Source organism: Azospirillum canadense, from assembly GCF_025961225.1.
Classification (GTDB): Bacteria; Pseudomonadota; Alphaproteobacteria; order Azospirillales; family Azospirillaceae; genus Azospirillum; species Azospirillum canadense.
Genome location: NZ_JAOQNG010000005.1, coordinates 400,612 through 458,282 on the forward strand (window position 1 = coordinate 400,612; position 57,671 = coordinate 458,282).

General features: G+C 68.0%; 42 protein-coding genes (2 of these 42 only partly in view). 32 read left to right on the forward strand and 10 right to left on the reverse strand.

Translation table 11 applies throughout. The annotated features are described in order from the left end of the window. The 12 genes from M2351_RS26440 to M2351_RS26495 form a co-directional block, all read left to right on the forward strand. Positions 1-8,109, forward strand: the final stretch of a protein-coding gene (locus M2351_RS26440; RefSeq protein ID WP_264659032.1) for a DEAD/DEAH box helicase family protein. The gene continues 12,528 nt to the left of window position 1, outside the view; the window shows 8,109 of its 20,637 coding nt (coding positions 12,529-20,637); its start codon lies beyond the left edge, outside the window; the stop codon is at positions 8,107-8,109. Between the two features lie 235 nt (positions 8,110-8,344). Further along, on the forward strand, positions 8,345-8,590 hold the full coding sequence (locus M2351_RS26445; protein WP_264659033.1) for a type II toxin-antitoxin system Phd/YefM family antitoxin: 246 nt from the start codon (positions 8,345-8,347) through the stop codon (positions 8,588-8,590). 5 nt (positions 8,591-8,595) lie between these two features. Continuing rightward, positions 8,596-9,048 carry a PIN domain-containing protein gene (locus M2351_RS26450; RefSeq protein ID WP_264659034.1) on the forward strand — a complete coding sequence of 151 codons (453 nt, stop codon included), beginning with the start codon at positions 8,596-8,598 and terminating at the stop codon, positions 9,046-9,048. Between the two features lie 599 nt (positions 9,049-9,647). Beyond that, a complete protein-coding gene (locus M2351_RS26455; protein ID WP_406567440.1) occupies positions 9,648-10,166 on the forward strand; it encodes a helix-turn-helix domain-containing protein in 519 nt (172 codons plus the stop codon). A gap of 148 nt (positions 10,167-10,314) precedes the next feature. Further along, positions 10,315-10,602, forward strand: coding sequence for an HU family DNA-binding protein (locus M2351_RS26460; RefSeq protein ID WP_264659035.1), 288 nt, complete (start codon positions 10,315-10,317; stop codon positions 10,600-10,602). A gap of 337 nt (positions 10,603-10,939) precedes the next feature. Further along, positions 10,940-12,754, forward strand: coding sequence for a hypothetical protein (locus M2351_RS26465; protein ID WP_264659036.1), 1,815 nt, complete (start codon positions 10,940-10,942; stop codon positions 12,752-12,754). Then, positions 12,741-14,150: a BID domain-containing protein gene (locus M2351_RS26470; protein WP_264659037.1), complete on the forward strand. Its 1,410-nt coding sequence runs from the start codon at positions 12,741-12,743 to the stop codon at positions 14,148-14,150. Before M2351_RS26465 ends, M2351_RS26470 begins: the two co-directional genes overlap by 14 nt. Before the next feature lie 215 nt (positions 14,151-14,365). Further along, positions 14,366-14,803: a hypothetical protein gene (locus M2351_RS26475; RefSeq protein WP_264659038.1), complete on the forward strand. Its 438-nt coding sequence runs from the start codon at positions 14,366-14,368 to the stop codon at positions 14,801-14,803. Between the two features lie 217 nt (positions 14,804-15,020). Beyond that, positions 15,021-18,086: an ATP-dependent helicase gene (locus M2351_RS26480; protein WP_264659039.1), complete on the forward strand. Its 3,066-nt coding sequence runs from the start codon at positions 15,021-15,023 to the stop codon at positions 18,084-18,086. Positions 18,087-18,491: 405 nt separating this feature from the next. After that, positions 18,492-18,845 carry a hypothetical protein gene (locus tag M2351_RS26485; RefSeq protein ID WP_264659040.1) on the forward strand — a complete coding sequence of 118 codons (354 nt, stop codon included), beginning with the start codon at positions 18,492-18,494 and terminating at the stop codon, positions 18,843-18,845. Between the two features lie 130 nt (positions 18,846-18,975). Further along, positions 18,976-20,352, forward strand: a complete 1,377-nt coding sequence (locus M2351_RS26490; protein WP_264659041.1) for a site-specific DNA-methyltransferase — start codon at positions 18,976-18,978, stop codon at positions 20,350-20,352. A 139-nt stretch (positions 20,353-20,491) separates the two neighbouring features. After that, entirely contained in the window at positions 20,492-21,298 is an 807-nt protein-coding gene (locus M2351_RS26495; RefSeq protein WP_264659042.1) for a hypothetical protein, read from the forward strand. Positions 21,299-21,378: 80 nt separating this feature from the next. On the opposite strand, the gene M2351_RS26500 is transcribed toward M2351_RS26495, so the two are convergent. The 4 genes from M2351_RS26500 to M2351_RS26515 form a co-directional block, all read right to left on the reverse strand. After that, on the reverse strand, positions 21,379-21,792 hold the full coding sequence (locus tag M2351_RS26500; RefSeq protein ID WP_264659043.1) for a hypothetical protein: 414 nt from the start codon (positions 21,790-21,792) through the stop codon (positions 21,379-21,381). 118 nt (positions 21,793-21,910) lie between these two features. After that, positions 21,911-22,591 carry a hypothetical protein gene (locus M2351_RS26505; protein WP_264659044.1) on the reverse strand — a complete coding sequence of 227 codons (681 nt, stop codon included), beginning with the start codon at positions 22,589-22,591 and terminating at the stop codon, positions 21,911-21,913. Between the two features lie 224 nt (positions 22,592-22,815). Then, a complete protein-coding gene (locus M2351_RS26510; protein ID WP_264659045.1) occupies positions 22,816-23,460 on the reverse strand; it encodes a hypothetical protein in 645 nt (214 codons plus the stop codon). 483 nt (positions 23,461-23,943) lie between these two features. Then, positions 23,944-26,403 carry a DotA/TraY family protein gene (locus M2351_RS26515; protein ID WP_264659046.1) on the reverse strand — a complete coding sequence of 820 codons (2,460 nt, stop codon included), beginning with the start codon at positions 26,401-26,403 and terminating at the stop codon, positions 23,944-23,946. Between the two features lie 201 nt (positions 26,404-26,604). On the opposite strand from M2351_RS26515, the gene M2351_RS26520 reads away from it, so the two are divergent. Beyond that, entirely contained in the window at positions 26,605-27,201 is a 597-nt protein-coding gene (locus tag M2351_RS26520; protein WP_264659047.1) for a hypothetical protein, read from the forward strand. On the opposite strand, the gene M2351_RS26525 is transcribed toward M2351_RS26520, so the two are convergent. Then, the gene (locus tag M2351_RS26525) at positions 27,187-27,411 is read right to left on the reverse strand and encodes a hypothetical protein (protein WP_264659048.1); all 225 of its coding nucleotides are present in this window, start codon (positions 27,409-27,411) and stop codon (positions 27,187-27,189) included. The two genes, M2351_RS26520 and M2351_RS26525, sit on opposite strands and share 15 nt — an antisense overlap. Positions 27,412-27,641: 230 nt before the next feature. Between M2351_RS26525 and M2351_RS26530 the strand changes: the two genes are divergently transcribed. The 3 genes from M2351_RS26530 to M2351_RS26540 all read left to right on the forward strand — a co-directional run bounded on the left by M2351_RS26530 (position 27,642) and on the right by M2351_RS26540 (position 31,139). Continuing rightward, the gene (locus M2351_RS26530; RefSeq protein WP_264659049.1) at positions 27,642-28,043 is read left to right on the forward strand and encodes a hypothetical protein; all 402 of its coding nucleotides are present in this window, start codon (positions 27,642-27,644) and stop codon (positions 28,041-28,043) included. Between the two features lie 78 nt (positions 28,044-28,121). Further along, positions 28,122-28,373, forward strand: coding sequence for a hypothetical protein (locus M2351_RS26535; protein ID WP_264659050.1), 252 nt, complete (start codon positions 28,122-28,124; stop codon positions 28,371-28,373). 747 nt (positions 28,374-29,120) lie between these two features. Then, positions 29,121-31,139 (forward strand): ATP-dependent helicase, encoded by a 2,019-nt coding sequence (locus M2351_RS26540; protein ID WP_264659051.1) that lies wholly within the window; start codon positions 29,121-29,123, stop codon positions 31,137-31,139. A gap of 50 nt (positions 31,140-31,189) precedes the next feature. On the opposite strand, the gene M2351_RS26545 is transcribed toward M2351_RS26540, so the two are convergent. Then, the gene (locus M2351_RS26545; RefSeq protein ID WP_264659052.1) at positions 31,190-32,272 is read right to left on the reverse strand and encodes a DNA polymerase IV; all 1,083 of its coding nucleotides are present in this window, start codon (positions 32,270-32,272) and stop codon (positions 31,190-31,192) included. A gap of 22 nt (positions 32,273-32,294) precedes the next feature. Here M2351_RS26545 and M2351_RS26550 point away from each other — a divergent pair, with 22 nt between their 5' ends. Next, positions 32,295-33,713 (forward strand): IS30 family transposase, encoded by a 1,419-nt coding sequence (locus M2351_RS26550; protein ID WP_264658931.1) that lies wholly within the window; start codon positions 32,295-32,297, stop codon positions 33,711-33,713. A gap of 179 nt (positions 33,714-33,892) precedes the next feature. Here the strand turns inward: M2351_RS26550 and M2351_RS26555 are convergent, their stop codons facing one another. Beyond that, positions 33,893-34,054: a hypothetical protein gene (locus M2351_RS26555; protein WP_264659053.1), complete on the reverse strand. Its 162-nt coding sequence runs from the start codon at positions 34,052-34,054 to the stop codon at positions 33,893-33,895. Between the two features lie 79 nt (positions 34,055-34,133). After that, on the reverse strand, positions 34,134-34,469 hold the full coding sequence (locus M2351_RS26560) for a hypothetical protein (protein ID WP_264659054.1): 336 nt from the start codon (positions 34,467-34,469) through the stop codon (positions 34,134-34,136). Positions 34,470-34,615: 146 nt separating this feature from the next. Here M2351_RS26560 and M2351_RS26565 point away from each other — a divergent pair, with 146 nt between their 5' ends. From M2351_RS26565 to M2351_RS26620, 12 genes are all read left to right on the forward strand, one after another. Then, positions 34,616-35,173 (forward strand): helix-turn-helix domain-containing protein, encoded by a 558-nt coding sequence (locus M2351_RS26565; protein ID WP_264658903.1) that lies wholly within the window; start codon positions 34,616-34,618, stop codon positions 35,171-35,173. Positions 35,174-35,313: 140 nt separating this feature from the next. Continuing rightward, positions 35,314-35,961: a transposase gene (locus M2351_RS26570; RefSeq protein ID WP_406567441.1), complete on the forward strand. Its 648-nt coding sequence runs from the start codon at positions 35,314-35,316 to the stop codon at positions 35,959-35,961. A gap of 32 nt (positions 35,962-35,993) precedes the next feature. Further along, positions 35,994-37,028: a deazapurine DNA modification protein DpdA family protein gene (locus tag M2351_RS26575; RefSeq protein ID WP_264659055.1), complete on the forward strand. Its 1,035-nt coding sequence runs from the start codon at positions 35,994-35,996 to the stop codon at positions 37,026-37,028. Between the two features lie 242 nt (positions 37,029-37,270). After that, positions 37,271-38,158 carry a phosphoadenosine phosphosulfate reductase domain-containing protein gene (locus M2351_RS26580; protein ID WP_264659056.1) on the forward strand — a complete coding sequence of 296 codons (888 nt, stop codon included), beginning with the start codon at positions 37,271-37,273 and terminating at the stop codon, positions 38,156-38,158. A 198-nt stretch (positions 38,159-38,356) separates the two neighbouring features. After that, the gene (locus tag M2351_RS26585; RefSeq protein WP_264659057.1) at positions 38,357-38,827 is read left to right on the forward strand and encodes a hypothetical protein; all 471 of its coding nucleotides are present in this window, start codon (positions 38,357-38,359) and stop codon (positions 38,825-38,827) included. Between the two features lie 201 nt (positions 38,828-39,028). Continuing rightward, positions 39,029-39,373: a hypothetical protein gene (locus tag M2351_RS26590; protein WP_264659058.1), complete on the forward strand. Its 345-nt coding sequence runs from the start codon at positions 39,029-39,031 to the stop codon at positions 39,371-39,373. A gap of 180 nt (positions 39,374-39,553) precedes the next feature. Further along, the gene (locus M2351_RS26595) at positions 39,554-39,937 is read left to right on the forward strand and encodes a hypothetical protein (RefSeq protein WP_264659059.1); all 384 of its coding nucleotides are present in this window, start codon (positions 39,554-39,556) and stop codon (positions 39,935-39,937) included. A 127-nt stretch (positions 39,938-40,064) separates the two neighbouring features. Beyond that, positions 40,065-40,682 (forward strand): hypothetical protein, encoded by a 618-nt coding sequence (locus M2351_RS26600; RefSeq protein WP_264659060.1) that lies wholly within the window; start codon positions 40,065-40,067, stop codon positions 40,680-40,682. 215 nt (positions 40,683-40,897) lie between these two features. Then, the gene (locus tag M2351_RS26605) at positions 40,898-41,257 is read left to right on the forward strand and encodes a hypothetical protein (protein ID WP_264659061.1); all 360 of its coding nucleotides are present in this window, start codon (positions 40,898-40,900) and stop codon (positions 41,255-41,257) included. A gap of 50 nt (positions 41,258-41,307) precedes the next feature. Further along, positions 41,308-41,610 (forward strand): hypothetical protein, encoded by a 303-nt coding sequence (locus tag M2351_RS26610; protein WP_264659062.1) that lies wholly within the window; start codon positions 41,308-41,310, stop codon positions 41,608-41,610. A 165-nt stretch (positions 41,611-41,775) separates the two neighbouring features. After that, positions 41,776-42,408 (forward strand): hypothetical protein, encoded by a 633-nt coding sequence (locus tag M2351_RS26615; RefSeq protein ID WP_264659063.1) that lies wholly within the window; start codon positions 41,776-41,778, stop codon positions 42,406-42,408. Positions 42,409-42,495: 87 nt separating this feature from the next. Beyond that, positions 42,496-43,032 (forward strand): hypothetical protein, encoded by a 537-nt coding sequence (locus tag M2351_RS26620; protein WP_264659064.1) that lies wholly within the window; start codon positions 42,496-42,498, stop codon positions 43,030-43,032. Positions 43,033-43,370: 338 nt separating this feature from the next. Here the strand turns inward: M2351_RS26620 and M2351_RS26625 are convergent, their stop codons facing one another. After that, on the reverse strand, positions 43,371-44,408 hold the full coding sequence (locus M2351_RS26625) for a hypothetical protein (RefSeq protein WP_264659065.1): 1,038 nt from the start codon (positions 44,406-44,408) through the stop codon (positions 43,371-43,373). A 23-nt stretch (positions 44,409-44,431) separates the two neighbouring features. After that, positions 44,432-45,193, reverse strand: a complete 762-nt coding sequence (locus M2351_RS26630; protein ID WP_264659066.1) for a hypothetical protein — start codon at positions 45,191-45,193, stop codon at positions 44,432-44,434. Between the two features lie 1,547 nt (positions 45,194-46,740). Between M2351_RS26630 and M2351_RS26635 the strand changes: the two genes are divergently transcribed. From M2351_RS26635 to M2351_RS26645, 3 genes are all read left to right on the forward strand, one after another. Continuing rightward, complete coding sequence (locus tag M2351_RS26635; RefSeq protein WP_264659067.1) at positions 46,741-47,457, forward strand: hypothetical protein; 717 nt, start codon at positions 46,741-46,743, stop codon at positions 47,455-47,457. Between the two features lie 80 nt (positions 47,458-47,537). Continuing rightward, positions 47,538-53,027 (forward strand): MobF family relaxase, encoded by a 5,490-nt coding sequence (gene mobF, locus M2351_RS26640; RefSeq protein ID WP_264659068.1) that lies wholly within the window; start codon positions 47,538-47,540, stop codon positions 53,025-53,027. Positions 53,028-53,626: 599 nt separating this feature from the next. Continuing rightward, positions 53,627-57,671, forward strand: partial view of an LPD7 domain-containing protein gene (locus M2351_RS26645; RefSeq protein WP_264659069.1) — the 5' portion only. The gene runs 1,481 nt beyond the window's last position; 4,045 of the gene's 5,526 nt are visible here — the first part of the coding sequence; the start codon lies at positions 53,627-53,629; its stop codon lies off the right edge, out of view.

Genomic DNA, 57,671 nt, shown 5'->3' on the forward strand with positions numbered 1-57,671 from the left:
GATTGGGCCGCCCTGCGCGCCGACCTCCGCAGCCTCCTCAGCGACGACGCTTACGCCGCCGCCCGCCTGACGACGATCAACGCCCACTACACCAGCCATGAGGTGATCGCCTCCGTCTGGCAGGCCACCGAGGACCTCGGCTTCCCCGGCGGCCGCGTGCTGGAGCCCGGTTGCGGCATCGGCAACTTCATGGGTGCCCTGCCCGCCGGCCTGGCCGCCAACACCCGCATGGTCGGCGTGGAACTCGACCCCACGACCGCCGCCATCGCCCGGCACCTCTACCCCATGGTCGAAATCCGCGCCGAAAGCTTCGAGACCACCAACCTGCCCCCGGCCAGCATGGATCTGGTCATCGGCAACGTGCCCTTCGGTAAGATCGCGCTGCACGACCCCAGGCACAACAAGGCCGGGCACAGCATCCACAACCACTTCATCATCAAATCACTCGCCTTCGCGAAGCCGGGCGCGGTCATGGCCCTCGTCACCAGCCGCTACACGCTCGACGCCCGCAACCCATCGGCCCGCCGCGACATCGCGCTCGGCGCCGACCTCCTCGGAGCGGTCCGCCTGCCCGAGACCGCTTTCCGCGCCAACGCCGGCACGGACGCCGTGACGGACATCCTGTTCCTGCGCAAGCGCCACGCCCACGAGCAGCCGCTGGACCAGTCCTGGATCGGCACCACCACCCTCGACCTCCCCGCGCAAACCGACGGCGCCGACCCGGTCCACATCAACCGCTACTTCGTCGACCATCCGTCCCACGTCCTGGGCACCTTCGCCGTCGAAAGCGGCATGTACAACGCCAACACCCTCACCGTAAAACCCAACCCCGGCCCCCTCGCCGCCCAGATCGCCGCCGCGGTCTCCGACATCGTCGAGCACGCCCGCACCAGCGACCGACTCTGGGCCGCCCCCGCCCACGCGACGCCGACCACCGCCGCCACCGCGGGCGACCTCGAACCGTCCACCGCCCCCGCCGACATCAAGGAAGGCGCCTTCTACCTTGACGACGCCGGCACCATCCGCATCCGCCGCCATGGCTACGGCGAGCCCGCCAACGTCCCGGCAAAGGAGCAGGCGGAAGTGGCGCTGCTGATCCAGCTGCGCGACACCGTCCACGACATCCTCGACCTCCAGTCCCGCGACACCACACCCCTCCCGTCCCAATCCCCCTCGGCCACCTCCGGCGCCGAAGGCGCCGCCCCCGCCGCGGAAGCGGCAGACCAGGACACCATGTCTCAGGCCCCCCTCTGGGCTCCCGCCCAAGCCCGCCTGAACGCCCTCTACGACGACTACAAGTCCACCTACGGCGCCATCAACCGCTTCTCCGCGATCAACCGCGGCAAGGACGAGGACGGCGAGGATGTGATCGCCCGCCGCTACCCAAAGTTCGGCGGCTTCCGTCGCGACCCCGACTTCGCCAGCGTCATCGCGCTCGAAAACTTCGACGACGAAACCCAGCAGGCCAGCAAGGCGCCGATCTTCAGCAAGCGCGTCCTCAACGCCCCCCGCGAAATCCGCGGCGCCGACGACGCCCACGGCGCCCTGCTCGCCGTCCTGGAACAGACCGGCCGCGTGGACTTGTCCCGTATGGCCGCCTTGCTCGGTACCGACGAGCCGTCCGTCATCGCCGAACTCAAGGGCGCCATCTACAAGGACCCCACGCTCGACGCCGCTGGCCAGCCTGCTTGGGTCACCGCCGACGCCTACCTCAGCGGCAACGTCCGCGTGAAGCTCCGCGCCGCCGAGGCCGCCGCCCAGGACGACCCGGCCACCTACGCCGACAACGTCGCCGCCCTGCAGCGCGTCCAACCCCGTGACCTCCACCCTCGCGACATCAAAGCCCGCCTCGGCGCCCCCTGGATTCCCGCCGGCGACATCCAGGCCTTCGCCAACGCGATCCTCGGCACCGACTCCGTCAGCGTGGCCTACGCGCCGATCATCAACGCCTGGAGCGTCCACGCCTTCCGCGACGTCCAGCGCTCCGTAGCATCCCGCACCGAATGGGGCACCCGCCGCCGCGACGCCCTGACCCTCCTGGAAGACGCCCTCACCGGCCGCCCCACCGAGGTCTACGACGTCGACAGCGACGGCAAGCGCCAAAAGAACGCGAAGGCCACGCTCGCCGCCTGCGAAAAGCGCGAGAAAATCGAGGAGACCTTCGGCCGCTGGATCTGGCAGGACCCGGACCGCGCCACCCGCCTCGCCGCTTATTACAACGAGCACTTCAACAACACCGTCCTCCGAAGCTTTGACGGCAGCCACCTGACGCTGCCCGGCCTCAGCACCGCCATCAACCCGCGCCCGCACCAGCGCAACGTCGCCTGGCGCGTCGTCCAGGACGGCAACACGCTGATGGCCCACACCGTTGGCGCGGGCAAAACCTTCGCCAGCATCATCGCCGCCATGGAGGAAAAGCGCCTCGGCCTCACCACCAAGCCGGCCTTTGCGGTTCCAAATCACATGTTGGAGCAGTTTGCGCGTGAATATAAGCAGGCATACCCCGCTGCGCGCCTGCTCATCGCGGACAAGGAGAGCGTCAGCCCCGAGTACCGCAAGGAGTTCGTGGCCCGCTGCGCGCTCGGCGACTGGGATGCTGTGATCTTCACTCATTCGACATTCAGCAAAATTCCGGTTTCTGTCGAAGCGACGGCAGACTTCATCCGCGAACAGGTCGACGACCTGGAGGCCTCCATTGTCGCGGCTAAGAGCGGCAACGACGAGCGCGGTAGCCTCACGGTGAAACGGCTCGAGACCGCGAAGAAGAATCTTACGGAACGCCTCAAAGGTCTCATCAACGAAGACGTCAAAGACGACGGCATCACGTTCGAGAAAACGGGCATTGACCGCCTGTTTGTTGATGAGTGCTTCCCTTACGAGACACCTATTCTAACCGATCGTGGTTGGCTCCCGATTGGCTTCGTGGTAGAATCTCGCCTGAAAGCGAATGTCCTGTCTATGGACCGCGCGACGGGTTCGCTGGAGTGGAAGCCCATCATCCGCTGGCTGCCGCGCGAGCGTAAAACGCCAATGGTGAAGGTCATCCATGAGCGCGGCGAATTCATCTGCACCGACAAGCACAAGATCGCGACCGGCGCCGGATACGTTGCCGCCCAAGACCTCGATCCGGGAACGCCACTGTATTCACTGCCAGAAGACATTCGTCCCGAGCGCGGAAATACCGCAGCATTTTTGCTCGAAGGACTGTCAGGAAGCAGCAAATTTTGCTCGGCTGGACCAAGCGGAGCGGGTTTGCCCCCACTGCGGCAGGACCTTCCACGCGAAGCGGCGCTGGGATCTGCGGCGCTACTGTTCACCGGAATGCAGGTACGCTTGGCGGAAGGCGCAGCCGCGCAAGATGGTCGTCAAGACCTGCGAAATCTGCGGAACAGAGTTCCAGTTCGTCTCTTCGGGAGAGGCGAACAACGCGAAACGGCGGTTTTGTTCGAATCCATGCGCGGCCATCTACCGCAATCGTCTCCCCGGTCGCGCGGAGCGTTTCGAGGAGACCATCGGGCCAACGCGCGGCAAATACTGGAAGGGACGGAAGCATCCGGGCGCATCGGCGCGTATGAAGGAGAACAATCCGAACAAGGACCCGGCGATTCGCGCCAAGATTTCGGAGGCCATGAAAGGCAGAACCTTTTTGGCTCGTGGCGGGAACGGTCAACTGACCGAGCCACAGAAGTTGTTGGCAGGCGTGCTGGGCCTGCCAATGGAACTCGCCATACCGACGGCGCCGGTCAAGGACCAGTTCGAATCGCTGCCACACTGCTACAAGGTGGACATAGCGGGTCCATCTCGGATGCTGGCTATCGAGGTGGATGGCTTGACACACCGTCTTCGCCGGTGGCGCTTTTTGGACAAGCGCAAGACCGCAGTGTTGAATGCTCTCGGGTGGTCCGTGTTGAGGTTTACGAACCAGGAAGTGATGGAGGACGTCAACCGCTGTGCGGAGATTGTTCGACGGTTTACGACCTCGAAGTAGCTGACCATCACAACTACTTTGCGGCCGGCGTTCTTGTCTCCAATTGCCACCTCTATAAAAATCTCTCGTTCCAGACCTCGCGCGCGGGCGTATCTGCCCCCGCTAGTCAGCGGGCTGAGGATTTGTTCCTGAAGAAGGAGATTCTCGAAAAACGAAATCCAGGCCGCAGCCTCGTCGGCATGACCGGCACCCCGATCGCCAACCGCGTGGCGGAAATGTTCGTCATGCAGAAATACTTCGACAAGCCCGGCCTCGTAGCCCGCGGCATCGCGCATTTTGACGCCTGGGCCGCCAACTTCGGCCAGGATGTGACGAGCATCGAACTCGCCCCCGACGGCGCCTCCTTCCGCATGAACACCCGCTTTGCCAAATACGTCAACGTCCCCGAACTCCTGACCCACTTCCGTCAGTTCACGGACGTCCAGACCGCCGACATGCTGGCCCTGCCCGTCCCCGCCCTCCTGGGCGGCAAGCCCCGCGTCGTCTCCGTCCCCGCCTCTCCGATGCAGAAGGCCTACATCGAGAGCATCAAGGAGCGCATCGAGGCGATCAAAGCCGGCGACGTTCTCCCGACCGAGGACAACATGCTGAAGGTCACCAGCGACGGCCGCAAAGCCGCCGCCGACATGCGCCTCCTGGGCTTCCCCGCCGATCCTGAGGGGGGCAAGGCCGGCGCCATCGGCCGGGAAGTCGCCCGCATCTACCACGACACCAAGGACCGCGAATTCCCCATCTGGGGCGGCGCACGCATGTCGCCCAACAAAGGCGCCATGCAAGCCGTCTTCTGCGACCTCGGCACCCCGAAGGCGGACGGCAGCTTCAACATGTACGACGCCATCCGCGACGCGGCCGTCGCCAACGGCGTCCCGGCGGATCGCATCAAGTACATCCATGATTATTCCACTGACGAAGCGAAAGCTCGCCTGTTCAAGGATTGCCGTGCCGGTCGCGTGTCCGTCCTGATCGGCAGCACGGACAAAATGGGTGTTGGCACCAATATTCAGGATCGTCTTTACGCTGTGTTGCACGCTGACTGCCCGTGGCGCCCAGTCGATATCGAGCAACGAGACGGCAGACTGGTTCGTCAATCCAATCTTCACTATGACCTGAAGATTCCTGTCGAAATCCTGATTTTCGGCACGGAAGGCACCTTCGACGTCTACATGTGGCAGACCGCCCAGCGCAAACAGGAGTTCATCAGCCAGGTCATGACGGGCAACCTGGAACAGCGCGAGATGGAGGAGATCGACAGCCAGGCCCTGTCCTACGCCGAAGCGAAAGCCATTCTGACCGGCAATCCCATCCTCATGGAAAAGGCCGGCATCGACGCCGAAGTCGCCAAACTCCAGCGCGCCTACCGCAACCACGAGGACGACGAAACCACCCTTCGCCGCACCGTCACCCAGGCCCGCAGCACCATCGCCGACGCCGAAGCCCGCATTCCCCGTTACGAGGCCGCCCTCGCCGCCCTCCGCCTGCCGCCCGAGACCGCCGCCGTCACCGAGCGCGTCCCCGCCGTGCTGCCGGGCTTTGACGCCACGGCCGTTCCCATCCCGCGCCGCCGCGCCACGGACGAGGAACTGGCCCTCGCCCCCGACACCAAGATGATCGAGGCTGCGGAGAACCACATCTGGGCGATCCGCGAAGCGGCCGGCAAGGCGCTGCTCCGCGCCATGTCCAAGGAGTGGATGGACGGCCGCACGACCGCCCGCGGCTTCCACCGCGCCACCGTCGGCCAGTACGCCGGCCTCGACATCGTCGTCGAAACCGGCGGCCCCCACGGCAACGACACCGTCGCCGTCGGCCTCGCCGTCCCCGACACCGACATCCGCCTCCGCGCCTTCAGCACGGACATGACGAAGCTCGGCAAGCAGCCCAGTGGTTCCGGGTTCCTGCAGGACCTCTCGTCCACGGTGCGCGGCATCGCCTTCGACATTGCCCATGACCGCCGCTCCATCGAGAACGCCCACCAGGACATCGCCCAAGCCGAAGCCGCCATGGGCAAGCCGTTTGAGCACGCCGCCCGCCTGGAAGCCCTCCTGATCCGCCAAGCCGAAATCGACGCCCAGCTCGCCGACACCATGCCCGTCACCGGCCTCGACGCCGACGGCAACACCGCCGACGGCACCGCCGGCGACGACGTGCAGCCCGACCAGGACCAAGTCGCCTCCCTGGAACCGGCCTACGATGAACGCGCTGACCTCGACAACGTCGAAAAGCGCTCCTACCAGGCCGGCTTCGGCAAGGCCGCCAACTTCGTCCGCCACGCCGCCGACGGCGCGGTCACCTATTTCGACGCCTCGTCCTTCGCCCGCGAACTCGGCCGCGCCGCGGACCCCACCAACGGCCCGGCCAACCGCGCCCGGGCCCTCGGCCTCGCCCACGCCGTCGCCGACCTCGGCATCGACCGCCTGAAAGCCGCCATCGACGAGCTTGCCCGCAAGGGCTATGGCTCCCGCGACGACTTCCGCGGCAAGGCCGAGGCTCGCGAGTACCTGATCGCCGCCGCCGCCGTGAACGGCTGGGGCCGCAGCATGGAGCCCCACGAAGCCCTCACCGAGGCCGGCTGGCCCACGTGGCAGTCCGCCCTGACCGCGGAAATCGCCGCCCAGCGCTTCGCCGCCGAACCCGCCGCCGACATCCACGACCGCGACCTCTACGCCGTCATCCGCGAGGATGGCTTCGCCGCCGAGGTGATCGCCGCCGCCAACCGCCTCCCCGCCGCCCACCGCCACGACCGCAGCCCCGCTGACATCCACGCCGCCGTCCTCGCCTTCGCCACCCGCGCCGTCGATGACCTCGCCCGCCAGTACCAGGAGAGCGTCGCTCAGAAGGCCGCCTGGCAGATGCAGAGCTACTTCGGCATGCCCTCGGCCATTCAGCGCGCCCTCTACGACGCCCTGCCGACCGACGCCATGCGCGCCGACTACGACACCCGCCACGCCGCTCACGGCCGCGACATGGCCAACAAGCGCCGGGACTACCGCTACGGGGGCGCCTCGGCCTACGCCGCCCCGCCGCCCGTCGCCGCCGCCGGCGAAGGCGTCCTCGACACGCTGCGCGCCCTGATCGCCCCGTCAGCCCAGGAGACGCCCATCCCGACCGCCCCTACCGCTCCCCGGTCCGAGCGCAGCGAGGACCACCCCGCCGCGCCAGCGGCGCCCCAGGCCATCACTCCGGCCGCCACGTCCGCCCCCGTCACCTTCGCCGCCGACCTCCAGTCCACCATCCTCGCCAACCCCCAGGCCCTGGCGTCCATCCACGCCGCCTTGTCCGCCGGCACCGACCCGACGCTCCTGCTGGTCCGCCTCGCCCGCGACACCGCCTACGACCTCGCCCAGACGCCGGCCCTCGCCGATCCGCAATACGCCGCGGATCTGCAGGCCTTCGTCGCCACCCTGTTCAAGCCCGCCACCGCGGCCGAGCACCTCCATCCCCTGCTCGCGGCCATCCAAGCCGCCAAGGAGCAACTCGCCATGCCGACCACCGCCGATCCCGCGAACCCGCCCCCATCCGGCACCCACATCCTGGACGGACGCCGTTTCGCCACCGTGACCTTCACCTCCACCCACGCCGCCAACGCCTATATGGCCGAGAACCCTCAGCACGGCGTCCTCACCGTCACCGACAACGGCACCATCCACGTCGCCCACATTGAGGACATGGGCCAGCCCGTCCGTACCCTCCCCACCCCAGAAGCCCAGCCCGCGACACCGCCCGCCCGCGACCTATCGCTCCATTGCCGCGAAGACCGCGCGTTCGACCTCCACCAGCGCGCACAAACGGCCGAGGCCCTGCGCAACCCGCTCCCGATCTACCAGGAGGCCGTCATCCAGTTCGACGACAACGAAGCCGCCCTCCGCGTCGAGCGGCTGGCCGGCAAGCACGAGGACGCCGCCCGCTCCGGCGAGGCCCTGCTGGTCCTGGACCTTCTCCGCCACGCCGCCGCCTCCCAGGTGCTCCGGGTGCCCGCCGCCCGCGAAGCCGCCCTCGCCGCCGGCCTCCTTCCAACCATCCAGCAGACCGCGCAGACGCCCCCGCTGCCGCACTCTCTTCCGCACCGTTCCGGCACGCTCCGCCCCGACGATCAGTCCGTTGACCACGACATGGCCGACGCCTGACCATCATCCCTCGCACCAGCGCACACGCAAAGAAGCCCCGCCACAGAGACGGGGCTTCTGTCTTCGCATCCGCCGCCGGTGCCGCGGGCGCTCATCAGAGTCCGTCAGGGTGCGCCGGTGACTCCCGGCTTGGCGCATCCCATAACTCTCACATTTCGGTAGTGATCTACCTACTTTCCGTTGACGAGGGGCAGCCCGGAGCGTAAAGTAGTGACCTCACTACCGGAGGTCCGCCATGCCTTGTACCGTTTCCGCGGCCGACGCGAATCGGCAGTTTTCTGCGATCCTCGGGCAGGCCACCCAGGGCCAAACGGTCATTATCACCAAGCGTGGACAGCCCGTGGCGCAGCTTGTGCCTTATGACCAAGCCCCCAAGAAAACGGGGGGCGGCACAGCCTGGACCCGTCTGTTCCAGACGCTGGAGGACGGTGTGGATCTCGGAGGCGAGCGGTTCGACCGTGACGCCCTGTATGACCGGTGAGCGGCATGCGCTTCACGCTCGATACCAACATTTTGGTCTACGCGGTCGATCGGTCTGCTGGCGACCGTCACCGGCAGGCTGTCGCCTTGATCCATCGCCTTCCTGGTCGGGATTGTGTGCTGACGCTGCAGTCTCTCGCGGAACTCTTCCGCACGCTTACCGGCGCCAAGCACGGCATCCCGCCGGCCCGTGCGGCCGACATCGTCCAGCAGTGGCGCGATACGCTGCCCGTCGTGGCCGCCGATGACGCCTGTCTGACCGACGCGATGGATGCGGTCACCCATCATGGATGGTCCTTTTGGGATGCCATGATCTGGGCAACAGCAAAGCGCCACGGGTGCCGACTCCTGCTGTCGGAAGATGGTCAGGCCGGCCGCACGCTGGGCGGGGTGACCATCATCAATCCGTTTGTCGAAAGCCCACAGCCGCTGCTTAACGAAGCGCTGGGCCCAACCTGAGGCCCCGGTGCCGTTATTCCGATAATCCCAACCGCTTGGAAGTTTGAATGCCGCCTCGCCTTCTCATCACGGTGTCTCAACCGGGTGTGATTGGCGCCAACCAGTTAGCGAAGCGCCTGAATGAGCTGAAAAATAACTCACAGATATCGGACTGGCACCCCGGCCGTTGGACTGACCGGAAGACCATGACTCCGTGGGAGATCATTTTCGACAGCGACAAAGACGCGCTCTTTGCGAAAATGGAGTGGCCAGACGCAACGTTGCCGCGACCATGAAACCCGCCACCACCGAGTTCGATGTGACGAGCGCTGATGGAGCGGATGGCCGCGTCACCTGATCCTTGGATGCCGCCACTGGTCGCACAGAAGAGACCTTGTTCTTCATCACTGACCATGACCACACCAAGCGGCATCGCAACTGTTCGGCTGTTCTAGGTTCAGGTTTCTGCAAGCGTCCGCCAAAGCCGGTTGAACAGGATCACCTGGAAGCGGTAATGGCCCTCACGCATAGGCTGCCCAGCGATGTCGTCCACCGTCCCCGTGCCGCTCACCCGCCCTGATCCGGAACATCCCCTCCCACCACCAGCAAAGGACCGATCCGTGTCGACCACCACCTCGCGCTCCAACCCCGCCACCCGCCGTCGCGGTCGTCCCGATCAGGACACCGTCGCCTTCAACCCCGTCGACGTCCACGTCGGCTCCCGCGTTCGTCTGCGCCGCACGCTGCTTGGCCTGAGTCAGGGGAACCTCGGCAAAATTATCGGCCTGACGTTTCAGCAGGTGCAGAAATATGAGCGCGGCGCCAATCGCATCAGCGCCTCCAAGCTCTTTCTCCTGTCCCATATTCTCGACGTTCCGGTGAGCTTCTTTTTCGACGATATGCCGTCCGCCACCGCCAACAGCGTCATCGCCGACCGCATTCCGGTGAGTGCCGCCACGGACACCGCGAACACACCGAGCGCCGCCCACGAGCCCAACCCGCTGGCCAAGCGCGAGACCCTGGAACTGGTCCGCGCCTACTACCGGATCGCCGATCCGACGGTCCGTCGGCGCCTGTTCGACCTCACGACAAGCATGGCCAAACCGTCGGACGCTCCGATCATCGCCCCGACGCCGTAATGGGCACCCGTCGTATCAACGGGACCACACGCCGTTGCGCTCAACCCAGACGGCCCGTGCGAAATCCCGTGCGCCACCGGGAGCGCCGCCGTACACTGCCCACTCTCTGCTCCACTCCAACCGCAACCATCACAGGGGTCTCATCACCATGACCAAATCTGACGTCATCGACGCGATCGCCGCCAAGTTGGGCGGCACCAAGGCCGATGCTGGCAAGGCGCTGGACGCCGTCCTCGACTGCCTGCAAGACGCTCTGGTCAAGGGCGAAACCGTCAAACTGCCGGGCTTCGGTCAGTTCGAGATTGCCGAGCGCGGCGAGCGCACCGGCCGCAACCCGCAGACCGGCGCCGAGATCAAGATCGCCGCGTCCAAGGCCCCGAAATTCTCCGCCGGCAAGGCCCTCAAGGACGCCATCAACACCGGCACGGCCGCCTGACCCATCCCACGTCTTTGCCCTTACCCGTCCCGCACGCGCCGGGGCCCTCCACGCAACGGGCGCAGCGTCCATCGCTGCGCCCGTTTCCAGGTCCGCCCTGCGCGCCAAGGGATCCTCCAATCACCCGGTCTTGCGCCGCGTGGCCGTCCGGGTGCGACGCCACGCACGTTGCGGGCAAGCGCGCCTAAGGGGGGCTGGGGGCGCACCAGGTCCTGTGTTCGCCGCTCCGGCCCAGCGTCCTTTTCCATCCTTCCCCGCCGCCCCGTCCTGCCCTAAACTCCACGGGCGGCTCCGGGCTCCGGCCAGCCGCCCCCCTCACGACCACATCGCCGCCGCCATGAACGTCCTCGTCACCCACCACGGCACTCCGCTTCTGGTCATTTCCAGCCAAGCCGTTCCGGACGCGCCGCCCAGTCCGACGCCCATCGCGCCGCCGGGCACGCTGGCCCTCGACGCCGCCCGCGGCACGCTGACTCTTTCCGTCCCCCCGGACCTGTTTCCCCAAGCCGTCGCTTCCACCGCTGCCGCCGTAGCCCCAGTCATCGCCGCCCCCGGCTTCCCCCCCGAAGTCCTGGCCCATCTCCGCACGCTCCCCGGTGTCTGGTGCGTCGCCACCGATCCCACCGGCCTCGTTCTCGCCGAGTGGCCCGCCTGCAACCCCGGCCAGGCGCCCGACGCCGTCCTCGCCCTCCTGCCGGCGCCCGCCCAGCAGGCCGCCCTCGCGCGCCTTGCCGCCAGCCCCACCTCGCCCGCGGTCGCCGCCGGCCCCCGCGCGTCCTCCTATGCCATCGCCCTCGCCGACGGCATCCACAGCGTCGCCTCCCCGCACAGCTGGCCCCCGGGCGCTCAGCATCGGGCGCCGTCCCCCGTGCCGCCCGGGATCGCCGCGGCCCACGCTGCCCTGTCCCCCGTTGCCGTCCTGCCCTACCCACCGGCCGGCGCCTTCGCCGGCGCCGTCGCCGCTCCCCTGCCTCCATCACCGGCCACCTCCGCCCGCCTTGCCGCTGCGATCGAATCCCTCAGGGCCGTTGTTCTCAACGGACAACCCGTCGGCGCTGGGCTCTCCGGCGTCCTGGACTGGGCCTTGTCCGTCCACTGGTCCGCCCCCACCGCGCCGCCGTCCCGCGTGACGCCCGACGCCGGCGTCTACGCCACGTTCCCGGCTCCGCCTCCCTGCGGGTGGAGCCCGCACGCCCGCACCCTCTTTCTGTCGCCAGACCTCCCGCCTTCCCTCGACGTCGCCTATCTCGCCGCCGGCCTGTATCACGCGCACGTCAGCCTCTCCGGCCAATCGACGGTCGGCCGCCTCGCCGCCAGCCTTCTGCACCCGGCCACGTCTCTGCCCGAGCTCGCCGCGGAATGCAGCGCCGCCGCCGCCGAAGCCGCTCGCGCCTGGATCCTGTTGGTGGAGGTCCTCCGCGCCCTGCCCGACCCCACCGTCCGGGCCGCCGCCCTTGCTACGTTCGCCGATCTCCCCTACGGCCATGAGGCCCTGTCGCGCTTTCCGCTCCCGCCCACCCCAGACCCCGCCGCGTACACCATCGCCCTGAACGGCGCCATCGCCCGTGCCGCCACCGACCTCGTCCCGCTCCTCACTCCCACCATCACCGCTCTGCACCGCGAAGCCGCCGCCGTCCGCGCCGCCTGGCACGACCCGGCCCGCCGCGCCTCCTTTCCCCGCGCAGCGCGCTCCATCGGGCCGTTCGCGCCCGTCCTTCCGGGCGCTGATGCGACCAAGGAGACCGCCCACGTGGCCTTGCCGTCCGCTGGGCCCACCACCCGACGCGGGCCTTCCGTCGCGTCGCCCTCCCTCACGCCACCCGTCCCGGACGCCCGCCCCCCACAGCCCTACGTCGCCGCCGGCGTCGTCGCCCTTCCCCCCGAAGACCTCCCGTCCATTGGCTACATGGCGCCCGCGCCCGCCGCCCACCCCGGCCCGCTGCTTGTTTTTCGCCCTCCGGCAGCGCCGACCGGCGCCGTGATGATCGACCGTGACGACGGGGTCCGCGTCATCGTCAGCGACATCCCCGCCGCCACCCTGTCCAGCTTGTCCGCGGCTGGAAAAGCGACTATCATGGTCTACGACCTCGACGGCCTTTCGCTGACCGAGCCGCAACTCGTATCTGTGGCGCCCTACGATGACCTTCGCTGATGCCGCCGCTTCCGACCCGCGCCTGACATCCAGCGCCACCGCTCCCGGCCAGCCCAACGGCCGTGCGGCGGACGCTGGCGATGGCAACGCCATGCGCACCCGCGGCTCCGTTTTTGACCTCCGGAACGTTGTCCACGCCACCGGCCGGTTCCTCGACCTGTTCGAGGAGCGGCGGCGCGCTCAGGCCGCACGCCGCCCCACGGCCCCGCGGGCCACCGCACCGCTGGCCGACCCACCGGCGCCCGCGCGCCAGCAAAAGCCGCCGCCCAATCCGTTCCACCAGAATCTCCGCGCCGGGGTGAAAGCGGGGCTCATCCCGCCCGCCCTTGGCCGCCTCCTGGTCCTGATGACCGGCAACGACACCAACCCCGCCGTTCGCGCCGAAGCCGCCGCCCGCGCCGCTTACGCCTTGAACGAGATCGAGGGCCGCGCCTTCCAGGCCAACACCCACCTGCGCCTCGAAGAGGCCCAGACCAAGCAACTCGCCGCGTCGACCGCCCGGTTCAACGCCGCCAACGCCGAGGTGGTCGCTCTCCTTGCCGCGGTCTATCGTGACCCCGCCGCCGCCGCCGCGAACCTTCGCAAGCATCTTGAAATGCGCCCCGGCCCTGGCACCGTCGCGCAGGAGGTTCGCGACGAGCCCGCTCTCCTCGGCGACCTCCGCGGCGGCTTCCTGTTCAAACGCGCCGAGCGCAGAGATGCGCTCGCGGCGGTCGGCAAGCTCGTCGCCGCCATCGAGCAGCGTGGCCGCGCGCAAGCCGACTGCGGCAAAGACCGCGACGCCTTGGCGGACCACAAAGCCGCTCCCTCGCGCGACGCGAACCTTGCCGACGCCCTGAAGGCGTTCCGCCACCTGACCGCCGTGCAGGCCGCCATTCCACCGGAAATCGCCTCCGATTATCCGGATGGCCTCACAACGATGGTCCTGCTCGATCTGTCGCAAACGCTGTCCGAGCGCGTATCGCCGGCCGACCTCGCCGACCCGGCCGTCACCGGCCTCCACCCGGCCTTTCGCGCCCGCCTCGCCGACCAGATGCAGCGCATGGGCGACTTGCAGGCGCTGCTCGCGGGCAATACCCCGGCCCGCGCCGTCGACACCTTCCACGCGGCCGCTCACATCAAGGACGCGAACATCGACGCCGCCAAGCGCCTCCAGCAGGAAGGCCAGATCTACCCCGCCCAACGCGCGGCGGAATGGGCCACCATCGCGGACACGACCATGCGCGAGGCCGCCAAGGCGATTATGGGCAGCTATGACCACACCGCCGACGCCCAGCAGCGTGGCCTCATGCCCTACGTCATCGCCGTCCAACAGGGCCAAGCGTCCCCCGACCCGGCGCAAACCCTCGCCCCACATGTCGCCGACCTTGCCTTCGACGGGCCCGGCATGGGCTGACCCGGCGGGCCCCGTCCAGCGGCATCCAACACGCCGCGCGCCGGCCCGAGGTCCCCGCCCGCCCCTCACCCCGGCGCCCGCCTCCATGCCCACCGGCACCGCCGCCCCAAGACGCGCAGCGGCGCACGGTCTGCCCTGCCACACCGCCCGCATGGTGGCGCGGCCCCGCCGCGTCCGCGGCGTTGACTTCTCATCCGTCGCCAAGGACCGCCGCCATGCCCGACACCGAGTCCACGCCCGACCCGTTGGTCGCCCTCGCCGACACCCTCATCGTCCGCATCTGCGACCTCGCCCGGTCCGGTCCGGCCTTGAAGGGCGTCGTCACCATCACCGACGCCCGCACCCGTCGCGTCGCCAGCGAGACCACCCGCCGCGCCCCATCGCGTGGGCTGGCCGTGATTCGCCTTGACCGTCGCGAGCGCGTTCTCTACCGCCCTGCCGCCGGCGCGCCATGGCCCCCCGCCGCATTGCTCCCCTACGCCGACGGTGGCGCCGCGTTCTACAACGGGCTTGCCTGGGAGGATTGCCCGTATGGCCTCTACACCCAAGAGGAGGAGGCCGTTCTCTGGTACGCCGGCTTCCTCAACGCCGTCCTCCACCGGGCCGCTGGCCAAGTCGCCGCCCCGCCCGCCCCGCAGCCCAGCGCGCTATGACCCTCCCTGCCCTTAGGTCTCTGCGGTACGCGCGACATCGCGGGCTCCGCGGCACGCCGGTGGCGTGAGCCCACGCAACGCGCCGCCCCTTCCGCCGCGAGTCCCGCCGTGCTATTTTCGACGGCATCCACTTCCGTCCTCACGGGCAGCCCGCCATGGCGCGCTGGATCACCCCTGCGGGTCGCGTGGCCGTCGCCTCGGTTTGAGGACCCCCATCATGCCTGCCCGTTCCGCCCCTCTCCGCAAACCCCTCGACGTCGCCGCCCTCGCCCTTCCCCCGCAGGCCGAGGCCGCCATCGCCGCCGGCACGCTCAACCGTGCCCAAGCCGCCGCCGTCTATGCCCCCCTGTCCCCCACCCTCGTCCTCGGCCCCCCGGGCACGGGCAAGACCAAATCCGCCACCGACCGCATCGGCCACCTGCTCGACCACGGCATCACCCCCGACAGCCTGTTCATCGGCACCTTCACCCAAGCCTCGGCCATCGAGATCACGGGCCGCGTAAACGCCGCCCACGGCGGTCGTTTCCGTCCCAAGAATCCCAACGACCAACTTATGGTTGGCACTCTCAACGCGCTCGGCCTCCGCATTCTCCGCGCCCTGGAGCGCAACGGCGCCCTCAAGGCGAACACGCTGATGCGCGGAACCGACGCGCGCGACCTGTGCCGCCGCCTGGGCATCGACCTGCGCTACGGCAACCGCAAGCGCCGCTCCGCCGCTGATAGCCAGGCCGCGCCCCCGCATCCCGCACTCGGCACGCCGCCCAACCCTGCCTCCCGCGTTGCGCCGCCGGCCTCGGACCTGGGCTGGTTTGGGGCCGGGTTCGGCGGCAGCGACGACCTCACCTTCGGCACTCCCCCGGCCGTACCCAGCCGGGGCGCCCAGGTCCTGCAATCCCTCCTGTGCGGCAAAACGCCCGCCGCCATCCTCCTCGGCCCGGTCCATGACCTCCCCTTCCTGGACGTCGTCGCGCGCTGGAAGGAAAAGCTCATCACCCCGCAGGAGGCCCTCCGGATCGCCACCGGTGCGTCCGGCAGCGGCGCCACGGCCGACGAGGCCCTCGCCGCGCTCGCTCGCGACTACGACCGCTACGTCGCCGCTCAGCGCGACTCCCAAGTGATCGACTTCAGCGACCAGATCGCGCTCCCTGTCCTGCTGCTGCGCGAGACCCCAAGGTACCTCACCGCCTTCCAGAACCGCTGGAAAGCCCTTCTGATCGACGAGTACCAGGACGTGAACACAGCCCTCGGCGCCCTCGTTGACCTCCTGGCTGGCGGCCATCGACATCTCTGGTGCGTCGGCGACCCTGATCAAACTCTGTACGGTTTTCGCGGATCCGACCCCAACTACATCCTGCAGTTCCAGGACCGCTGGCCCGACGCACAGATCATCGCCCTGACCGAAAATTACCGGTGCCGCCCGACCATCGTGGCCGCTGCCAACCGCTTGATCCGCCACAACAAGGACCGCTACGAGACCGCCCTGACCGCGACCCGCGCGGACGTTGTCCTCCCCGACCCCATCGGCCACGCCCTCGCCACGCCCAGCCGGCACGGGTCCCCCGGCCCCGCCCGCGCGGTCGCCATCGAGGTGGTCACATACCCGGACGACCTCACCGAGGCCCAGGACACCGCCCGCAAGGTCCGCGGCCTCCTCGACGCCGGCGTCCCGCCGGAGCAGATCGCCGTGCTGTGGCGCGCCAGCTACCGCGCCTACCACGTCACTCAGGCCCTGCGTGGCCAGGGCATTCCCCTCCGTATTCTGCGCGGCAGCGAGAGCAGCGAGCCCGAGGAGTCCCAGCTCGTCGACGGCCTCCTGCGTGGTGCCCACTACCCCGCGGCCGGTCTTGGCTACACCGACGCCGACACGCTGAAGCGCCTTCTGAGCGCCGGCGGGACCTTCGACGCCATGAAGGATGCGGCCGCCCGCCTCAAGGACGCCCGCGGCTCCGGCGCCCTCGCCACCTGGACCGACCTCTGCCTCGCCGTCCAAAATCTCCTGTTCGCTGCCTTCGCCCAGGACGCCGTGGACCAAGCGCCTGGCAGCGCCGCTCCGCCCCACGCCTCCGGAGAGGCGCAAGCGCCGGCCCCGGCGCTCTCCCGCACGCAGGCCCGCATCCTGTCCGCCGTGCAGGCCGCCGTCACAGCCGGCAGCTACGAGGCCTGGTGCGCCGCTGCCTCCGTCTCGCCCGCCCCGACGTCCCGCGGCGCGGGTGCCCCGGCCACCAGCAACGGCGCCGAAACGCCGGGCATCACCGTCTCCACCCTCGGTACCATCCACGGCAGCAAGGGCTTGGAGTTCGACCATGTTTTCCTCCCCGGTGTTGAAAACGACACCTGTCCCCAAAACGGCGACGCCGCCAACGAGGAGGAACGCCGGCTCGCCTATGTTGCGATGACCCGCGCCCGCGACACCTTGACGGTGAGCCACGCCAACCACCGCGCCGGCGACCGGTACCCGGCCAAGCCCAGCGTCTACATCGAGGAAGCTCTGTTCGGCACGCCCGGAATCGCCTGGACCGACTACGCCGACGCCAGCAGCCCCGCCACGGCCCTCGACCTCGACGCCCTGGAGGCGGCCAGCACCCGCCGCGGCCCGCACTCCGCCAATTCACCCAACCAGACCCGCACGGCACCCCGGCCACTCCCGCCCGCCTCGGTCGCGCCATCCGCCCGGCCGAGCGCCCCACCGCCGGCGCCACCGCCCTCCTCACCCATGCCGGCCTATGCCGCTGGGCCCCACCCGGTCGCTCCGCCGCCAGTGCCGCCGCGAATTTCCGGCGCGCCCTGGCCCCCGCTCGCGCCGCCCATGGCTGTGCCCCCCCTCGACCTGCCCGCCCCGTCGCCTTTCGCCGCGCCCGGACCCGTTGTTGCGGCGACGCCGCCCCTCCCGGCCCCCGCTCCCATGGCCGTGGCCGCACCGACACCGGTCTTCACCCTCCGCGTGGACGGGGGCGGCGACGCGTGCACCCCGTGGCGCGTCACACTCCTTGACGCGGCGGGGACCGAAATTTACCGGTCGCTGGTCAACCCGGCCGGCAATTGGCTGACCCTCGTGGCCGCGACGGCGGGCGGCATTGATCCCACCCTCCTGAACACGGCCCCGTACCTCGACGTCGTCGCCGACAACGTCCTCATCACCCTGGGACGCGCCACCGGCCCCAACCGTCCCCGCCCAATCCTCCACCTCCCCGGCGGTTTGTCCAGCCTCGCCGACCTGGGGCTGACCCAGCACCTCACCCCGGAGGCCTTCGACCTGCGTCCCGTGCCGTCACCGGGGGGATGACCGGCTTTCCGCGCCGCTCCCTTCCGTGCGGCTTCCCCGGTGTCGCCGCGCCGCCGACGCGGTGCCGCGCGTTTCCGCGGCCGCCTCCGCCCATCCAAGGCCGAGGCCCGCGTCTGGCGCATAGTGCCCGCCTTCACCGTCCATGCCCCGGCAGCCTTCGACTGTTAGTCTGTCACCGGTCGGTTTCGCCGCTGATGCCCCGGGCCGGGCAGAGCGTCCGCGTCACCGCCTTCCGCGGCGACGCCGCCCTCACACGCATTACGCCCACCCTTCGTCCGCGATGGCCCTGACCGGGCTTTGCAGCTCCTCATTGACCGCTACCACACGACAAAGCACCCAGCCCGTCCGTACCCCGCCGCCAAGCGCGTGCCCACCGACTAACCCCACCTGTCCGGAGCCAACCCCATGGACCCCGCCATCTTGATCGTTATCACCTATGTCTGGTCCTGGCTGTCCGTCTGGACCGCCACTCTGGCCGTGTTGTCCGGCACGCAGGAGGCCACGCCGATCACGCTCCGCCTTGCCCTGACCACCCTGGCGACCACAGCGCTTTATCCAATTTTCCCGCCCCTCTATCTCGCCTCCATCCTCCGCGCGCCGCGCTCCGCCACCGCCCCGCCAAGCCCTGCGCCGGCCCGAACCAACCACACCGTGACCCAATCCCCGACGCCGGGTCCAGGCGTTGCGGTCATTGCCCAGCCCCCGGTCCCGACCGCGTGGGACGAGGAGATCCCCGCCTACCTTCGTCGTTGCGGATGATTCGCCACGCGCCTCGCACTATCCGACCACCGCAACACGCGATGTGAAGCCCCACCTCCGTCTTCCCCCGCCCAAACGGCGCACAGACCCGGCGCACAGCGCCCAGGCCGCCACCCGGAGCCACCCCACTATGCCACGTGACGACGTCCCGCCCGCCTCCCAACCCGCCGCCCCAAGCGCCGCCGCCATCGCCGCCCGGCGCCGCCGTATCCAGCGAGGTCAAAACCAGGAAACCGCCGCCCGCGATGCCCTGCCCAGCCGCCCCCGCGGTCTCCAGTCGTTGCTGGCCTTCCCGCTCCTTCAGGCCCTCGACGACGCCGGAGGCACAGCACGCCCTTGCGACATCTACGAGCAGATCGCCGACCGCCTCGCCATGCCGACGGAGGCCCGCAGCGCCACCCGCACCTGCGCGAACGGCCGTGCCTACAATCATCTACAGCAGCAAATCCGCTGGACCCGCCAGACCGCCAAGGCCCGGGGCCTGATCGTCGACGCCGGCCGCGGCCTGTGGCAGTTGGCCGACCCCGCCTACGCCAAACTGGGCCGCATCCGTCGCGGTGCCGTCTACCTGGCCTGGAGTACGGACCTTGGCATCGGCCTCTGGGCGCACGCCGAAGACGCCGCCTCCGAAATCGCGCCGGGCTCCGTGCAGCTGGTGTTAAGCTCGCCCGTCTACCCGATCCAGTCCGGCCGTCAGTACGGAGCGATGACTCCGGCGATCTGGCTCGATTGGATGTCACGCCTGACACGCCTCTGGGCTGACCTGATAACGGACGACGGCATCATCGTCCTCAACGTCGCCGACGTCCACATTCCCGGCATTCCGGCCATGTCGCCATATCTGTACCGGTACATGTTGGATGCCATCGAGAACATCGGCCTGTACGAGCAGCAACCCGACTATTGGCTCAACCCGACAAAGCTCGGCAACATCCAGTGGACCGCCAAGTCCCGCTACATCCCGAAAGGCGCGATCGAGCACGTCAAGTTCCTCAGCCGCTCGCCCTTTCCGAAGCGCACGGTCGACAACATCCTCGTCCCGCGCAAGTCCACGCCCGACCGGGTCGCGGCCGACCGCGTCCGCTCCAAGGAACGCCGCCCCTCCGGCTATGACATCAATTCCGCCGCCTTCCACGCCAACGATGAAGCCATTCCCAACAACCTCCTCATCGCCGGAGGGGTGCCGGCCTCCGACACCTACTCCCGCCGTTGCCGCGCCGCCGGCCTGCCGATCCATCCCGCGCGCTTTCCCAAAGCACTCGCGGAGCGCGTGATCCTGCAAACCACCGACCCTGGCGACCTCTGCTATGATCCGATGGCCGGGTCGGCGACCGTCGCTGAGGTCGCCCAAGCCCTCGGCCGCCGCGCTATCGTCAGCGAGCCCATGCTGGCCTACGTCGAGGGCCAACGCGTCCGCCTGGACCGCGACCCGTCCTTCCGCAACCACCTTCCCGACCACGTGTCAACGCTGATCCGCTGCCCCGCTGACCCGCGCGACCGCTCTTAATCGACCACCCCGCCGCCAGGCACTCGCCCGGTGGCCTTTTCGAGCCGGAGCCGCCCGCCGCGCCACGTTCCGTGCCCGTCGCTTGCGCGATGGGATGAAAGCAGCTGGCGGGCACCTCCCATCACCGTCGAGGCACCCTATGACCACCGAAGACCCGCTTCTCTCCAGCTTCGACGACGCGATCAAAACAGATCGCTCGGAGTCTGCGCTCGCGCGTAATGTCGCCAGGGGCTTGGGCCACGAGGGATGGGCGATTTACACCGAGGTACCGCTGCGCACGTGGCTTCCAGACGCTCCGACCGGTATCGCTGATATCGTGGCGGTTTCTCATGGGCTGGCCATGGTGGTGGAGGTCAAGCGGAGCTTTTCCCTGACCCTGATTGAACAGGCCGCCGAATGGACCCGCTTCGTTCCGCTGGTTGTGATGGCGCTCCCCGGCTCCGCCCACAGCACACGGCATGCGCTCCGCGACCACCTTTGCCAGCACTTTGGCCTCGGTTTGTGCCGTGATGCGGGGAACGGCAACATTGTCTGGGACCGGCGTCCAAAGCTTCTGCGTCATCACCTGCGCAATGTCGCCCGCATTCAGGATTCGCTCACCGACCCGATGCAGGCCGCCGAGGCAGGTGAACGCTGGGCATATCGCGAGACCCCGTATCAGCGGATGATGACCGAAGTCCGCATTCTGATTGCCGAGTGTGGCCCTGTTCCGGTCAAGGTCCTAATCGAAGCGCTCGACAGGCCCGGCAAGAACCCTTATTCGAGCCGCACCTATCTCGCGCGCAATCTCGTGCATGGCATCAGAGCCTACGAGCCGGATTTGGCCATTGGCGCTGATAGCCGCGTGATCTGGACCCCGACACAGTGCGCCAAGGGTGACAAGTACATCGGCATTGTCATGGCGACAGCTGCCCGCCGCGTCTCCATCGCGCACCCGTTGCTCTGACCGTTGGGGTCTCGGTCACAACGGCTTTGTTCTGCTCGGTGGCGCGGGACGCCGCGGTATTCCGCTGGCCCGACTTGACGTTACCACTCCTCTCGGTACCAGCGGACCGCCAGGACAGCCGTTGCGGCGGCCAGGGCCGCAAAGACGGACGCCTGGAACCACGGTTCTCCATAGAGAGGCATGATGTCATAAGGCATCCAACCAACGTCCGGATCGACGTGCGCTTCGCGCCGCGCCAGCTCGTCCAGCACCGGAATCGCGGCCGCCCACAGCCCGGTGGCGAGAGCGACGCAGCGAGCCGGACCAGGGCGACCGTCGCCCGTGAGCATCGCGCCGCCGGTCAGCAGGATGCTGCCACCACCCACGGTCAGGCCGAAAACCATTGCGACAAGGTCGACGGGGAGTCCGACGGCGAACGCGACAACTGCGACTGCCGCGCGGAGGGCAACCACAAGGAGGCCGAAAACCAGGATCGACTCAATATAGGCCCGCATGATCATTCCTCCAGATGGTGCTGCAGATGCTAATCGCATTGAGACCATCGCCCGCGATCTCAATGTGCTCGGTTTTCATCGTCGCCCTGCGCAAGGCCATTCGGCAGACGGGTTAAACTCACTTCAGGCGGATCAGTTTGGCCCGCTCATCGAACTTGTCGGCCTTCAGCCAGACCTCCGCAATGCTCCCATCGATCGGCCTGATTCGAATCTCCCCGTTCATGATGGGATAATTCGCTTTGTCCTCGTCGCTCTGGGGTAAGGGCTTGTTGTCCACGGAGCCTTTGGCGAAGGTGTAAACGGCGAATCCATGCTCCAGTCGCTGCAGCGTGAGCGTGGTCCTAACCGTATGAGAGGGACCTTTGTAGGTGTCCTCGAAGCCCTCTCCGGAAATCACCGTCTCATAGGTGTCCCGCTCATCGCGGTTGGTGCCGCCCGGCTTGTCGAACCGGATTGTCCATGTCCCCTGAAGCGCGTTGAGCACGGCTTCTTTCGCGGCGGCCTCGCGCAGGAAGGCACACTGGCGCGGAGATACGATCGTCATCTCGGAGCCCTTCACCGAGACCGCCAGCAGCGGCCCGGCCTTGCCGCCTTCCAGCGAGACGAGAATGCGCTCCCCCTCGCGGTCATACACGGCCTTGGACAGCGTGCCGTTTGCGTCCACGGACTTCTCGCGGAAATCGATGGGGTCCATCGCCGCGCACTCCGCCTGTCCGGCGGACGACGGGGCGACGAGCCAACGCCCGGCCACCTGCTCGTAGGGAGAGGGCTGCTGGTTGCACCCGGCGAGCATGAACACCGCCCCGACAACACTCCCCGCCTTTTTCCGCCAACCCATCACTATTCCCCATCCGTTCGCGGCAATTATAACGTGCTACTCGGCCTTGGCAATCAGGGCGTGCAGTTTCCGGACGCGCATCGACGCGCGGCAGCGACCGCTTGGACAATGCCGTCCAGACGAAGAGGGCCAACATCCATCGGTTACGGCATGCCTCGGGAGCTCGGGAAAGCCCGCAAACAAAGTTATGGTACCTGCGATGGGGTTTTATGGGTGCTCTCGTGAGGCTTTATGGTTCCCTCCAGAAGACCTCCAGAGTTCCCTCCAGACTTCTGCTCTAGCGCATTGATTAGCCTTTGCCCCGCCTGCATCGCTGCCGCATGGTTGTCCATTTGGACCTCCATGACAGGCGCTTTCCCGTTGGTCAGAACGATCCGGAAAAAAGCGCGTTTGCCCGTGGTCGACCAGTCGACTTCCCGCACCTCTTCGAACCCGACCACGTCCCCCGACACCCACAAGCGCCGCTCCGGCTCGTCCACCACCACGACGCCGGCACCGTTCCGCCCCTGCACCGCCCAGCTGGCGCCGATCTTCCCCCGCATCACGGCTTCCACCGCCGGCCGAAACCACCGCATCCTGTTGATGATCGCTCCCGGGATGCGCAACAGCAGGGCCGGCAACGTGATCGCCACCACGAGCGCAAAGACCCAGACGAGCGCCACCAGCATATCCACGCCCGTGAGACGGGCGGCCCACCACAGGGCGATCGTGGCCGCAGGCCCTAGTGTTGCGAGGATCACGAACATTCCGATTGCCTCCAACGCCGGATCGCCACCAAGTCGCTTCCGGATCGTTGCCTCAGTTGTCATAGCGGGAACGCCGTTCATCATTTTGCACCTCCACGCCCGCGCCTCCGACACCCGTCGCGCGCCAATCGAACCATGAAAATCATAGCGGCTGCGGTTCTGCAACATTGCACGTAACGCCATGTTGACGGCGCTTCACTCTGTTGCCGTCCACGCCTTCTCACGCGTTGCTGACGTCCATCGCGACAGCTCGCCGCACCCAACGAGGCCTGCGGCGACGGCGCACGGAGGCTCACCTTCTGGTCGCACCCGCCGGCGAACACGTGGCGCGCCCAACCGTCCCCGGTTCCTTCGCGAATTGAAGCTTGTTCCAATCGCCGGAGGCCAACGCCACCCCCATGCAATCATGTTTGTTCGGAAAATCCGGTGAAGCGTGCAGAATTCGCCAGCTGTTACTTTCATCGTTTCAGTCAAGAGTGGCGCATTGAACCACACGCGAACAAATATACGGTCGCCATCGGCGAGAATTGAGGGGTGCTCTTGTGGACCTTTATGGTCCCCGTTGGCCTATTTCTTTGGCCGCGCACGCATCGCGATCTCGCGTAGGACATTCTGTGCCACGTTCGACACGGACCCGCCAACGCCCCCTCCCTCGTCACCGCCGCCGCCGCCGTTCGCTCCAGCCCAGCGGTACGCCGCCACGGCCAGCGTATCCGGAGTCTTCGTGCACATGTTCACCAACGCATAGGCGATTCCCAGATAGACAAACATGTAGACGACAAAGCTGATGAACATGACTCCGCCGCCGGTCGCGTCCCGCATCATCGGCAGCATAAGCGCGTTTAGAAGTCCCACGGATACGCTGGTCAGGGCCAGCCCAGCAACAAAACCGGCCAACGTCAACAGGGGCCGCACGAACAACGCCACTAGGTTCATGAAGGCCGACCGCGCGTGCGGCCCAAGGAACCCTCCTGATTCCGGTGTCACCACCAACACCAGTGCAATGATTACCATGATCACCGTTTCCAGGACCGCGATGAGCCAGCTCACCACCGCGAAGAGAAACCGGATGAAGGGCAATGCCGGCACTAGATAGGCCAACCCCAACCCGGTGACGAACAGCGCCATGCCCGCACCCACCAGGATCGGCTCCAGACCTCGTATTGTCTCCCCGGCAAAGCCAGCGATCTTGCCGATCCATTTCGCAGGCCCTGGCATAAGCTTGAGGCCCACCTTGACCACGCCGTCCACCACCGCGTTTGATGCCCGCTCGTACCATGGCAGAATGTCGGAGCCCTGGACGCCACCACCTGAGCCACCGACCATTTTCGTCAGAATCAGCGTTGCACCACCGAACAAATATACCTTATGCCCAACACTCGACAGACCTGCGAGCGCGTTCATCTGTGGAACCTCTGCAACGGTCTGCCAGATGCCTGTGCCCCACGCTTCGAGAAAGCTGTCTCCCGCGTTGGAGTTTCCCGACGATGCCGCCATTTGCGCCAAAACAATTGGGTTTCCTGACGCGATCAGGCCGTCGCCGAACCAATTATGGACCGCCGTGACGCCGTCCGCCACAGAGTCGAGCAGCGGCCCGCTGACTTGCGGAACCGCGTTTCCCGCCGCGCCGAGACTACCCTGCAGGTTGGTCATGGCTTGAGCCCATTCCCCGGCGCCGATCCACCCTTTCCCGCTCACCCCCTTGCTGAGCTTGGCGGTTATGTCACTGTTGATCGTCTGCCAACGGTCTGAAATCAAGCTTTGCACATTCGCCTTATACGAGGCTGGCAACCCAGCGATCGTTGAACTTTTTGGGTCCTCCTTGCAGTTTGCGGGAACATCGCGGCACGCCAACCGAGCCTTGATAAGCGTCGTCACTTCGGCCTCGGCGGTGGCCCTCATAGTTTCGAACGCTTCTTTGTGGGCGCTCGACACCGCGGTGGCGGCCCCTGACCCTACGGCGCTTGCACTAACCTCCGGAAACTTGACCGCCCCGCATCCTGCGGACGATTCCGTTGTCCAGCCATACCAGTGGTTCAGTTGGTAATCCCATCGAATGACCGTTCCGTTTGCCGGTACCGCAACGACTCGCTCCATGTCATTCCGCTTTGGATCAAGGTTGATCGCTGCCTTGCACGCCTCTGCGGTGACCACGCCGACCACCGTGGTCATGACTTCCATATCTCCGACCCCGGGCTTGCTCACCCATTTGTCCTTGTTCGCCAGATAACTCGTCATCCCATCCCACGCCTCGGATGCCTTGTCCGACCCATAGGCCGCGACGAATCCAACCAACTGCGACCCTAAACCCCATGATCCGTTAATCGGCCAAAGCAGCATCATGGCCACCCCCACCCGCAGGGCAAACATCGTCCATTGGTATTTGCCCCGCGCGAAGTCCGATGACGTCGCCGTGTCTACGACCATCACCACCAGGCTCAGCAGCGCCGCCAACGCCGCCACCAGGCAGGCCATCGCCGACAACGCACCGACAATGGACCCGAGCCCCTGCGACAGCAGCGTGCCGCCCGACCCCAGAAACGGCAGCAGGTCGCCGAGCGCCTGCCGCGCCAGGTCGGCGTTCGTCACCGCGGCGTATGCCGGCGTGACGCCGAATACCAGGAAGGCCCATGCCATGCCGAACCACACCGCGAGCAGGAGCGACCATCCGATCCCGACCGCCGCCGTTTCGCGAAGAAACTCGTGCCGGCCGGCCCACGTCACCTCGACGACACCGCCGACTTGCCCGACGATCCCCTCCTCTGGTGCCGCTGCGCGCCATCCCGCCACAAACCGCGGCGCCCACTTTTCCCGCCATCGGTCGGTTGCCCGGACCAGCACACCCTTCACGCCGCCGCGCCCGTCCCGCACCGCCGGATCATCATCACTGAGGAGCCCGGCCTGCACCATGCCCAAGGCCACGCCCCGCGCGACCTCCTGCCACTGCGCGCCCAGATTCCGGAAATCGGTCATCTCCACCGGCGCGAGGACAAATCCAAACGCCGACCGCCCATCCGGCAACCGCATGGCGACCCCCAAGCTAGACCAAGATCGGCCCAACTCTAACCGCGCCAGCACTCTCCCGCCATCCAAAAAGAACGTGGCTCTTGCCGCCGTCACGCGTTATGCGGCCAGTGCATGCCGCCTGCTTCACTTCGCCCTTGCGAGCGGCGAGGCTTCTCGCCGACACTTCCGCAAACCTCGCACCATTTTCAAAGGCCCCTCGTCATGGACTCCCATGCGGCGCCACCATCCTGCACCCTCGAGCCAGCGGACCCCGTCACCACGGTCACCGGCCGCCGCATCGCGCGTCCCGTCCCCGCGCCCGATCAGTGGCACATTGAGGACTTCGCGCACGGCTTGGCGACGCTCAACCGGTACGGCGGTCAAACCATCGTCCCGTGGTCCGTGGCCCAGCACAGCCTCCTGTGTCTGCAGGCCCTCCGCCTCTTGCACGCCGACGCCACGCCCACCCTCCAACGGGCCGTCCTCCTCCATGACGCGGGCGAGACCGCTATTGGTGAAATTCCCGCTCCGGTGAAGAGGGTCTGTTCCGACCTTTGCCGCCTGGACGAGGCTATCGACCAAAGCCTGTCCGAAGCGTTCGACCTCCCCTGGCGCTGCCCTCCGGTAATCAAGGAGATCGACCTTCTTGTTCGCGGCACGGAAGGGCCCGTGCTGTTCCCCAAATCCGATCCCGCCGCGTGGGCCGCCCGCTATGGTGCCCCGCTTCCCTTGTCGGTTGTCGAACGTCCCTGGCGCGACGTCCGCGAGGAGTTCCTGACCGCCTACGCCGGCATTCCGTCCGAATCACCCCCGTCCTGAAAGTACACGCCGATGCTCCACAACCTTCTCCACCGTGCCCACACCTTTGCCGCCCGCCTTGCCGCCACCTTCCGCCGCCGCGCCGAAGCCGCCGAACGTCGCATCCACTTCACGCGCCGCATCACGCGGCGTTTCCACACCCTCGTCGACCGAAGCGATTCCAGCGACCTCCCACCAGCCACCAAGCGCGCCGCCCTGGACGACACCCATGCCGCCGCCCGAACCGCGCTACGCCACCTACGCGCCGCGCGCTACCGGGCCTCGTACCAGCACGCGCAGTCAGGCCCTGCGCCACTCCTCCCCCTCTTTCCCGGGTACACCCGCTGATCCCGCCTCTGGCTCCACAGCGCGCCGCGCCCCCCGGCCACCAACGCCGGACGAACGCCCGGTACCGTTGACGACACCGCCTCCTCATGACCTTCCCAAGGCTGGCCCCCACCATGCGTCGCCTCCTCCGCTTCTTCGGCCTCGTCTCCGCCCGCGACCACGACGGCCTGGCCGCCCAGTTTGCCGCTGAACGTGTCGCTCATCACCGCCTGCGCGCCGACGTCCGCACCCACTTCATCACGCGCGACGGCTGCGGCTACACCCGTTGCGTGGCCGACACTCCCGCCCAGCAGGCCCTGTCCACCGCCCGCAGCACTCTCGCCCGCGCCGACCACGCCGCTTGGCTTGACACCTTTGACTGGCGCGGCCGCTTCGTCGACCCGCACACCGGTTTCTGGGAAAGCCTTTCCGGCGACATCTACGATGCAGACACCCACTCCTGGCACGATGCCGCCGGCAACGACGACCTCGATGCCGATCCCGAGCCCCGAGCCAGCCACATATCGCCCACCTAAGACGCCCCACTCACGACGCCGCGCTTGCGCCAAACTGACAGCAAACTCTTCCACGCCATTCGTCTTCGGGGCCCCACCATGAACATCTTTCTTTCCGTGCGGACCGCTGCCCTATCCACCGCCCTGTCCAGCGCTTCCTTCTCCCCGGCCGTCGCCTCCGCCGCTACCAGCGCCGCCCCGCACGCCGGCGGCGGTTCCGACGTTGCCATGGTCGTCTCGTGGATCATCGGCATCGGGACGGCCATTTTCGTCCACGCCTCTGCCTCCAATGCCCGTGCGATTCCCGCCGGCATCATCGTCGGCTGCATCGTCAACGCGCTCATGTCCTAATCCGTCGCCGCATCCGCTGTCGTTACCATCGCCAATGACGTCTCCACGCTCGCCGTCGCTTTTGCCGCATCCTTTGTTCGTCCCCTCTCGACCGCGCTGGGCCGATTCCGACCCGGCGTGCCGGTGGCGTGGTCTTGCTGATCGAGCGCTGCCGACTCCTCCGCAAGCCGAGGGCCGCGTCGACAACAGAAGACATGACGACGCCCTGACCGTTGGCACCCTTGCCGTCCGCGAAACAGCGCGGCGCCCCTGTATTCAATCGCAGGATTATGGGCGTGCGCCATGCGCGCCATGCGCGCCATCAAGCATGATGCCCAATCCGCCATGCAACCTGGATGATCGCCGCGTGCTGGATCGGTGGGTTGCCATCGACGTCCGATGCGGTGTCACGCCGCCGTTGTATCGATCCCTGTCGGTGCCGTTGCTTCGCGGTGACCAGCGGTTTCCGTGGATCGCTTGGGCCGCGCACCACAGCCTTTCCCTTCGGCAGGTCGACCGCCTCCTGCCCTGGCCCGCCTTGATCCGCGTCAACGCGCGCACCGGTCCGCAAACCCTCGACAGTGCCTTTCATAAGGCGAAGACTTCCGCCGAGACGGCCACCCGCGCTATACTTCGACGCACGACCCATTCACCATTGTCGCCTCCGCCATTCCGTCTATCCACATCCACCCGGTCATTCCCGCCGAGCGACGCCAGGCCTGCGCCAATGGCGCGCCACTCCCATTACCCATTCCAGGATCCCGCGCCATGATCGCCGCGCTCGACCCGCTCGCCGCCTTGCCGGCCGTCCACTTCCCGTCGTTTCCATCCGACGACATCCTGTCGTCCCTCACCCCCACCCAGCGCGAAGCCGCGCTCGCCACCGGCCCGGTTCTGGCCCTCGCTGGCGCCGGTACCGGCAAAACGACGACGCTGACCGCCTCGATCGCGCTTCGCATCATCGCCGGTGTCGCTCCCAGGAACATCCTCGCGGTCACCTTTACCAACAAGACCGCCCGGCAACTCCGCGTCCGTCTGACCGACGTACTCGGCGCCGATCAGCTGCCAAGCTGGGTTGGCACCTTCCACAGTCTCGCCGCCCGCATGCTCCGCATGGAGCCCAGCCTGGCCGGCTTGCGCGACAACTTCCAGGTCCTTGACGCCGACGACAGCAAGCGCGTCCTGAAGCGCACGATGGACGCCCTCTCCATGCTGACCAAACGCGCCGAAGGTGTGGACCCGCTGAAGACCGTTGGCAACGCGATCTCCCGCCTGAAGGACAACCTCGTCCACCCCGATCACGCCGCATCGGCCATCGAAGCCTGGATCGCCGCCGCTCAGGCCGCCGGCCGCCGCGTCGACGTTGATACCCTCCGTCTCGTTGCCACGGTCTACCCGGCCTATCAGCGGGAATTGATCGAGACGAACAGTGCGGATTATGGGGACCTCCTTCTCTGGACCACAGGCGCCATGCTCGACGACGAAAACACCCGCCGTCGCTTTGCCAACCTCTTCGCAGGCATCTGGGTTGACGAATACCAGGACATTAGTTTGGCACTATATTACTGGCTCTACCTTCTCGCGAAAGACCACCGCAACATCTTTGTGGTGGGCGATGATGATCAGTCAATCTTTTCGTTCCGCGGTTCTGATATCCGCTACATTCGGCGGTTCCGTAACGATTACTCTGACGCCACGGTGGTCCGCCTGGAGGAAAACTTCCGCTCCACCGGTCACATCCTCACGGCGGCGAACGCCATCATCGCGGGCGACCGCAACCGTCTCGGCAAGACCCTCTACACCAACGCCGGGCTCGGCTTGCCGATCCAGATCCTGGAATTCGACAGCCCCGACGAGGAGGCTCACGCCATCGTCGCCGACATGCGCCGCCAGAACGCCCGCGGCGTGCCCTGGGGCGACATGGCCTGTCTTTACCGCAGTTCCCACATCAGCCGCGCCGTCGAGGACGCGTTGATCCGCAACTCCGTGGGGTACGTTCTTGTCGGCGACCAAGCCTATTATCATAAGGCCGAAATCAAGGATGCTCTCGCCCTTCTCCGCCTCTCTCTTTTCCCCGACGACCACGCCAGCGACGACTCCTGCCGCCGTATGCTCAACACGCCCATGCGCGGCCTTGGCCCGAAGGCCGAGGAGACCATCGCCGACCACGCCCGCGCCACCGGCCGCACCATGCTCCAGGCGTGCGAGGACCCACCGCTGAAGCGCGCCCAGCGCCAAGCCGCCCAGATGTTCGCCGCGACCATCCGCCTGTGCGCCGCCCAACCCGGCGAGTCCTTGTCCGACCAGCTGCACCGGGTCCTGCACAACACCGGCTACCTCAACCACTGGCGCAACGCCCGCTCTGACGACGCCCAGTCCCGCGTCGAAAGCCTGCAGGAATTCGTCGCTCTCACTGGTTCGTTCCCGGACGCCGTCACCCTCTTCGAACACGCGGCCCTGGCGAGCGCCCGCGCCAGCGATGAAGACGCCAAGGATCGCGTCACTCTGATGACGATTCACGCCGCGAAGGGGCTCGAATTTCCCCTCGTCTACCTTCCCGGCTGGGAGGACGGCATCCTCCCGAGCGCGAAGTCCGTTGCCCAGGGCCTGGAAGCGGAAGAGCGTCGCTTGGCCTATGTCGCGATCACCCGCGCCAAGCGCCTCTGCACCATCACTCACACCCGCTTCCGCCACGGCCGGCCGATGGAGTTCAGCCCCTATCTGAGCGAACTCCCGCGCCACTGCTATCATCCCGGATGGCTCGGCCACGTCCGCTTGTTACGCTGACAACCCGTTTCAGCCAGATCTTTCATATCATCCCGGGGTGCCGTTCCTCGCTACGGTTTTGGACCTGCTCCCCGAGCGCCACTCAAAAAGCCGAACAAGTCCGGCTCGGGGTCTGTGGACGGGTCGGTGAGGTCGGCGCAACCGACACCGATCAATCGGAACGCCCGTCCGTCGGCTTCCTGAGCAACGATGTCCGCCGCCGTCGCCAGGATGGCCTCGGCCGAGCGGGTCGGCGCGACGCGGCGGGAGCGCGTGAACTGCTGGAAGTCGACCGTCTTGAATTTCACGATGACACTGCGGCCGAGCACGCCTTCGCGCTCCATGCGCCGGGCGACCTTCGCGGCCAGCGGCTGCAGTTCCTGCTGGAGGGTTGCCGGCGCGGAGATGTCCCAATCGAAGGTTTCCTCGGCGCTGATCGACTTGCTGGGCGCCTCCGGCTCCACGGCGCGATTGTCGAGCCCGCGCGCGTAGCGGAAGAGGGCCCGGCCCATGGTGCCGTATTTTCGCACGAGCCAGACCTCCTCCTTGTCCTGGAGGTCACCGACCTTCGTGATGCCATCGGTCCACAGCTTGTGTTCGAGCGCCGGCCCGACGCCCCAGAGAATCGTGACCCGCTTGGGCGCTAGAAAGGCCGCGGCCTCCGCCCGCCCGATCACGGCAAAGCCCTTCGGTTTGTCCAGGTCGCTTGCAATCTTGGCCAGCAGTTTGTTGGGGCCAAGGCCGATCGACGCGGTGATGCGTAATTCCGCCTCGAACCGCCGGACGATCTCAACCAGGGCCTGGGCGGGACTGATGCTGAGCCGATCCCGCACGCCGGACAGGTCGAGATAGGCCTCGTCGATGGAGATCGGCTCCACCAGGTCGGTGAACGCCGCCATGATCTCGCGGGCGCGGTGGCCGACCTCCTTGTACGTCGCCATGTTCGGCGGAATGACGACAGCGTCCGGGCAGCGCTCCAGGGCTTCCCGGATCGACATGGCCGAGCGGACACCGGACAAACGCGCGATGTAGCAGCAGGCCGCGACGACCCCGCGGTGGTCGCCACCCCCGACGATAACGGCTTGGTTGGCCAACTCCGGTCGGTCGCGCTTTTCGACGGTGGCGTAGAAGGCGGATTCAAGCGGTCGTCGCAACAGCCTGATGCAGGAGGTTGCGATGAAGACACGGAAGCGGCGATCGGATCGATCTGGGCGGGCTCCTCAGCGGTCACCCGGCCGGCCCCCTTCGGCACGGCGGGAGGATTGTCGGCGGTTCTGGGCGGCGATCGCGACGGGACAAGCGAGCGAGGATGCGGCATCTCTGGCAAGCGTGTCGCCCGTGGTGGGAACACGGTGGTTCCGAGAGGCCGGGGGTATGCCACCAGCGAAGTTTGCGTCATCGGCGAAGCCGCCGTCGGGACGGTACTTGCAGTTTGCGGAGCGGGAGGAGATCGCGTTGCGGCGTGCCCAGGGGCTCGGCGTGCGGGAGATCGCTCGCCAGCTGGGGCGAGCGGCCTCGACCATTTCCCGGGAACTGCGGCGCAATGCCGCCACCCGCTCGGGCGGGTTGGAGTATCGGGCGACGACCGCGCAGTGGCACGCCGACCGTTCGGCGCGCCGGCCCAAACCGGCCAAGCTCGTAGTCAATCCAGTCCTGCGCGACTACGTGCAAGAGCGTCTGGCCGGCGCGGTGGTTGCCCCGGACGGCGTGGCGATCCCTGGGCCGGCCGTGACCTGGAAAGCTCGCCGCCATGGGCGTCGGCAGGACCGGCGGTGGGCCAAGGCGTGGAGCCCCGAACAGATCGCCCGACGCCTGCGGCTCGATTTTCCGGAGGACCCGACGATGCGCATCAGCCATGAGGCCATTTATCAGGCGCTGTTCATTCAAGGCCGAGGAGCATTGCGTCGCGAGCTTACCGCCTGCCTGCGGACCGGACGGACCCTGCGCGTTCCGATGGCGCGGACCCGCAAACGGGGCAAATCCTTCATCACGCCGGAGATCATGATCAGCCAACGCCCGACGGAGGTGGCGGATCGGGCGGTGCCGGGACACTGGGAGGGCGATCTCATCATCGGCCTGGGCGGCTCGGCGATCGGCACCTTGGTGGAACGGACGACACGGTTCACGATGCTGCTGCATCTGCCCCCGATGCCGGGGCACGCCAGTGGACCACGGGTCAAGAATGGGCCGGCGCTTGCCGGCCATGGTGCCGAGGCCGTCCGCGACGCCATCGCGCGCACGATCGCAACCTTGCCCGCACAGCTCCGCCGGTCGCTGACTTGGGATCAGGGGGCGGAGATGGCCCAACACGCCCATATCCGGATCGACACCGGGCTTTGCGTCTACTTCTGCGATCCGCGCAGTCCGTGGCAGCGCGGCACGAACGAGAACACCAATGGGCTGCTGCGTCAGTACTTCCCCAAGGGCACCGACCTCGCCGTGCATGACGCCGACACCCTGGCGGCCATCGCACTTGCCCTGAACACCAGACCCCGCAAAGCCCTTGGCTGGAAAACTCCAGCCGAGGCGCTGGACGAACTGCTCCAATCCATCGATAAGGGAGGACGGGAAGAGGCTGTTGCGACGACCGCTTGAATCCGCCGAAGCTGTCGCAGTCGATGTGCCCGATGGTCAGCTCGTGCAGTTCCGGGTGAGCAAACAGCCGGCGGCTGCCGCATTTCGGACAGCGCTCGTTGCCCGCTGGCAGGGCCGCCGCGCAGTCCCGGCAGACAACGCTCAGCGTCATGCCGCCCTCCGCTGGCCGCCGGAGGACCTTAGCCGCCCCTCGGCTGCGCGACGATGGTGCGCACCAAGCGCAACGCGTCGGCGTTGTCCTTGACACCCTTGTAGAGCCGCCGCAGTTCCACGACCGCTGCCCATTCGCCACGCGCCTCATAAGTCCGCCGAATCACGTCGGCATCGTCTTCGCTGAGCATGAACACAGCACCACCTCGCAACAGGGCGGCGGACTATGCGCCAGAGGCGCCATGCGCGACAACGCTCCTTCGGTGCAGGTCACGCGAGGCACCGCGCTGCGGCGACAGACCTCGGCGGCTGCGGCCGCCAGACACGGACAGAGATCGCCCCGGCGGCCTGGGCGGTGCCGCACGGATGGCCGGAGCGAAAGCGATCGATGGCGTCCAGCATGTCATCGGTGAGCGCAACGGCCGGCTCGGACAAGTGCACCGCCCGATGACCGACCGTTGTGGCCCACGAGGGCGGCGTTCCCGGTTGGCTGGACGCGACCGCGGCGAGCGGGCCGGACACGTCCCAGGCTGCCCGCTCGGCGTTCCAGCCGAGCACGCGCCGGTCAATCCCCGTGCGGAGCCACACCCAGTTCGTCAGGATCATCGGTCTGGCCTGTCCCAGCACGGTGGGGCCTTCAGCAATTGCTCTAGTGGGTCATTTGCCGCGGGCATAGCCATTCCTGGCGGCCGCTGCCCCGTCACATGCTGGATCGCGGGCTGTTGATCATGAAGTCGTGTTGGGAGGCTCTCATGTCCCGCCGTCAGATTGATCCGCTGCGTCCGCTCACGGCCGAAGAGCAGCATTGGCTGACGCGGATCAGCCGGTCCCATTCCGAGCCCGCGGCCCATGTCGCCCGGGCCAAGGCGGTGCTCGCCGTCGCCGCCGGCCAGTCGTACACCGCGGCGGCGCGCGGAGCCGGGCGCTGCTCCGGTGATGCCGTGGCCCACCTGGTCAGCCGCTTCAATCGCGAGGGGCTGGCGGCCGTGGAGCCGCGGCACGCGGGCGGGCCCCCTCCCGTCTACACCCGGCCCGAGCAGGCGCGCATCCTGAGCGAAGCCAAGCGGCCACCCAATCGGGTGCTGGACGGTACGGCCACGTGGTCGCTCACCACGTTGCAGCGGGCGCTGCGGCGCGCCCCGGACGGCTTGCCGCACGTGAGCACCTTCACGATCTGGCGGGTGCTGCACGATGCGGGGCTGAGCTGGCAACGCGACCGCAGCTGGTGCGCCACCGGCCGGGTCCTGCGCAAACGCAAGGCCGGCACGGTCGAGGTGACCGACCCCGACGCGGAACCCAAAAAAAGCTGATCGAGACCGCCTACACTCAGGGCGAGCGGCTCGGTCTGGCGGTGTGGGGCGAGGACGAAGCCGGCCCCTTCCAGACGATCCCCCATCCCGGGCAGCACTGGGGCCCGGCCGGGCACCCGGCGCGCTACCCGCACGAGCACGTGCGCAATGGCACGGCCAAGCTGCTGACGCTGTTCCATCCGGCCAGCGGAGCGGTGCGTGTTCAGGGCGTCACCTCCTGCCGCAATCCGGTCCTGCACGGATGGCTGAAAGCGGAATTGTGCGCCATCCTGGCGGCACGGCCCGCCCCACCGGAGCCGGTCAGCGTTGCGGCAAACCGGGCCTGCTGGGAGCGGTGGCAAGAGGGGCTGTCGCAGCCCATCACCCTGAGTGCCGCGTTGCCGCCCCTGCGCCTGCTCCTGGTCATGGACAATCTGACCGGCCACAAGACGCCAAGCTTCGTGTGCTGGCTGTTCGATCACGGCATCATGCCGCTGTACACGCCGCTGGGTGGTTCCTGGCTGAACATGACCGAGAGCGTGCAGCGCATTCTCAAGCGACGGGGGCTGGCCGGGCAACACCCGACGACACCGGACGCGATCATCGCCGCGCTCGAAGCCGCCGCGCAGGGCTGGAACGCAGCACCGACGCCCTTCGTTTGGGGCGGGCGACGGTCCGATCGCCGCCACCGTCGTCGCCAACGCCAGCATGCTCTGGGCGGTTCCGGCGCTTGCACCCGCCGGCCATTGCCCCGGCCGCGCCCGACCGTCCTCCAGCAATGGCGATCAGCAGGTCAAGTGACCCACTAGGCCCATCACGACGCCCCAACCGGACACCCGCCATGCCCACCGTCGAAATGATCCTCGGCCTGCCGAACCTCCGCAAAGGCGCCGTGCTGTCCCGCGCCCGCGACCTCGACGTTCCCGTCCTGGTCAGCGCCAACTGCTTCTCCACATGGACGACCGACGCCGAAGGCCTGCGCCGCTGGACCGGCTTCAACACCAAGCCTCTCAACAACGCGAAAGGCCTGCGCGCCGTATACCTCGATAGTGCAGGGTTCGTGGCAGCCTCCATTTATGGTGGCTTCGAATGGGGAGTAGATGCCTACCTCCACCTAGCTGCTTCCTACCCGTTCGTGAGGTGGTTCTCGATGGACCACTGTGTTGAGCCGGAGATCGCCGCCAACCGCGCCGTCGTGCTTGACCGCATCGCCTCGACGATCCGCCTCAATGTCCTGTGCCGCAACCGCGCCATCGAGCGCGGCATCCACCACAACTTCGCGCCTGTCATTCAGGGCTGGGAAGCGCGCGATTACGCCGCCTGCGTCGAAGGTATGCCCTGGCTTTCGGATTACTCCCTTCTTGGAGTTGGATCTATGTGCAGGCGCGCCGTCCACGGCCCCAACGGCGTCCTGCACGTCCTCTCGGTCCTGGACGCCATCCTGCCGCCCAACGTGCGCCTGCACCTGTTCGGCCTCAAGTCCCAAGCCGCCGAAGCGGTGCGCCAGCACCCCCGGGTGGCGTCGGTCGACAGTCAGGCATGGGGCACCGCCGCCCGCTGGGACGCCCTGAAGGCCGGCATCTCCAAGACCGACGCCTTCTGCGCCGACACGATGACGGACTGGCTCGCCCGCCAGCAGGAACGCCTTGCCAAGCCCGCCTTCACCTTCCAGGGCAGCCTCGCCCTCGAACCCCCGGCCCCGCGCCTGTCACCGTGGGACGCCGCCATCGCGCAGGCCCAGGAGGAACTCCGCCAGCTGGTGGCCGACGGCGAACTGGAATACGACCAGATCACCGACCGCTACGTCTTCGAACTTGCCGGCGAGATCATGTCCTCCGGCATGGACAACACCGAGCGCCTCCCGCTTGCCGCCTGACCCCACACCAAACCCCGCGCGATGAACCGATGCGGGGTTTCGTCTTCCCCCTAACCTCGCTCGTTTCCGCCCTACGGGCTTTCCAGCGTGAAGCGCGCCCACCCACCAAGGCACCCTGTTCTCAGCGCATGCCGCCCCACCACGCCCGCCATCCGTAACCCTCTCCAATCGCTACAATATGTCCATCACGATAAACGGCGGCGGGTAAGGCACGGAGTTGCTCGCTAACTGGAGGCACGCTGATGGACCTTTTCAATGCTTCGACCAGCACCGCTATGACTGACCCGCTGGAGGCTGCTAAGGCCTTCATTGTGCGCGGGGCTTTGGTTGTCTGTAACCATAGCGGCGGGAAGGACAGCCAGCGTATGTATTTGATGCTGCGCGACATCGTCCCCCACGAGCAATTGCTCGTGATCCACGCGCACCTTCCGGAGGTCGATTGGGAGGGCATTGATGAGCACATCAAGTCCACAATAGGTAACACCGCGCTGATCTGGACCCAGGCGGGGAAGACCTTCTTTGAGATGGTGAAGCATCGGCAAATGTGGCCTTCGCCAACCACCCGTCAGTGCACCTCCGACCTCAAACGCGGCCCGATCGAGCGCGAAATCCGCCGCCACCTCAAGGCCAACCCCCGCTTTGGTGGCTTGGTGTTGAACTGCACCGGCATTCGGGCCGAGGAAAGCCCCGGACGCGCCAAGCAGATTCCGTTTCGTCGCAATGAACGGAACAGCATTGCCGGACGCGCGTGGTACGATTGGCTTCCAATTCATGAATTGACGACTGAGGAGGTGTTTGCAGGGATTGCCGCCGCTGGTCAGAAGCCCCATTGGGCATACACTGCTGGGATGTCCCGCCTGTCTTGCTGCTTTTGCGTTATGAGTTCGCAGCGCGATCTGAAGACTGCAGCCAGTCTCAAGCCTGCGCTCTATGAGCGGTATGTCCGTATGGAACGCGAAATTGATCAGACAATGATGATGCCCGCCGGCGGCAAACGTCGATTTCTGGACGAGATCGTTGACGGTCGGACGTTGAACATGGACGTCGCCGACAGTGACAACGATCTGCCGGTTCTCCCGCTGGTACCGCAAACCCCTTGTGAGGCGTCACAGATGGCCTTCTGCTTTTGACGTTGGCATCACTTGGTCCCTGCCCGCCGAAATAACCCCTCCCAGCAGCCCGGCCCAGCGCCGGGCTTTCTGCTGTCCGGGGCCTGCCACCTCACCCCTTCACCATTCGCATGCCGCCGCCTCTCCACCGCCGCCCCAGCGCCGCCCAAGAACAGTAGACTCCCCTCAGTCACCACCCCAGACACCCCAGGCGAACCCATGCAGACGCACACCACCATCCCCCGCTTCACCACCCCCGACGGCTGGCCCCTGTTCCACCTGGACGGCGTTTGGCGCGACAGCCTCGCCGCCGGCCTGTGCGACCTCACCTTCGACGGCGACGACACCGGCCCGGTCGACCACACCGACGACAAGCTCGTGGGCAAGCTCGACACCATTCGCGTCGTCTGCCGCATCGACTGGATTGCCGGCCCACGCAAGGGCGAGACCCTTTCCGTCCCCATGACCGCCGTCGAAGGCATGGTCAACATCGGCTCCCATCTCGCGACCGGCTGGACCCTGGCCCGCGGCATCGCCCCCGACCGGGTGACCGAGTGCATCGAGTACGGCATCAACAACGGTCCCGACCTCGACGCCCGCCGCTTCCTCCCCGACACCATCGACGCCGAGCAACCGCGCAGCGACGCCCAACCCAACCTCACCTATCGCGTCGAAGCCCAACCCACCTGACCTCCCCCCATCCACCTCGGCCACCCCCAGGCCAAGCGCAGCGACGGCCCGCGCGCAGCGCCCACGCCCACTCGGGTGTGGCCCCGTTTCCAAGCCTTGCCATCGCGGCATGCTGCCCGGCCAGCCCCGCCCCCAGCTATCCTTCCTGGCCGCTAAACTAGGCCCATCAAGAAAACGCCCACCCCGCCCCGAGGCCCCGCGATGCTGACCCACCTGACGCCCGCCCAGCAGTCCTCCTTCTTCTTCATGGACCCCCAGCCATCGTCAACCCCAGGCACGGCGACCACCGCTGTCGAGTGCGAAATGGTAACGAAGGCCCAGTCGCCGACCGACATCACGTATCGCATTGCCAAGGCTGACATACGCCTTTGCAAAGGGATGAACAGTCGCACCGACGAACGCCTCGTGTTTGTTCGCCGCGATGGCGACCATTTCCTGTTCGACGCGAAAAAGGCCCGGTTTTCTTTTCCGGAGCGCGTTGTTCTGGCCATCCTGGACGGCGCGGAACAGCCCTTCGGCGAGCGGTGGATCGCACTCCGCCGCTGACCTCTTCCCCCCTGCCGCCACATCATGCCGCCTAGCCCCGCCGCCGCCGCCGGCCCTCTTCCGACCCTCGACACTGCCTTTAACACCAGCGACCATCCAGAGGACAGCCGCCAGGAACCACCCTGCCCGTGCATCATCCCGCACGAAACACCGCCGTCTATCGCGCGGCTTGCGTCCGTCATGCGCACCGCCGGTTGGGAAGTAGAATACATCGACCTCGACCTCACGGGCGAGCAATCCAAGGCCGACATCAAAGTGGTGCGGGCAGACGGTCTTTGGCTGCTGGCCCGGGTCGATCACCTTGGCCGGGCAAGCGTCGAGCGCTTCAAGCGCGATTGCTTCCTCGGCCAGACGCCCAACACCGAGGGACGCCGCCCGCCATCCCCGCAGGTCAACGACCAGTTCCTCGGCCGCTCTCACTACGAAGGCGCCCGGTCGATGCTGCGCGGCCTGACGGCGTATATAGCCGACAACGCGCTCAGCCCTATCCCTCTGGCTCAGGTTCACGCCGGATGGGTTGCGATCAGGGGCACCCCGTTGCACCTCGAAGCCTCACGCTCCTAGCCAGGCCCAACCACCCGACCCGTCGCCACTGCATGCCGCCCACCTCCCGCCGCCGCCCCAGATCTTCCTCAACCCGCTACACTGCCCCCATCACCAGTCACCATTCACCCCACGAAGGACCGCCGCCATGAACCACCCCGCTCCCCGCGACATCCCGGCCGGCAAGGTGCTGCTCTGCGAATACCGCGACGCCCGCCGCGAGGACATGGCCATCGTCGAAACCCTCGCGTCCAAGCACTCCGACCAGCCCGCGATCCGCAGCACCGTCACCCTGCTCTGGTCCTCCCCCGGCTGGGAAATCGCCGGCTCCATGTTGCGCTGGACCAACGGCTACTACGGCGTGCGCTTCACCGCCAACGACGGCGCCATCCACGGCCGCCGTTTCCAATCCGAGGACGCCGCCCGCACGCTGTTCGCCGCCTGGACCGTCCCCGTCCCGCAGGCCACCGCGACCACCACGCCCGTCACCCAACCCGCCGCCCAGGCCGAGACGACCTGCCGCGGCGCCCTCGCCGGCCAAACCTCCCGCACCGTCGGCACGATCCGCCTGGACGACGCCGAGTTCCCCTTGATCCTCCGCCGCTCCCCGGCCACCGGTTGCGTCACCCCCTGCATCCGCGACGGCAAGAAGGTCTCCCCGATCTCCGGCCGCTTCCGCGACGACGACACCCTCTCCCACCTCGTCTCCCACCTCAAGGAATTCGTCCTCGCCGACAACGCCGTCCTCACCCTGGCCATCGCCTGACCACCTCCTCCGCCACCAGGACGGATGCCTCCCCCCGCATCCTTCCACCCCTCGGTCCCCACCGCCGCGTAGCAGCCCACGCCTTCGGCGCGGCCAAGGCTTTCCGCTTTCGACGCCTTGGACTGACCCCAACGCATGCCGCCCACCCGCCCGCCGGCGCAGCGCCGCCCGAACCCGCTAAACTCCCCCCACCACCCACACTGAAAGCTCCGGCCATGACCACCACTGCTGACGTCCTCTACGCCACCCCCGTCGCCCTGATTGGCAAGCACGAGTGGCGCCTGATCGTGACGCCCAGCACCACGCTTGAACTCGTGAACGGCACCTGGACCCAGGTTCCCTGCCGCGTGACCGCTTACGAGTACCGCCGCATTGGTGACACCATCTGGCACCCTGCCCGCCACTGGCCGACCTACAACCACAACGACGGTTGCTTCGCCGGCCTCCCCCGCACCCTCGGCCCCAAGGTCTACGACTCCCACGAAGCCGCCATCAAAGCCGCCTTGAACCCGCTGCCGCCCGGCGCCGCACCGGTCACGCCGCCGGCCCAGCCGTTCGACCTCTTCGCCGCCTGATCCAGTTGCCCCGTCACATCCCATCCTACCCCCACCAGGACTCCACCCCCATGACCTCCACCTCCTCCCAACGCCGCCACCGTCAGCTGGACGAAACCTTCCTCACCAACGCCGACGCCTTCGCCCGGGCACGCCACCTCGCGAAGCACGGCCGAGACGATCGCGTCGTCTACCGCGACCGCACCGGTCTCTGGCACGTCTCCATCCCCACCGCCGCCACCCTGAAGGCCGCCCTCCTCGCCATCGGCACCGCCGGCCATTTCTCCGTCATCGACCGCAAGTCCATCTCCCACCGCTACAACTGGAGCATGGCCCTCCGCTGGTTCCGCAACGCCCGCGCCGGGTATGCCTAATCCCTCCATCCCCCGCCACGGCACCCACCGCCGCACAGCGCCAGCGTCCACCAGGGCACGGTTTCGTTTTCACCTCTGTCCCACCTGCATACCGCCCACCCGCGCCGCCGCCCCGCGCCGCCCGCCATCCGCTACAATCAAACCATCAAGACTACGGAGGCCACCATGAGCACCAACTTCACCGTCGGCCAGACGGTCATCTGCAACGGCTACGACGGCACCGTCACCACGATCGGCGACGGCCAGCTTGCCGGCATGGTGGACGTCCGCGTCCCCGGTGGCATCACCTGCGTCTCCGCCACCGAACTCGCCCGCTTCAATGACGAGAAGTATCGCGTCGGCGAAGCGCACTGGAACCAGGAGATGCAGATCGCCACCCAACCAACCACCCTCACCGCCATCAACCAGCAGACCCTCGGCCCGCTGTTCGTCGCTGAGGAGACCAGCATCGCTTCCAGTGCTGTGGACGTCTTCATCGCTGACTGCAGCACGGACACGGCCTCTCTGCAGGCCGAAGCCCCACACACCGCCCGCCTTCTCGCCGCCAGCTACACGGCTTTCGACGGTGCGGGCCGCGCCCTCGGGATCGACGCCACCACCATGGCGGAAAGCCTCGGCCCGCAGGGTCTGGCGGCTGTCGTGCGCGCCCTCGAAGCACTCGCGAACTGGGGCCGCGAATTCACCAGCCCGACTGACGCCAATTCCCCGCACGACCTCCTCATCAATGGCCTCAAGGCCGCCGCCGCGGCACGGAGCATGACCATGGACGAATGGACGCGCAGCCCCCACTGCACCTGATCCAGTCCCCCACCGCTCCAGCCCCGCCGGTCACCCGGAAGCGCGGTTCAAAGCCATCGATCCCCAGTCCCCAGGAGCCTCGCCACCATGCTGCACCCCACCCCCGACACCGTCATCATCACTCCCGCCGACGCTGTTTCCGCGGCGGACGCGTTGACCCAGATCGAGGCCATGATGGACGTCCAATCGCGCCTAAAACACTACACCCTCCCCTGCAGCGGCGGAGGAGCGAACGGCGCCCCCGACGTCGTCGAATTCGCCATTGACCGCGCGACCGCCCAGACCATCCTCAACTTGGCCGCCATCGCCCGCACCCACACCCTGCTGCGCATCGAACGCGCCTACTCTGGCGCCCTCTGGCTGGACGATGAGGACGACCAGATCGAAGCCACCGTCGAACTCGTGAGCCTCAACATCGGCCCGGACAGCTTCTGGCTCTCCTGCCACCGCAAGGGCAGCGGCAACGCCATCGAATCCGCCACCCTCGACCTCACCCCCCTCGCCACCCACTTCGCCCTCCCCCTTCCGACCGCGCCCACCACGCCGCCGCCTTCCGCCGCCCCGCGCGCCGCCACCCTGATCGACCCCAACCTCGAAGACGCCCCCGACGCCTACCCGTCCTGACCATCCACCTCCACCCTCCCGCCTCCTCCCCAAGCCCGGCCCCAGCGCCGGGCTTTTTGCTTCTCCCTCCACCCCCGCCGACCCCTCACCCCCTCGGCCAGCCACCCTCGCAAGCCTCGGGTGGCCTTCTCGACTTGAAAGGCGCTGCCTTTCATGCCTTCGGCACCTTCTCAAAGCCCCCGGCGCCCCACGCCGGGCGCGCCTCCGGCGCGCCTTTGCTCCCACGCACGCCCCCTCTCCTCGCCGCAAAAAGCAACGGGGGCCTGGATCGCTCCAAGCCCCCGCCGCCATCACCACCCAAGCACGCCGCCCGGGCAGCGCCGCCGCAGATCGCCGCCTTACCCTGCCGCGTCCCGCTCCGGGATCCTCGGCACCCCGCCACGCAGCAGACCGCTGTCGATCATCTCGTCCACGACCTCGCGGTACCACGCTAGCATCTGGTTGTAACCACGCCGCATGGCCACGGTGGACAGCGTCGGCCAGGTCTCCGCGATCTCGTCCTCCGTCATGGCGAGCAGCTTGACGGGCGTCAGACGCGCTTGATCCATGAGTTGCCAGAGTTCGGACGTGCACTTCTTCACGTGGATCGTCTTGGACGCCGTCGTCTCGCCCAGAGCCAGCACCTTTCGCCAGTGCTCGCTGTGCTCGTATTTGGTGAACGGCCCGTCCCGCCAGTTCAGCACGACGAAGCAGCGCAGGTCGACGCCATGCGGGGCGCACAGCTTCCGCATCGCCTCGATGGCATCGGCCGTCGCGGTCAGGGCGCGGTCATCGGCCGTCGTCGGCACGAGGAAGTCGATCCCGATTCCCCGCCGCGCCCAGTCGATCCCGACCTCGCCCATGGCCGCCCATTCCAGGAACGGATCGATGACGTTCGCCCCGAAGTCCACGAGGCACCGCCGCTGCAGCAGCGTGGCGCCCAAGTTGTCGAAGTGGCTGTAGGCGAGCGTCGGGTCCTGCGCGAGATCGCTGGCCGTCGGCGCCAACTCGAACGGCATCACCTTGTCGAAGCGCCGCGCCAGGTTCGACCCGTTCCGATCACCACCCGGCTGGACGTCTACGTCGAGCAGACTGACGCTCGGCACGGCCACCGCCCGCAGCTGCTCCTCGAACTGCTGCACCGCCGGCTTCCCCCGCACGGCCGGCTTCGCCTTCGCGAACACCTCGGCACCGCGCAGCGCATCGGCGAGAAGCATGGTCGTGGTCGTCTTGCCCACGCCCCCCACCCGGTTCGCCACGATCCCATGCCGCAGCGTCACCACCTCCTTGCCCGCCCCGTCCTTACCCGTAGCGGCCTTCCCGCCGCCCTCACCACTCGCCGCCGTCCCCGCCGCCGCTTTCGCATCGGCCGTGTTCATCCCAGTCGTCGCAGTCATGACGTCATCACTCCTTCATGGTTTCAGTTGAGCAACACGATCCCGTCAGGCGGTTTCCACGCCTTCGTGTCCGGGTCCCAGACGGACTCGCCATCCCAATCCGGCGGCGGTCCACGAAGCACCCCGCCCGACGGCGAGGCGCCCCAAAACTCGAAATCGTCCATGACCGTCCATTCCCGCCGCGGCTTCTCTGACCGTTTCGGCTCCGGCAACGGCGACGCCTCCTGCCCACCATTGCCCAGCGCCGCTTCCCGTTCGTTCACACCACGCTGGGTCCTCGGCCTCGGCCGCAGCGACATGCGCTCCTCAACCGGCCGCAACGCCACCCCCCGATCCCCTCCCCCACCGATCTCCCCTCTCATACCCGCCGGCGCGCGCTCCGCGCGCGCCACCTCCCCACCCGCCAACTCCCCGCCATCCCGCCCAGCCCCCAAGCCCGTACCCCCAGGGCTCGCCGCCACGGCCGCGCCACCCCCTTCCGCCGCCCGTCCCGCGTCCGCCCCCGTCCCGCCGACGCCACCCGTACCCCCAGGGGATCCGCCCCAGGCCCCATTCAGTCCACCAGCACCATCGCCAGCCTCCCGCCCCTTTTTGATCGCGCGCCACGATCCGCGTCCAATCCGACGATCGACCTCCCGCTGGTACAGCTTGCGCACATAGTTGAGCGTCCACGCCTTCCCGCTTTTGCGATGTACGCGCGACTGCTCCAGCATCGCGATGACGTCCGCCCAACACCAGCCCGCCTCTTCGCGCTGCTTCTTGATGACATCGAAGAGTTTGCTCATCCGCGCAGCGTCCGTGTCGTCGCCATGAACGGCGCCAGCACGCCTCTTTGGCTGCGGCGTGTGCAGCCTCGAACAGGCGATATAGCGCTCGACAAAGTCCTCGTCTTCGCCCCGCTCCGCCATGCCTGCCCCACCACTTCCAGAGTTTTTGACACCCAGCGACGTCCAGTCTGCGGCGTCTCTTGATCCCGTCATTCGTTTTAAGCACTACGCCACCCGCCCACCCGCTGCAACCATTTTTCGTCCTGTTGCCGCTCGCCCGCGCAGCGTGTGTTGCTGCGCCGTTGCCACTCCCTGTCACGCCGTTGCGCCCTCTGGTGCTGCGCTTCTGTCGCCCTCCGCGCCGCCTTGGTGCCGCGTCTGTTGCGCCCTGCCTGCCCCTGTTGCCGCTCTCGTGCCACTCTCCGCCGCGCCCGTTGCGGTAATGGTGCTGCTGCGTTGCCGCTCTGATGCTGCGCTCCGTCGCTCGGCGGCCCACCTCGGCTCCAGTCTCGCCAATCATCCACGCCGCCACCAGCCCCACGCCACACTTCCTCCACCCCCGCGTGCACCAACCCCACCCCAAGAATCGCCCGCGCGCGGCGCCTTCGGCACCGCGTTTGGACGCCCACGTCAAGCCTCCAGCCCAGCGCCAGCCACGCCACCACACCTCACGACGCCACGCCGCGCTCCCAGCACGACCACCAGCGCCTGGACAGCGACCGCCATCACCATCCAGCCAGCCACGCGCATACGCAGCCAGATCAACGCCTTCGTCCAGATCATCAGGGCACGGGCACGCGCAGCGCCTCGACAGCGAACAACCTCGGCCTGGCTCCAGCACGACGCCATGGACAGTTCACTTCCGCGGCATCTCAGCACGCTGCACAGCATGTCAGAGGGGGCAGAGAAGCAGAGGCGCCAGCGTCTCCACAGCGCGCGTCAACGCTTTGATCAGCCTGCATCTTCGCAGCGTCGCCAGATCGCAGATCGCCTTCTTCACAGCCAGCCAGCACAGACGCGCAGTCACGGCACGTCAGGTCGCGGCGGCGCTCACTCGGAAGCGCGCGATTCTCAGCGCGTCAGCGCCAACGCGCGCTCGGCCTGGTCTCGGCGCACGAGCAGCGCGCAGCAGCTGGGCAGGCAACGCATCGGCAGCGCTCGCTCGTCCGCGGCACAGCAAGCCAGTGGCAGCGCCAGTCGATCAGGGCACGCAGCGCGGAGAACGCATCAGCAGCGGAAGGGGCTCGCTCAGCACGGTCACGGTCACGGCTCACGGGCAGCGCGCAGCAGCTGGGCAGGCACCGTTTCGGCGGCGCGTTGGCTACTCGGAGTTGTGCGGCAGCGGACAGGCAGCGGAAGGTGGCGGCCTACGGCATTGGTCAACACACCTGTGCATCAATATGCACGGAAACTCCGGATCTGATAGCCATCCCCGCCTGTATCCTTGAATTTTCAATACCTTATGCGCTCCCGCCGTCGGCATTTACAGCCGCACGGCCGGTCGGCTATGCTCGTCATTCGAAAACCGGCGGCGGAGCCGGTGTCAAACCTCGGATGTTCAGGCTATGGCCCCCACTCGCAAACGCACCGGCCTCCCCGCCGCGCCCGCCACCGCTTCGGATGTGCACCCAGCCGCCGTTTCTGTGCCGACGCCGACCACCGAAGCGCCATCCGCTGCCGTGTCGATTCCATGGGCCAGGGCCACCGGCACATTTATCCGCCTCGACGGTCGTCTGACCGGCCCCGACGCGGACTTCCTCCGCGCGGCCTCCCGCGACGGCGACACACCCATGGACACCGTGCGCCGCCTCCTCGCCGACCATTTCACGCTCGATACTGCGCACCGCGCACTTGCCGCGCGCGAAAGTGCCCTGACCGCCGACCTCACCCGTATGGCCGACTCCCTCGAAGCCATGCGGGACGTCTTCATTGCCCTCCAGAAGAGTCACGACGGCATGGTCGCGTTCCTGCAACGGCTGACGGACGTCCAGCAGGGCACAGCCCGCGACGCCCGGACCATCGCCGCCGAGGTCGCTGTCGTCCGTGGCACCCTGATCGACGCCATAAGCTCGACATCCGCCGCGCAGCAGCAAGCCCTCGACGCCAACGCCCTCTCCGTCTCCGCCCTTCAGAAGATCGAGGACGCCGCGACCTACCTGAACGGCCTCGTCGACGCACTGGTACAAACAATCCTCACCGTCCCGCTCCCAACAGCCGCCACCAGCCTCTCCGCTGAGCATTCCGCCCCTCCCATCGCCCCGCCGCCGCATCCACCTCGGTGATCCTCACCGACGCGCAGCGGCGGCCCGGCGCCATGGCGCCTCCGCCCCGAGCCTCGCCCCCACCTCCCGAGTCCCTCCCCATGGTCCTTTCCATCGGCACCGACGGCGACGCCGACTATTACCTGGGTCACCAGGCCGACTACTACACGGGCGGCAGCGAGCCCATCGGCCGCTGGTACATGCCGGACGGCCAATTCGGGCTCAAAGACGGCGCCCAGATCGACAACGAGGTCTTCCGCACGCTCATGACCGGCATTGATCCGACCAACCCGGATCCCGGCACCAACGTCATCGGCCGCCCGCCGAAGGATCCGCGCAAGAAGCGCGTCAGCTCCTACGACCTCACCTTCTCCGTCCCGAAGTCCGTTTCCGTCCTCTGGGCGATCAGTGACAGCCAAATGCGGCACCGCGTCGAACGCCTCGTCGACGATGCCGTCCGCCGCACCCTCCAGACCGCGCAGGCCCACACCGCGTTTATTCGGCGTGGCCGAAACGGCACGGACATTCAGCCGACCCGTCTATTCGGCGCCATCTTCCAGCACGGCGACGCGCGCCCGATGGACAATGGGAAGGGCGAACTCCTGTCCGATATGAACCTGCACCAGCACTGCGTGCTGATGAACCTCGGACAGGACGATCGCGGCGAATGGTACGCGATCCACGCTCAGGTCATCATGGACTGGAAGATGGCCCTCGGCGCTACGCACCACGCCGAACTGGCGCGGCTGCTCGAAGAAAGCCTTGGGTGCCGGATCCGCACCGTTGGCCGGAACGGCGAGTTTGAAGTGATCGGCGTGCCCGACGACGTCCTCGCACGCTTCTCCCGCCGCCGGACGCTCGTCAATGAAACGCTCAAAGCCTACGGACTGACCTCTGCCGAAGCCCCCGAACTTGCCGCCGCCATCACCCGCCTGTCCCGTGAGGCCAAGCCTGCCGTCGAGGACGCGGAAAGCGCGCAGACCCGGTTCGACCGCTGGGCCCGTGAAGCTCTTGAACTCGGCTTCACCGCCACCGAGGTGCTGGCCTGCTTCAACCACCCCTTCAGCGCGGAGGAGGAACACCTCCGGGACCTCGCCTTCGACGACCGTCTCAAGACGTTGGCAAAAGACATCACGGAAACGGAGGCTACCCTCGAGCTGAGTGACGTCCACCGGGCCGTGGCCGCCATCTGCGCCGAACACGGCCGCGGCGCCGACGACGTAGAGCGCATTGTTGCCACCTTGATCGATCCCATCCCTCTCCCGGACGACCTTCTGTCCTGGGACGACGCCCGTTTCGACGCCTTCGTCGAGGACAAGATCGCCTCCGGCAAGCTGGTCGCCCTCCCCTCCACCCTGACCGACAACGCTGGACGCCGCCTTTACACAGCCCCCGACCTCATCCGAGCGGAACGCGGCATTTGGCAGGCCTGCGACCGCCATCGGCATGACACCCGCCACGTCATCCCGAGTCACGCCGTCGAAGCCTTCATCAAGGATCTCCACCGCAAAGCCGCGGAAGCCCCATCGCCCGGCGAGGAGCCGGATCTCGCTCCGACCGAGGAGCAGGAGCACGCGCTTCGCCACGCCACCACCAGGGCAGGCCTTGTCGCTTCGCTCGAAGGTGCGGCCGGTGCCGGCAAATCGGTGACTTTGAAGCAGATAACCGCGCTCTACCGTGACATCCTCGGGCCCGCGCTCGGCGTCCCCTACCGCGTCATCGGATGCTCGGCGAAGTGGCTTACTGCGAAAGCCATGATCAAGGACGCCGACCTCGCCGACGAGGATGCCCGCGCCGCCGCCAAGTGGATCGCGGACATCGGCCTGGGCAAGGAGACCATCGACGAGCGCACCGTCCTCCTCGTGGACGAAGCGGGCCAGCTGGGTGACCGCGACCTCTACGATCTCCTGAAGCCTTTCACCGACGCTGGCGCCAAGGTCATTTTGACGGGCGACCGCGCCCAGCAGCGAAGCGTCGGTGCCGGCCCTGCCCTCGACATCGTCGCCTCCGCTGTCGGCAGCTTCCGCCTGGAGCGTACTCAGCGCATGCGGCCCCAGGCCGATGACATCATCGTCCACCGCGACGGCATCTCCCGCGAAGAAGCCATTATCCGTGTCCATGGCCTATCGACGGAACAACAGCGCATTTTGGTGAAGGGCGCTACCCACGTCCTGCGCGAGGAGATCCGTGCCCGCTTCCGCGATCCGCACTACAAACTCTCGCCCGAAGACGTCCTGATCTGGGGCGAGAACCTGCCCCCGCTGGATGCTGTCAAGGCCGCTGCCTCGCTGCGGGATAACCAAAGAGCCCTGGCCTCACTGGTCCGAGGGCCCCTGAGCGAGGCCGCGCGCGCTAACGCACTCGCTTGGGCTGCCGACTCCGCCGCCACGATCTCCCCCGCGATGGTCTACCACTACCTGCACGGCCTTCCCTGGCAAATCGCGGAAAAGCGCGCCTCGCTCCTCACGATCGAAGAGGTCGACGCGCTCCTCAACGGACACGACACCGCGGTGCGCGCCGCCGTGCTCGCGTGGGCGGAGGACGACTCCTCTCCCGTCACCCACGCCGACGAACTCCGCTGGCTCGAAGGCCATGACCGCCGCACCGCCGAGGCGCGCGCCGCCGAGGCCGGGTCCACCACCCCGTCGCCACCACGCGCCTCCGCCGCGAAGGCCGCCGCCCGTGCCTGGGCCAGACGCGCGGACTCCGCCCGGTCCAAAGCCGAGGACGTCTTGCACCACGTCTTTGGCCTCTCGTGGCCCGACGCTTTCAAGCGCATCGATGGCATGACGCCGAACGAACGGGCCGCCCTCCTGTCCAGCCCGTTCGACCGCGACTACAACGCCGCCGAAGCCGACGCCATCGCCAAGGCCGAGGATTGGGCCACTATGCCCACGGAGTTCGTCACCGCGGCCGACGTCCTCGTGCACGTCTACGGCTTCACCCGACCCGATGCCGAAGCCCGCGCCGCAGCCATGTCGCCGCAGCAGCGCCGGAAGATGGTCGACCTCGACGTCCACCACACCACCGTCCGCGACGCCGGCCAGATCTGGGCCCGCCAGGCGGCCACGGACGTTAGTTACGCGCCCGGCGACCCGGCCGGCGCCATGAAGGCTCTGCAAGCCTACGCCGCCCGCGGCCACCTCGTCTGGCTTGAAACCCCGGAAGACGCCCTCGTCGCCGCCGTTGAGGCGTGGAAGGCTTACATGGCCGCCATTCCCGACGCCGACGACATCCTGTCCACCCCCGCCCGGAGCCGCAAGTTCGCCGTCGTCATCGCGAAATCCAACGAAGCCGTCCGCACCCAAAACGCGCTGATGCGCAATCACCTCCGCGAACGTGGCCTGCTCGGTCCGTCCGACACCATCATCAAGACCCAGGCGCGCCAACGCATCGGGCACCGCCACCTGGACGTAGACCTGCCCATCGCCATCGGCGAACAGATCCTCTTCACCGAACGCAACGCCGCCCTTGACGTCGTGAACGGTACCATCGGCTGCGTCACACACATCACGCCATCCGCGAGGAACGGCCACGCCGTGCTGACCGTGCAACTGGGCAGCGGCGACGGCACGCGCACCATCACCTTCGATACGGCGGATTATGCGGACGAGTCCTCGGGCCGCGCGTTCATCGAGCACTCCTACGCCGTCACGGCCTTCTCCGCGCAGGGCATGACGACCGCCGCCGCCTTCGCGCAGATCGACTCATCGCAGAAATCGAACAGCGTTTACGTCGCCATGTCGCGTGGCAAGAGCCTCACCAAGCTTTTCGCGTCCGTTCAGACCGAAAACAATTTCCTCGCCGCCGAGTTGCCGCTCCGTCAGAAGCTCCATGCCACGTTCGGCGAACGCGACCGGCTCCGCAGTCTCAGCCGGTTCATCGCCCGCGGCCAAATGCAGTCCGCCGTCCTCGACGCCTTTGACCCGACCTGGAAAGCCAAGATTCAGACCATCCGCCCGGAAGACTACTTCCGGCACAAGGACATCGAATGGCTGGCGCTCTCCGACGAAGACCTTGCCGCCGTGATCCAGGAGATGACCAACGCCCACACCGCTCCGCTTCCCGATGATTCCGACGCTCCGGTTTTCGACCCCGACGCCCTCGACGCCCCGACTCAAGAGTGGCTCGACCGCTACGACATCCCTCCCCCCATGCGGTCCCCTCCGCCGCCACATCTCCCGCTGTTCCCGGCCAAGGCATCCACACGTGCCGATCGCGCCCCGCTGTCCCTCCCAACCGGCGCCAACCCGGATCCGGCCCAAGCCATTGCCGCCACGCTCTGCGAACGCTCACGCACCGAAGCCCCTTCGTCCGCGGCATCCCACCAGTCGACGCCAAGCGAAGCGCTCGTCTCCTCCCCCGCCGTACCGCTCGGCCTCACCCTCCCGGAGCGAAGCAACGGTCCGCGCGCCCCTGGCGCGCCCTCGACGACGCTCCACGACACCCCCTTCCACCCATCGACCCTGCCCCTCATCCTGCAGCGCCCCTGGCCCTCGCCTGAGCCCGTTTCCCTGCCCGCACTCCCCACGCCCCACGCCTCCGCGCCTGCTCCCACCTCCGCCACCCCCGCGTTCCCGTCAGTTGCTCTTCCGAATTGGCAACTTGTCAGCGAGCCGTTAAACTCTGTTCGCACCGCGGTCTCTGGCCGCGCGTCCATCTCCCGCGTTGCCCGCCACCTGTTTGCGGCCCGCATCCCCCATCTCCGCCCTGGAGGCCCCATGCCGCGCGACGATAATCCCGTCATCGCTCCCCGCAACCGTCGCGGCTTTCGAACCTACACCCCGGTGAACGGCGTCGGGCGTCACCGGTACGACAGCGCGCAGGTCCGCCGCGAAATGGACGACATCCTGTCCGGCGAGGTCGATTTCCGCGACCTGCTGAAGGACAACGGCTGGGTGCCCGTTTCGACCAACAGCCCGAAGGTCAACTGCTTCTGGACCTCGGGGCCGAAGGACAACCTCGACCCGGTCAACACGGTCAGCATCATCCAGAAATCCAAGGGCTGGCTCTGGACGAGCAAAGACGGATCACGCCGCGGCAACATCCTCTCCTGGTGCTCGGAGTATCTCGGCTGGGAGACCAAGGGCCGCGGCTACATCGACGCATGGCTGGCCTTGCGCGAATACCTGCCCGGTGCCGAGCCGCTCGCCAACCAGACGCCGTTGACCGAGGAGCAGCGCCAGGAACGCGAGCGCATCCGCCAGGAGCGCACCGAGCGCCGTGACGCCGAGCGCCTCCAAGCCGAAGCCGCCCACCGCGACGCCGTCGCCGACACCCACACCCACGCCGCTGAAGGCTGGCCGAAGCTTGCCACCCCCCGCCGCAACCTCCGCCGGCAACCTGCTGGAACGCCGCGGCATCGCCCGCAGCACCCAGAACACCTACGCCGATACCATCCGCTTCGACCCGCGCGGCCAGTTCGTCGCCTTCAAGCACACGGCCGTCGACGGATCCATCACCGGTTTCGAGCGCAAGGGCGACGGCGGCTTCAACAAGTTCACCACCGGCCCGGGCGGCAAGGCTCTCGCCGTCTTCGGCGACCCAAACACCGCCATCACCCGCATCGTTCTCACCGAGACGGGCGTTGACGCCGTCTCCGCCGCTCAGGCCGACGGCTGCCCCGACGACGCGCTCTACCTCTCGACGGGCGGCAACAGCAACGCGAGGCTCGATGGCGAGTGGGGCACCCATTTCGCCGCCGAACACATCGTCGCCCTGGCCCGCCGTCACCCGACCGCCGTCATCGAGCTGGCCACCGACCGTGACCGCGGCGGCAACACGCAGGCCACCGGCTGGGCCGCCCTCCTCGCCGACCACCCCGGCGGGCTCCGGCGCCGTGTGCCATCCCACACGAACGACTGGAACAACCAGCTGCGCTTGCCCAACCCGGCCCTCCTGTCCGCGGACTCCTACCGCAAGGACCTCTGCAAGGCGGCCCCGTCCCTGCCGCCTCCGCCCACCGCCCGGCCCGACCTGCTGCCGCATTGGCAAGCCTACGAGGCGGCCCGGCCGCACCTTGCCGGCGTGCTCGAATCCATCGCCCGCAGCGTTGACGCCTGGAACGACCAGAAGGGCGTCATCGACGACCGCAAGTTCGCCGACGCCCCGCTCGCCCGCGACCTGTGGAACGCCATCCACACGGGCATCTCCGCCGACACCCCCCCTCCCGGCCGCCATCGACGCCGCCGTGTCCGCCATCCTGCCGGCCTGGCACGCGTGGTACGCGCAAGCGGACGCGTACAGCCGCCTCGCCGAGCAACTGGGCCGCACCCTCGCCTGGGATCCGGAGCGGGAGCGCGTCGATCGCGTGCGCCTCGCCCGCGGTGGCGCCACCGACTACCTGACCGCCATCCGCGCGGAAATCCTCGCCCAAGCCCTCCCCCTCGACCGCGCCATCGCCGCCGCCGTTGCCGCGATCGACGCCCAGGACGGCGCCGCCCTCAAGGCGTCCCGCAGCGGCCGTGGCGAGCCGCCGCCCGACCGGACCGCCGCTCGCGACGCCCTGCTGCGCCTGCGCGCCCACATGGTCGCCCACCCCGACGATGTCACGCTCCCCCCGGCCAGCGTTCCCCTCCACCCCACCCTCGCCAGCCTGAGCGCCATGGCCCAGCGGCTCGCCGCCACCCCGGCCCCGCTGCCCGACCCCGCCACATGGCGGCCGACCGAGCCCGCGCACGATCCCGTCGCGGACGCCCGCGCCGCCGCCCAAACCGCGGCAACCTCCGCAACGACGGAGGACCCCGCCTCCCGCCCTTTCGCGGTTCCCGCGACCACGGTCGGGGCAAGTCCAGGCCCCGCCGTCTCCCCCGCGTCCCAATCCTCTCCATCCCCGTCATCACCCGCATCCTCTGACGCCGCACCCGACACCCCCACCATCGCGCCCGCGGCCCTGCCGCCGGCGCTCGCGGCGGTGCACGCCGCCCGTCAGGCGTGGGACGCCGCCGACCAACGCGCGCCAGCCGGCGACCATATCCCCGAGGACAGCGCGGAGCGCCAGGCCCAACACGCCGCCCGGCGCGCCGGCCACACCGACGCCGACATTGCCGCCGCCGCGCTGAACATCCCTTTGGCCGCCTACAGCATCGCCGCCGGCCTGCCCGCGTGGGGTGGCCGCCCGGGCTTGCTCCTCCCGGCCGAGGACAACAACGACCTGGTCGCGCTCCAGCAGGCCATCCTGTCCCACCGCGCGGCGGACCGCGCCGCCGCGTTCGCGGACGACCGCACCGCCGCCCGCTACAAGCTCGAAGGCGCCCAGCGCGCCGAGAACCGTGCCTGGGCCAGGGCGCATCTCGCCGGCCATTCCGAGGCGGTCATCCGCGCCGCCGTCGCGGCCATCACCCACCCGAGCCAACGCCGCCCGGCCGAACCGCTGGACACGGACGCGCTGTCCGCCGCCGGCACGATGCCCCCGCTCGACGCTATGGCCGACGACGCCCCGTCCGCACACACCCAAGGCATCGATGACGACGCCCGCGCCATGCCGTCGTTCGACGACGAAGACCGCCCCCCGACCGAGGACGAGATCGCCCTCGACCTCGCCCGCCGTCTGACGCAGGACGACGCAGCCGCCGACATGGTTCGCGACATCGACGACCTCCTCATCACGACCGACCACGAGGATGACGCCATCATGGACACCCTGACCCCGTCCCCCTTGTCCGCCGCCGACATCCTCGTCGCCGGGCAACGCGAGGCCGCCGACCGCGCCGCCGAACTCCAGGCCGCCAGCACCGCGGCCACCCGCGCCCGGGCCGACTCCGACGCCCGCCGCCTTCGCGCCGAAGACGCCCACAACCGCCGCGAAGGCATCGCCTCCGACACCACGGTCCGTCCGCCCAAGACCACCGCCAGCGGTCCGGGCAAGGACACCGCCCTCGGTGAAGAGTTTGGCGTCGATCATGCCCCCGAGAAGCAGCGCCACGCTTTCCTCAAGGACCTGGGCGAGTTCTATCGCACCCACTTCGCGGCCAAGCACGAGCAGGAGATCGCTCACGTCCGCATCCGCCCCGGCCAGTACGCCGACGATGTGAAGGTGGAATTCCGCGACGGGTCCTACATCCGCGACGACGGCCGCAGCATCATGCTGGACAGCAAGGGCACGCCGCAAAAGGCCGAACTCCTGATCGAAATCGCCGCCGCCAAGGGCATGTCCTCGGTGCGCCTGAAGGGCAGCCGGGAGTTCAAGATGGACCTCGCCAAGGCCTGCTACGAGCACGGCATCGAGGTCCTCAACCCGGAACTCCAGGACTACATGCGCCTTCTCGCCGACCGCTTCCCCGAGCGCGCCGGCATTCACGCAAGGGAGTCAAATTTCGAGGATCCGCACGCCGCCACCAACCAGCGGGCCACCACCCCGCCCGACAACCCGCCCCCCGCCGCCGATCCGTCCCCGACCAGCCCCGCCCCCAGCGGGCCACTTCCGTCCCCCGCCTCCGCCACCGCGACGCCCGAGGCGGGTCCCGGCGCCGCCACCCCGACCCTCGCCACCGATCCGCTGGCCAAGCGTCTCATCGACCTGACCGCTGCCCGTGTTGCGCGCGCCGAAGCGTCCCTGGCCGCCCTGTCCGCCTCGCTGGACCAACCCGCCGTGGACGCCGCGACCGAAGCCCTGGCCGCCGCGCGCGCAGCCCTGACCAAAGCCGAGCGCATCGCCGCGATCCGCGCCGGCACCCTCCACGACGACCCGATCATCACCGCGGCCCTCGCCGAAGACGACGCCCTGCGCCTGTGGATCGCGGACGAAGTCACCCTCGCCACAGACCGCGCCAACGCCACTCCGCCCGCCACCGCGCCCCGGATCGCTCGGTCCCACCCCCTCGCCACCCTCGCCGTCGCCCTCGCCGACGAGGGGGTCACCCGCGCCGCAGCCGTCCTCAGCGACGCCGAGGACGCCGGCCCGACCCAAGCCGCCGTGGACGCCGCACGCGCCGACCTGGCCCGCGCCACCAACGCCCGCGACACCATCCGCGAGATCGCCACGACCTCCCCCGCCGCGGCCCTGCTCGCCGCCACGCGCACGGTCATCGACGCCGAAATCGCCACCCTCGCCCCGCTCGTCACATCCGCCAACGACGACACGGAGGCCCGCCGCATCGACGCCCTGCGGGGCGTCACGGACGCCGACATCCTGACCGCCGCGGCCGCCATGACCAACCCGCCGGAGGCTGCCCTCGGCAAGTCCCTCGCCGCCACCCTGAGCGACGCCGCCCTGGCCGCCGCGCACGAACGTTGGAGCCAGGACGACGCCGCCGCGCCGACCACGCCGCCGGTTCCCGAGAGCACGTCCGCCACCCCGCAGACCGGCACCGATCCGCTCCCACCCGACCCGCAGGTCATCGCCAGCCTGGTGTCCGCGAACCTCCAGGACATTGATCGCACCGCATTCACGTCCATGTCCTGGAGCGACTTCAGCGACGAGCGCAGGGACACGGAGTCGAGCGCCTGGGACCTCCAGACCGCCATCGTGGACGCCCTCCGCGCCAACGGCCTACCCGCAACCGACGCCTCCGTCCAGGCCACCTACGAGGCCTTCCGCGCCCCGGCGGACCAAACCCCACCCATCACCGCCCCTCAACCCACCGCGGCCTCCCCCGTCGGCGACGCCGATGCCGCCGCGCAAAGCGCGATATCCGTGGCTTCCAGTCCTGCCCTCATGCCCCCCGACCCCGTCGCGGATCTTCACTCCGCTCTCGCCACCCTCGCCACCCCCCAGGCCCCCGAAGTGGTTCGCGCCCACGCCGCCATGAGCGCCGCCGAGGCCCGCACCCAAATCGAAGCCGCCCTGTTTGCCGCCCAAACCGACGCCGCCATCACCGCCGCCACGCCTCCGGCCCTCGCGCGGCTCGACGCCACCCTGCTCGAGGCCTTCGACACGGTGGCCATCGGCCGTCAGTGGCTGTCCATGACCGCCGCCCGTTACGGCAACGCCCCCGCCGCGCTGACCGCCGCCCTGCGCTTCGACCCGAACGGCGCCATCAATGGCGTCGCGGAACCGGAAACCACCGCCTTCCTGTCCCGCCTCGCCGACACCATCGACGCCGACCCGGCCGCCCTGCAGGCACAGCAACCCCCGGCCCTCGACCCGGCGGGCGTGGCCCGCGAGGAACGCATCGCCTCCCTGTCCATCGCCCTCGCCGAGGCCCCCGGCCACGACGCCCTGCGCACGGCTGAACTGAAGCACCTGGCCACCGTCGACCTCGATTACGGCATCCACGACGCACCGACCGAGGCCT

Bases quoted from the DNA above. Each gene is read 5' to 3' on its own strand.
- M2351_RS26490 (WP_264659041.1), top strand. From the start codon at position 18,976: ATGCCACGTGACGACGTCCCGCCCGCCTCCCAACCCGCCGCCCCAAGC.
- M2351_RS26520 (WP_264659047.1), top strand. From the start codon at position 26,605: ATGGACTCCCATGCGGCGCCACCATCCTGCACCCTCGAGCCAGCGGAC.
- M2351_RS26590 (WP_264659058.1), top strand. From the start codon at position 39,029: ATGCTGACCCACCTGACGCCCGCCCAGCAGTCCTCCTTCTTCTTCATG.
- M2351_RS26565 (WP_264658903.1), top strand. From the start codon at position 34,616: ATGTCCCGCCGTCAGATTGATCCGCTGCGTCCGCTCACGGCCGAAGAG.
- M2351_RS26550 (WP_264658931.1), top strand. From the start codon at position 32,295: ATGAAGACACGGAAGCGGCGATCGGATCGATCTGGGCGGGCTCCTCAG.
- M2351_RS26460 (WP_264659035.1), top strand. From the start codon at position 10,315: ATGACCAAATCTGACGTCATCGACGCGATCGCCGCCAAGTTGGGCGGC.
- M2351_RS26535 (WP_264659050.1), top strand. From the start codon at position 28,122: ATGAACATCTTTCTTTCCGTGCGGACCGCTGCCCTATCCACCGCCCTG.
- M2351_RS26540 (WP_264659051.1), top strand. From the start codon at position 29,121: ATGATCGCCGCGCTCGACCCGCTCGCCGCCTTGCCGGCCGTCCACTTC.
- M2351_RS26530 (WP_264659049.1), top strand. From the start codon at position 27,642: ATGCGTCGCCTCCTCCGCTTCTTCGGCCTCGTCTCCGCCCGCGACCAC.
- M2351_RS26510 (WP_264659045.1), bottom strand. From the start codon at position 23,460: ATGATGAACGGCGTTCCCGCTATGACAACTGAGGCAACGATCCGGAAG.
- M2351_RS26495 (WP_264659042.1), top strand. From the start codon at position 20,492: ATGACCACCGAAGACCCGCTTCTCTCCAGCTTCGACGACGCGATCAAA.
- M2351_RS26500 (WP_264659043.1), bottom strand. From the start codon at position 21,792: ATGCGGGCCTATATTGAGTCGATCCTGGTTTTCGGCCTCCTTGTGGTT.
- M2351_RS26560 (WP_264659054.1), bottom strand. From the start codon at position 34,469: ATGATCCTGACGAACTGGGTGTGGCTCCGCACGGGGATTGACCGGCGC.
- M2351_RS26595 (WP_264659059.1), top strand. From the start codon at position 39,554: ATGCGCACCGCCGGTTGGGAAGTAGAATACATCGACCTCGACCTCACG.
- M2351_RS26585 (WP_264659057.1), top strand. From the start codon at position 38,357: ATGCAGACGCACACCACCATCCCCCGCTTCACCACCCCCGACGGCTGG.
- M2351_RS26620 (WP_264659064.1), top strand. From the start codon at position 42,496: ATGCTGCACCCCACCCCCGACACCGTCATCATCACTCCCGCCGACGCT.
- M2351_RS26625 (WP_264659065.1), bottom strand. From the start codon at position 44,408: ATGACTGCGACGACTGGGATGAACACGGCCGATGCGAAAGCGGCGGCG.
- M2351_RS26600 (WP_264659060.1), top strand. From the start codon at position 40,065: ATGAACCACCCCGCTCCCCGCGACATCCCGGCCGGCAAGGTGCTGCTC.
- M2351_RS26610 (WP_264659062.1), top strand. From the start codon at position 41,308: ATGACCTCCACCTCCTCCCAACGCCGCCACCGTCAGCTGGACGAAACC.
- M2351_RS26470 (WP_264659037.1), top strand. From the start codon at position 12,741: ATGACCTTCGCTGATGCCGCCGCTTCCGACCCGCGCCTGACATCCAGC.
- M2351_RS26485 (WP_264659040.1), top strand. From the start codon at position 18,492: ATGGACCCCGCCATCTTGATCGTTATCACCTATGTCTGGTCCTGGCTG.
- M2351_RS26635 (WP_264659067.1), top strand. From the start codon at position 46,741: ATGGCCCCCACTCGCAAACGCACCGGCCTCCCCGCCGCGCCCGCCACC.
- M2351_RS26580 (WP_264659056.1), top strand. From the start codon at position 37,271: ATGGACCTTTTCAATGCTTCGACCAGCACCGCTATGACTGACCCGCTG.
- M2351_RS26465 (WP_264659036.1), top strand. From the start codon at position 10,940: ATGAACGTCCTCGTCACCCACCACGGCACTCCGCTTCTGGTCATTTCC.
- M2351_RS26450 (WP_264659034.1), top strand. From the start codon at position 8,596: ATGCGCTTCACGCTCGATACCAACATTTTGGTCTACGCGGTCGATCGG.
- M2351_RS26525 (WP_264659048.1), bottom strand. From the start codon at position 27,411: ATGGGTGTCGTCCAGGGCGGCGCGCTTGGTGGCTGGTGGGAGGTCGCT.
- M2351_RS26630 (WP_264659066.1), bottom strand. From the start codon at position 45,193: ATGAGCAAACTCTTCGATGTCATCAAGAAGCAGCGCGAAGAGGCGGGC.
- M2351_RS26575 (WP_264659055.1), top strand. From the start codon at position 35,994: ATGCCCACCGTCGAAATGATCCTCGGCCTGCCGAACCTCCGCAAAGGC.
- M2351_RS26515 (WP_264659046.1), bottom strand. From the start codon at position 26,403: ATGCGGTTGCCGGATGGGCGGTCGGCGTTTGGATTTGTCCTCGCGCCG.
- M2351_RS26615 (WP_264659063.1), top strand. From the start codon at position 41,776: ATGAGCACCAACTTCACCGTCGGCCAGACGGTCATCTGCAACGGCTAC.
- M2351_RS26480 (WP_264659039.1), top strand. From the start codon at position 15,021: ATGCCTGCCCGTTCCGCCCCTCTCCGCAAACCCCTCGACGTCGCCGCC.
- M2351_RS26555 (WP_264659053.1), bottom strand. From the start codon at position 34,054: ATGCTCAGCGAAGACGATGCCGACGTGATTCGGCGGACTTATGAGGCG.
- M2351_RS26605 (WP_264659061.1), top strand. From the start codon at position 40,898: ATGACCACCACTGCTGACGTCCTCTACGCCACCCCCGTCGCCCTGATT.
- mobF (WP_264659068.1), top strand. From the start codon at position 47,538: ATGGTCCTTTCCATCGGCACCGACGGCGACGCCGACTATTACCTGGGT.
- M2351_RS26475 (WP_264659038.1), top strand. From the start codon at position 14,366: ATGCCCGACACCGAGTCCACGCCCGACCCGTTGGTCGCCCTCGCCGAC.
- M2351_RS26445 (WP_264659033.1), top strand. From the start codon at position 8,345: ATGCCTTGTACCGTTTCCGCGGCCGACGCGAATCGGCAGTTTTCTGCG.